Raw genomic sequence first — 47,630 nt, forward strand, 5'->3', positions numbered from 1 at the left:
AATGCCAGGTTTAAGAATTCCGCGCTTTTCTGCGTCCCAAATCATATTGGCACCGATACGGCATTTGACGCTGAAGCTTGGGTTGCGTGACTCAACTTTCGCCAGAATGCGTCCATTACCGATGCGGTTCAGTCGAACCAGCGGCGTATGACCGATTGTTAACGAGTTGTCTTCATAGATCTTACTCATAGCCTGTCCTTAACTGTATGAAATATTGGGAACGGTCTAGAGCATACCGTGTTCAATTTATCAAGGAAGTGAAGAAATCGTATATATATATGTTCTGCTGAAATAAGCCCTGCCGAAACGGCATATAGATAAAACTAAGGCTGCGCAGGGCGCGTTTGCACCCTGTCGCAGTGTCCGAGAAGGGAGAAGGGGGATTAGCGGGCCGACCCCAGCGTGGCGCGGTAGCGGTCCACCCACATCGCCGTTGCACCGCAGACGGCCACCGGCATGATCGCCAGATTCAGAATCGGGATCAGAGTGAACAAACTGACCAGCGCGCCGAATTGTAAATTATCGGTTTTGTTCTGCCGCAGTGCTGAACGCATCCGCGCAAAGCTGACTTTGTGGTTATCGAAGGGATAGTCGCAGTACTGGATTGCGAGCATCCATGCGCTGAACAGGAACCACAGTACCGGTGCCACGGTCTGGCCGAATCCCGGGATGAAATAGAGCAACAGCAGCACAATGGCGCGCGGCAGATAGTAAGCCAGCTTCTGCCACTCGCGTTTCATAATCCGCGGAAAATCTTTCACGATAGCCGACCAGCCGCTATCGGGCAGCGGCTGACCGGTGAGGCGCGCTTCCAGCTGTTCGGCCAGCAGGCCGCAAAAAGGTGCTGCAATCCAGTTGGCGAGAGTGGAGAAAAAATAGCTAAAGACTAGAATAATGGAGAGAACGACCAGCGGCCACAGCAGATAGCTGAGCCACTGTAGCCAGCCTGGGACCATGGACATCAGTTCGGGTATCCACTGACCGAGACGGCCAAACAGCCAGATAAAGGCGCCGCCCATCAGAAGGATATTGACCAGCAGCGGGAGAATGACGAAACGGCGAATGCCGGGCAGGCGGATCAGCTGCCAGCCTCGGGCAAAATAGTGGGCACCGTTATGACCATTGTTGGAATTATTTAGTACCATGTAATGCTTTATCTCCTATTCTCAGGCTGGTTTCGGCTATCATAACCCAGCTGTTTGCGCTTTCCAGGGCAAGATTGCGCGAAATTACAGCAAAAAAGCGTCCTCGACTCAGGATATTTGTCAGAAAATACTGCACAGACTTGCACTTGTGTACTTGGGCAAATACAGTTAGAGGATAAAGTTTGCCGCGGTGGCAAGGTATTGGAACAACAGAGAATACAATGATGCAGGATTTGCGTCTGATATTAATCGTTGTTGGCGCGGTCGCAATTATAGCGCTTTTACTGCACGGCCTGTGGACCAGCCGTAAAGAGCGTTCATCAGTTTTTCGCGACCGTCCGCACAAGCGTTTAAAGCAGGACAGAGAAGAAGCTTTCGAGGATGACGAAGAAGGTATGGATGACGTGCGTGCCACGCGCAGCCCTCCTGAACCGTCGGACCCTTCCCTGGGTGGATTCAATGCCGGGGATGAACCGCCGCGTCAGCCTCAACCTCGCCCGGAGCCGGTTCGTCACTCGCCTCCGATCGTTGAGGAACAGCCTGAACAGGATCCGTTGTTCGGCGGTGATGTGCGCCATAGCGCACCACCTGAGCCTCATTATGACGAGGTTCCGTCGCGCCGCGCTGAGCCGGTGCTGAACGTTGAACCGGTTGCACGTGCTGAAGAGCCTGTGGCCAAACCGGTATCCGCGTCTGGCACCGAGCCGCGTCGAGTTGAACCGGCACAGCCAGCAGCCCAGCAGGCACCGGTCAGCGTCGAACCGCCGCGCGAAGCTGCACCGAAGGAAACCGTTCTGGTCCTGCACGTATCGGCTCACGCCGGTGGCAGCATCAGCGGTGAAGCGCTGCTGCAGGGCGTACTTCAGGCGGGCTTCCAGTTCGGCGAAATGAATATTTTCCATCGCCATCTGAACCCGGCGGGCAGCGGGCCGGTGTTGTTCAGCCTGGCGAACATGGTGAAGCCGGGGTCGTTCAACCCGGATAACATGTCGGACTTTACCACCCCCGGCATCTCTATCTTTATGATGGTGCCATCCTACGGTGATGCGAATCAGAACTTTAAGCTGATGCTGCAATCCGCACAGCGCATCGCCGATGACGTGGGTGGCGTGGTTCTGGACGATGAGCGCCGTATGATGACGCCGCAGAAGCTGGAGTCGTACAAAGGGCGCATTCGCGAAGTCGTCGACGCCAACAGCCACTAAAAAATTCTGACAATCCTGCTTATCTGACCCCCGATTTCGGGGGTTTTTTATCTCTGATGGTGCCGCCAATGCAATCCGTACAAGACAAACTCACCCATCTGAAAGCACTGCTTCACCACCATGAATATCAGTATCACGTGCTCGATGCGCCGGAAATTCCGGATGCGGAATACGATCGCCTGATGCGTGAACTGCGCGATCTGGAAGCCGGGCACCCGGAACTGATCACCTCCGATTCTCCGACCCAGCGCGTGGGCGCCGCCCCGTTGGCGGCGTTTGAACAGGTTCGTCATGAAGTCCCCATGTTGTCGCTGGATAACGCCTTTGATGAAGAGAGCTACCTGGCCTTCAACAAACGGGTACAGGATCGCCTGAAAAGCAGCGAGGACATCGTCTTCTGCTGTGAACTGAAACTGGACGGCCTGGCGGTCAGCCTGCTGTATGAAGATGGGCTGCTGGTTCGCGCGGCCACCCGAGGCGACGGTACAACCGGTGAGAACATCACCTCGAATGTGCGCACCATTCACGCCATTCCTCTGCGCCTGAAGGGCGACAATATTCCGGCGCGGGTTGAAGTCCGTGGCGAAGTCTTTATGCCGCAGGCTGGCTTCGAAAAAATGAACGATGAAGCGCGCCGTACCGGTGGGAAGGTCTTTGCCAACCCGCGTAACGCGGCGGCGGGGTCGCTGCGTCAGCTGGATCCGCGCATCACGGCTAAACGTCCGCTGACCTTCTTCTGCTACGGGCTGGGGCTGTTGGAAGGCGGTGAGATGCCACGCAGCCATATTGAGCGCCTGCAGCAGTTTAAAGCCTGGGGCCTGCCGGTTAGCGATCGCGTGCGCCTGTGCCACAGCGCCGACGAAGTGCTGGCCTTTTATCGTCAGGTTGAGGCAGACCGACCGCAGCTGGGTTTTGATATCGACGGCGTAGTGATCAAAGTGGATTCGCTGGATCTGCAGGAGCAGCTCGGTTTCGTTGCCCGTGCGCCGCGCTGGGCGGTGGCGTTTAAGTTCCCGGCGCAGGAGCAGATCACCACCGTGCGCGACGTTGAGTTTCAGGTGGGGCGTACCGGGGCGATCACTCCGGTGGCAAGGCTGGAGCCGGTGCTGGTTGCCGGAGTGATGGTCAGCAACGCCACGCTGCACAACGCCGATGAAATTGAGCGTCTTGGGCTAAAAATTGGCGATCGCGTGGTGATCCGCCGTGCCGGAGACGTTATTCCGCAGGTCGTCAGTGTGGTCGAGTCCGCTGAAGATGCGCGAGAAATAGACTTCCCGACCCACTGCCCGGTCTGCGGCTCGGACGTTGAGCGTGTAGAGGGGGAAGTCGTTGCCCGCTGTACAGGTGGCCTGATCTGCGGTGCGCAGCGTAAAGGGGCGCTGAAGCATTTCGTCTCCCGTCGGGCAATGGACATTGACGGCATGGGCGAGAAGATTATCGACCAACTGGTGGATAAAGAGTACGTGCTTAACGCGGCGGATCTGTTCGATCTGACTGCCGGTAAACTCACCGGGCTGGATCGCATGGGGCCGAAATCGGCGCAGAACGTGGTAGATGCACTGGCGAAAGCAAAGCAAACGACCTTTGCCCGCTTCCTCTACTCGCTGGGGATCAGCGAAGTGGGCGAGGCGACGGCCGCCAACCTCGCCGCGCATTTCGGCACGCTGGAGGCGCTGATGGCGGCCGATATCGACGCGCTGATTGCCGTGCCGGACGTGGGTAAAGTGGTCGCCAGCCACGTACGCAATTTTATGGATGAAGAAAGCAACCGTGAGGTTATCCGCCTGCTGGTTGAGAAAGCGGGCATTCACTGGCCGGAAGTGGTGGTGGTGAAAGCGGAAGAGATCGACAGCCCGTTCGCGGGTAAAACCGTGGTGCTGACCGGCTCATTAAACGTGCTGTCGCGCGATGAAGCCAAAGATCGCTTAACGGCGCTGGGCGCGAAGGTAAGCGGCAGCGTGTCGAAGAAAACCGACCTGGTGATTGCCGGTGAGGCCGCAGGCTCTAAGCTGGCGAAGGCGACGGAGCTGGGCATTCCGGTGATTGATGAAGCGGAAATGATTCGTTTACTCGGTGAGTAATATGGAAAAGGAACAGCTGGTTGAGATTGCCAATACGGTGATGCCGTATGGCAAGTACAAAGGGCGGGTGTTGATCGATCTGCCCGAGGAGTATCTGCTGTGGTTTGCCCGCAAGGATGAGTTTCCGCAGGGCAAGCTCGGCGAGCTGATGCAGATTACGCTGGCGATCAAGATTGAGGGGCTGGAAGGGCTGGTTAAGCCGCTGAAGCGGGGATAGCGGTTGGTGCTTGTTGCCTGCGGGCTCTGAGATAGCCTGGCTGGCTGTTCCCCCGTTCGGTCTGGTCCTCGCGCCGCGTTGCGGTGCCCTCACTCCGTACGTCAGCCGGACGGACCGCCACAGACGGGCCGTCCTGGCCCGGCTGTGCCTTTCGCCAGCGTCCATGCTGGCGAATCCTGGCTTCCTTTCTGCGTTCAGCGCTGTGGATGACTCGATCGGGGGAACAGCCAGCCTGCTGATGAATATCGGTGGCGTCTGTTAAACACTCTGATTTAAGTGTGCGGTGCTATGTAGCAAAGACATCGGCTTGAAGTTGTCAAAAGCGAGTTCGATGTTTCAAATACCTTTATTGTTAGCTATAGAAATAACCTGCGGTCTGGATGGTGGATCATGCCTGTTGCCTGCGGGTTCGGAGGATGCGCTGGCTGGCTGTTCCCCCGTTCGGTCTGGTCCTCGCGCCGCTTTGCGGTGCCCTCACTCCGTGCGTCAGCCGGACGGACCGCCACAGACGGGCCGTCCTGGCCCGGCTGTGCCTTTCGCCCGCGTCCATGCGGGCGAATCCTGGCTTCCTTTCTGCGTTCAGCGCTGTGGATGACTCGATCGGGGAAACAGCCAGCCTGCTGATGAATATCGGTGGCGTCTGTTAAACACTCTGATTTCCATGCGTGGTTTTGTGCTGCCAAGAATTGCGCTTAATGTCGTTAAAAGCGAGCAAAATGCATCAAGGGGAACGGCCTCTGCGGCTGAAGGGCAATCCGCAGCGCTGAGGAGCAGGCAGCGGGGCCGGAGATGGCAGCAGGGATGCTGACATCAGGCGTGGCGCGGGCAGGACGCCCGCTCCAGGCCGGTCCGAAAGACCCGATGCCGAAACCGAAGGAACCGCAATGCGGCGCGAGGACCGCCCGGAAGCCGCAGAGGCTGTTCCCCAGCCCTCCATGTACCAGCCATTCAGCAAAAAGCCGCCTAACCCTCAGTAACTTAAACTGCAGCAAAAAAATAGCCGCTCCAAATGAAGCGGCTATTTCGGCATTCCGAAAGGTCACAGGCTAATCGCCCATCCAATCAGACTACTTCTGCGACTCTACCAGCGGCTTGCCCGCTGCCGACTGCGCAGCCAGCTTCTCGCCCGACTTTTTATAACGCTGGGCCAGCATCGAACACACCATCAACTGCACCTGATGGAAAATCATTAACGGCAGCACAATAATCCCCACCGCTGACGACGGGAACAGAATATTTGCCATTGGCACCCCGTTCGCCAGACTCTTCTTCGAACCGCAGAACAGAATGGTAATCTCATCCGCCCGGTTAAAGCCAAACAGGCGCGCCGCTGCAAGGTTGATCGCCAGAATCAGGAACAGCAGAACCAGACTACCGACCACAATCCACAGCAGAGTGCTGACGCCAACGCGCGTCCAGATACCGTTCACTACCGCTTCGCTAAAGGCGGAATAAACCACCAGCAGAATCGACGTCTGATCCGTCTGGCCGATCAGCTTGCGGTTTCTTTCCACCCAGGCACCAATCCAGCGGCGGGAAATATGCCCGACGATAAACGGCACCAGCAACTGCAGCATAATCTTACCGATCTGCTCAAAGTTACCGGTGGCAGCATCGCTATTGACATTCATTAACAGGCCAACCAGCAGCGGCGAAATAAACACCCCCAGCAGGCTGGACGCCGATGCGCTACAGACGGCAGCGGCAACGTTGCCCCCGGCCAGCGACGTCAGCGCGATTGAAGACTGCACGGTGGCGGGCAGAATGCACAGATACATAAAGCCGGTGTAGATCTCGGTACTGAGCGGCAGTGGATGCCACCAGACCAACAGCATACCCAGCGCCGGGAAAATAACGAAGGTGCTGAACATCACCCACAGATGCAGGCGCCAGTGGCCGCCACCGGCAATAATCTTTTCTTTTGAAAGTTTTGCACCGTGCATAAAGAACAGCAGGGCGATAGCGGCGGTAGTCAGCCATTCAAAAAAGTCGACGAAGTGGCCACGTGCGGGAAGAAATGAAGCCAGCAGAACGGTGGCGATCAGTTTCAGCATCAGCGGATCGAGACGAAAGTTACCCATTGTTAAAGCCTTGTTATAGAAACATCCGGCTATTGTGCGACGAGTGGGTTTAGAAATAAAATTGATTTATTGAATGAATATATGAGGTGAATCGATGAATTACACATTACGCCAGCTACGTGTCTTTGTGGCGGTAGCCGCGCAGGGTAGTTTCAGCCAGGCGGGGCAAACCATCGGCCTCAGCCAGTCTGCGGTCAGCCATAGTATTAAAGAGCTGGAAGGGGAAATGGGGATCCGCCTCCTCGACCGTACCACCCGTGAAGTGGTGCTTACGGAAGCGGGCGAACAGCTGGCCAGCAGGCTGGAACACCTGCTGGAGGAGTTGAACAATACGCTGCTCGACGTTCGCAGCTACGGTCAGCAGCGCAGCGGTACGGTGCGCGTTGCCGCCAGCCAGACCATCTCGGCGCATCTGATGCCGCAGTGCCTGGCCGCCGGGCAGCTGAACTATCCCGAAATCCGGGTGATGCTGCGCGATCGCCCGCAGCAGTGGGTGCTGCAAAGCATTCGTAATGCGGAGGTGGATTTTGGTATCGTCATTGGCCCGCTGCATTCGGACGATCTGCAATGTGAGGCTATCCTCGATGAGCCCTTCCTGCTGCTGTGTCGTATGGATGACCCGCTGGCGCAGCAGCAAATCATTCACTGGCATATGCTCAATCAGCGCACGCTGGTGCTGCAGGATTATGCCTCCGGAAGTCGCGTACTGATCGATGAGGCGCTGCGGCAGCAGCAGGTGCAGGCCGATATCGCCCAGGAAATTGGTCATCCGGCTACGCTCTATCCAATGGTGGAGGCGGGGATTGGCATCAGCGTTTTGCCTGCCCTGGCGCTGCCGCTGCCGCAGGGAAGGCCGTTAATGGTCAGAAGGATGGTGCCGGAAATAAACCGTACCATTATGCTGGTGCGGCGTAAAAACCGTTCGCTGACCCCCGCCGCTGAGGCCATCTGGCAGGAGGTCCGCCAGCAGGCTGCGCTGTTGACGAAGCAGCGCAGCATCGCGCCGCCCTATTAGCCTGATGATGCTCAGCACCGGGGATGGGAGGGATATTAAACGGATGAAAAAAGGCCAGGATGACAACGTTGAGTTTTCGTATCACGGATAGCGAAAACTTAATGATAAAAATCATTCAGGCCGTATTTATGAGAAAACGACTCGCCGCTGAGGTTTACAATTCTCTAACTCTCTCTTTTATGAAAACATTCCATGCAGAGTCATCGTAATTTGCCTTTTGTCGCCGCCTTTGCCGGGATGGTCTCCGTTCAGTCCGGGGCGGCCTTTGCTAAAACCCTTTTTCCACTGGTCGGTAGCGACGGGGTGGCCGCATTGCGCCTTGGGATATCGGCGATTGTCCTGCTGGTTATTTTTCGTCCCTGGAATATCAGGAAAGACGACATTTCGTGGCCTTCAATGCTGCTGTATGGCGTGATCCTGGCGCTGATGAACCTGCTGATTTACCGCGCCTTTACCTTTATTCCCGTGAGTATCGCGATTTCCATCGAGGTGATGGGACCGCTGCTGGCGGCGCTGCTGACATCGCGGCAGAAGTCCGATCTGATCTGGATTGCGCTCTCAGCTCTGGCGATGGTGCTGCTTGCCGCCGGGGATGTTAAAGGGGAAATCGATCTGCGTGGGGTCGGCTTCTCGCTGGCGGCGGCGATGTTCTGGGGGTTGTACGTGATTATTGGCCGACGGGTTTCAGGCGGTGGCGGGCGCTCCGTGGCGATCGGTATGACGATTGCAGCGCTCATCGCGGTGCCACCCGGCGCCATTCAGGCCGGGATGGCGCTGTTCTCGCCTGAGATCCTACTGGTCGGTTTTAGCGTGGCGGTGCTGTCGAGTATGCTGCCGTTCCTGCTGGATATGTACGCTATGCGCTGGCTGCCTTCACGGGTGTTCGGCGTGCTGCTGAGCGGTTCTCCGGCGGTCAGTGCCATTGCGGGGTGGCTGGTTCTGGATGAAACCCTGAGCCTGATACAGTGCGCCGGTATTGCCTGTGTAATGGCCGCCTGCGCGGGCTGCGCGCTGTTTTCCAGGCAGCGAACGGTATCCTGATAATTACGGCCTGTCGTCCAGATCGAATAACGGAATTTTCAGGCCGGTTTTCACCGGGTCGAGTACGATCAGCGTGCGATAGGTGAGAATATCCATATTGTCGGCAAAATGTTGCCTGACAAGCTGTTCGAAGTGCTGTAAGTCGCGGGAAATCATAATGATGATAAAAGAGACGCCGCCATTAACGAAATAGCACTGCTGGATCTCCTCAACGTTGCGGAAATAGCGCTTTGCCCGGTCCATCACCAGACTGCGATCTTCAACCAGCCTCGACTCGATCACCGCGGTTATCGGATTGCCGACCGTTGCCGGGTCGATCACAGCAACATGACTTTTAATCACGCCTTTTTCTTCCAGTCTGCTTATGCGGCGTTGAATTGAGGGTGTGGAAAGCCCCACCCGTTCGGCAATGGCCGCGTGCGGCAGGCGATTATTATCCTGCAGGATATTGAGGATCGCGAGGTCGAAGCGGTCCAGATCGTTTTTGCTGATTTTTTTTCTCATGTTTGCCGTGCATTAGGTGCTTAATGGCCAGTTTGGCGAGTGCATTAATCATTGGGTTCGGAAACTTTACCACAGCGGGTGAGGTGAGGTATCTAAGCCGCGATGGGCTAAATTGAGTTTTCTGGCTATGAGGTCAGATATCAGTAATTTTGGGTGATGAATGCTGAATGTTGAATGTTGAATGTTGAATGTTGAATGTTGAATGTTGAATGCTGGGCGCTTTTTTGTCGTTATGGAGATTGCGCTGGCTGGCCGTGCCCCCGAGAGGGCGCTCCTCGCGCCGCTTGCGCGGTCCCTTCACTTCGCTCGTCAGCCTGCCGGACCGCCAAAGACGGGCCGTCCATGGCCCGGCTTTGTCTTTCACCCGCGTCCATGCGGATGAATCCTGGCTTCCTCTCTTTATTCAGCGCTGCGGATTGCCCTCTCGGGGGCACAGCCAGCCTGCGGTATTGCTTCCGTAGTCCATGACAGATGCAAAAAATAACGATCGCGACGTTCAAGGGGAATCTGCCTGGTTATGTCTGCACCTGCATTAAACGTTCTGACAGGCAGACGCGTGGGCGATTCAAATCCTGGCTTCCTCTCTTCGCCCAGCGCTGCGGATTATCCGGTTGCGGGACCGGCCAGCCTGCTGTGTTGCTTGCGGAAATAAACAAACTGCGAAAAAAACAGCCAGCACGATACCCAGGGAGTTTAAAGTCAGCCGATCTGGATTTTGTTTGAAAGCCGCGTTCGCGTTACGTAAAGGGGGAACGCGGCTGTCGCCGAAGGTATCACATAAAGCGTGACGCGAGGACCGCCCGTAACCGCAGCAGCGACGTGAAGCCAGGCTCCGCCCCGCCCGAATAGCAGACAGCAAAAAGGCGCCTTTAGGGCGCCTTCTTAACATTGGTGGGTCGTGCAGGATGACTCGGCTTCGCCTCGCCCTCCGGGTCGTTGCCGTGGGCAACGTTGTCTCACTGCGTTCGACCCGAACCTGCTGCAGGTTCAAATCCTACCCGAATCGCAGACAGCAAAAAGGCGCCTTTAAGGCGCCTTTCTACATTGGTGGGTCGTGCAGGATTCGAACCTGCGACCAATTGATTAAAAGTCAACTGCTCTACCAACTGAGCTAACGACCCGATATGGTGGGTGATGACGGGCTCGAACCGCCGACCCCCTCCGTGTAAAGGAGATGCTCTACCAACTGAGCTAATCACCCATATCGTTACTGCTGCGATAAGTTGAGATTGGTGGGCGATGACGGGCTCGAACCGCCGACCCCCTCCGTGTAAAGGAGATGCTCTACCAACTGAGCTAATCGCCCAATCTCAGGACTTATCTACACTGCGAGCCTACCTAAGTAGATGGTGGGTGATGACGGGCTCGAACCGCCGACCCCCTCCGTGTAAAGGAGATGCTCTACCAACTGAGCTAATCACCCCCGCTGTGTGGAGTCGCATTATAGGGATCCGCGAAAATGAGTCAACGCTTTTTATGAGTAAAATGTGAGTTCGCCTTAAAAATAGTCAGGATGTTCTGATTTCAGGCAAAAACAGAGGCTTGCCGAAGAAAATCTCCGCAATGACCGGGGCAGAAGTGGGGATTGGCGTTGAGGATTCGTCTTTGAGTGATAGAATATCTGCCACGAAAATCAGACTGGCAAAATTTGCCCTGACTCTGGCCAAAGCATCCGCGTAATAAGGCATTCATTAATGAAAATCAAAACCCGCTTCGCTCCCAGCCCAACTGGCTATCTGCACGTTGGCGGCGCTCGTACCGCACTTTACTCCTGGCTGTTTGCCCGCAATCACGGCGGTGAGTTTGTGCTGCGTATCGAAGATACCGATCTGGAGCGTTCAACCCAGCAGGCGATCGATGCCATTATGGACGGTATGAACTGGCTGAATCTCGACTGGGATGAGGGCCCGTACTATCAGACCAAGCGTTTCGATCGCTATAACGGGGTGATCGACCAAATGTTGGAAGCCGGTACCGCGTACAAATGCTACTGCTCTAAAGAACGCCTGGAAGCGCTGCGCGAACAGCAGATGGCCAATAATGAGAAGCCGCGCTACGACGGCCGCTGCCGCGACAGCCATGAACATCACGCCGACGACGAGCCGTGCGTGGTGCGCTTCCGTAACCCGCAGGAAGGGTCGGTTATTTTTGACGATCAGATCCGTGGCCCGATCGAGTTCAGCAACCAGGAACTGGACGATCTGATTATTCGCCGCACCGACGGCGCGCCGACCTACAACTTCTGCGTAGTGATCGATGACTGGGATATGGGCATTACCCACGTTATCCGCGGCGAAGACCATATCAACAACACGCCACGCCAGATCAATATCCTGAAAGCGATCGGCGCACACGTACCGGTTTATGCCCACGTTTCAATGATCCTGGGTGACGACGGCAAAAAACTGTCTAAACGCCACGGCGCGGTCGGCGTCATGCAGTATCGTGATGACGGCTATCTGCCGGAAGCGCTGCTGAACTATCTGGTGCGTCTGGGCTGGTCCCACGGCGACCAGGAGATTTTCTCCGTTGACGAGATGAAAAAGCTGTTCGATCTGGATGCAGTCAGCAAATCGGCTAGCGCTTTCAATACCGAGAAGCTGCAGTGGCTGAACCATCACTACATCAATACGTTGGCACCAGAGTACGTGGCGACTCACCTGCAGTGGCACATCGAGCAGGAAAACATTGATACCCGCACTGGCCCGCAGCTGTCACAGCTGGTGACCCTGCTGGGCGAGCGTTGCAAAACGCTGAAGGAAATGGCGGCATCCTGCCGTTACTTCTATGAAGACTTCGATGATTTCGATGCCGATGCGGCGAAGAAGCACCTGCGTCCGGTTGCGCGTCAGCCGCTGGAAGTGGTGCGCGACAAGCTGGCCGCCGTGGCAGACTGGACGGCAGAAAACGTTCATCACGCCATTCAGGCGACGGCGGACGAGCTGGAAGTCGGCATGGGTAAAGTGGGAATGCCGCTGCGCGTAGCCGTAACCGGTGCCGGTCAGTCGCCGGGCCTTGACGTCACCGTACAGGCGATCGGTAAATCACGTAGTATTGCGCGTATTGAAAAAGCGCTGGCGTTTATCTCCACTCGCGAGGGCTGATTTCAGGCGGTCATCAGGCTATTCGTCAACTGGCTGAGCCTGTTACCGCTGATTTCTTTATGCCCGCGTGAATCAAATTCGCAGTTAGAGATGCACGCAGCTATTCAGGCAACCGCTAATTATTCCATTAAAAAAGGCTCATGACGATCATGAGCCTTTTATTTACTCCAGTAACTGTGTCAATTAACTGATGTGGAATACACCGTTATTGGCTGCAGTACTGATGGTTAAGCGTTACGAATACCTAACCTTTGCAAAATCCCCTGAATTCCCTCACGCAGCAGTAATGCCGTCAGCTTTTCCTGTTCATCGGTGCTCAGTTGCTGCAGCGATGAAACCAGTAAAGCAGAAAGAGAACTCTGATTAACACGGTAGTGCGCCGTAGGTTCCGTTGCATGACGTGTTGATTTCAGGAATGTTTTTACCTGTTCATCAATAAAAATCATTCGGGCTTTACCGCCCTGAACACCGGGTTTTGGAGCTGTTGTCCAGCCCTCTTTCTTCACCCATTTATTGATGGTTTGTCTGCTGAAACCTGTTTGCTGTGCCAGTTCTTCCGGCGTTAACCAATCCTTTTTCACTATCTATCCCTTTTAGCCGAATAAAGTAATTGAACATATTACAACAATTCATCACTCGAACAACTAATACAAATTACTAACCTTTAGCTAAAAGAGTGGAAAAGTTCGCGGGATAACAGGAAATTTCCCCCGCAGCGGGCGCGCGGGGGAGAATATATTAGCGAGAAACAGCCACTTCTTCGGTGCGGGGACGGTAGGCAATATAGTAAGCCAGGCCAACAAACACCGCGCCGCCAACGGTATTGCCGAGGAATACGGCAACAAAGTTTGGCAGATATTCGGCCCAGCTCAGGTAACCGGCAAAAATAGCGGCAGGAACGATAAACATATTCGCTACGACGTGCTGGAAACCGATGGCCACAAAGGCCATAACCGGAAACCACATGCCGAAGATTTTACCGACCACGTCTTTACTGGCAAATGCCAGCCAGGTGGCAAGGCAAACCAGCCAGTTACAGCCAATACCGGAGATGAACGCGTGCATAAAGTCCGCGTTAACCTTCGCGCTGGCAATCGCCACGGTTTTCTTCAGGTAATCACCTTCGGTCATGCCGATCATATGGCCAAACAGCCAGGCGATGGCCACGCTGCCGATAAAGTTACCGATGGTCACCCAGAACCAGTTGCGCAGCAGGCTTAACGCACTAATTTTGCGGGCAAACCAGGCAACCGGTAGCAGCATCATATTTCCGGTCAGCAGCTCGCCGCCGGCCAGTACGGTCATAATAATTCCGACCGGGAAGACGGCGGCACCAAGCAGTACGCTGAAGGAACCCCAGTCGGCAGGCAGCTGATTAATCACGTGGATATACAGCAGGAAGCCGAAGGCGATAAAGGCTCCGGCCAGAAAACCAAGAATCAGCAAAGAAGAGATGGGCGAACGGCTTTTCACCACGCCTGCCTGAACGGCAAGAGCAGCAATTTCTTTTGGTGTGTGCAAAGACATGAGGGCTCTGATTTATAGTGATAATAAACTGCCGGATTCCGTCGCGTGCTGAAACGCGCGCATCCAGCGCAGAGAAGGCCCGGCATCCAAATTCGGGCGCAAGTTTTGCACGCTGGGTTAACAAAAACAAGCACCTTTACTTATAAAAATTACCAATAATTAACAGCGAAAGATAAGTGGCTGAACCAGCGTAAATCATCGGTATTTCCTGAAGGAAGCCGTATAGCGGTGACAATAACCTGCTGGAATGGATTCGTTGCGGCGGGGAGTCAAAAACAGGGAATTAACGTTTTTATCATCGCTTTGGCGGCTTTTTCAGCGATCGATCTCAGATTGTTAATTTGCCGTTGACACCAACCCCGCTGTTTCATATTATCCCCGCCGTCAACACGACACGGTTTTTCGGACTGGGGGTATAGCTCAGCTGGGAGAGCGCTTGCATGGCATGCAAGAGGTCAGCGGTTCGATCCCGCTTATCTCCACCAAATCTTACCAGAAGATTCAGGTGGCACCGAAAAACAGAGTTTTAGTAGTGGGGGTATAGCTCAGCTGGGAGAGCGCTTGCATGGCATGCAAGAGGTCAGCGGTTCGATCCCGCTTATCTCCACCAAATTCTCAACGTCGCGTTAAAAATTAAATCTGCTTCGGCGGATTTTTTTTCGTCCGTATTTTATGGCCGTGACGCCGATCGCCTAAAGAAGCGGGGTAGCCCGCGACAGGCCCCCCGTTTATCGCTTACTTCACTACCCGAAACCCATGGGTGCCATCACGATCCAGCTGCGTAATCAGCCCGCGTTCCCAGTCCAGATAAGCCTGCAACGTGGCTGGAGGGATATCTTTGCCTTCATAAGGGCGCGGGTAGCGATCGACGCGCGGCAGCAGCAGGTGGGTTTCGCCGCATTCTACCGGCAGGCCAGCGGCTTTCCACGCCGTGTTACCGCCCTTTAGCGCCAGCACTGGTTTGCCGGTCAGCTGTTCCAGTTTCGGGATGGAATAACGCGCCAGCAGGCTGCTGCCGCAGGTCACAACATAGCGCGGTGAATCCGGCAGCACGGCGTCTCCCCCGGTGGTCAGTGCCGAACGCTGGATCCAGGCGGCACCGGGAATATGCGCATTAGCGTAGTTGGCGCTGGTGGTGAAATCCAGCACCTGAATCTCGCCGTCGACAAGCAGAGTCGCCAGTTCCGTCGGTTCAACCTCCGGCAGCGTAGGCTGTGGCGGAACGCGGGGTGACCAGCCGCCGGTGGCGTTGAAGTCCGCCACGCTCAGGCCATCCAACACAAACGCCTGCCAGCCCATCTGTGCCAGCCAGGACGCGCTGATATTGGCGCGTACGCCATCGTTGTCGATCAGCACAATCCACGCACCGCGAACGCTGGCGTACTGATCGGTTTCCTGAATAAGCTGCCCGCCGGGAACGTGACGCGCAGCGGGTAAATGCCCCTGCTGATATTCCGCCTCATCGCGCACGTCAAACAGATAAACCGTGTGCTTATCCTGCTGTAGCCAGCCGCTCAACTCCTCGAGCGTGGCACGCTGTACCCCGGCCTTATCTGCCAGCGTACGCGCATGGCGTGCCGCATGCAGGTGGGCGGTGTCACTGACTTCGCCATAGCGATGTGACTGATCAGATGTCAGTTTCAGGCCCGCCAGCGTCCAGCCCAGAATGCCATCGCGCAGGGTGTAAACCGGGTTAGGCAGTCCGCTGTCAATCAGCGACTGCGCACCGATGATGCCGCGAGTGCGATCGGCGCTGACCACAACGATGGCCGTTTCCGGTGAGGGAGCCAGATCCCGGCTGCGCAGCACCAGCTCGCCGGCGGGGACGCTGATGCTGCCTGGAATGCTTTGCGTCTGGTACTCGTCGAAGCGTCGGGCATCCAGCACCACTACGCTGCTGCCCGCCTGCCGCAGGGCATTGACCTCTTCAGCAGAGAGGGAAGGCGTTTCGGCGCGTTTCTCGACCAGCTCGCCAAACGCTTTGCTGGGGGCGTTGACGTCGCTGAACAGCTCACCGCCCGCTTCGCTCCAGCCGGACAGCCCGCCCGCCAGCAGCGCAACGTCGAGATAGCCGATCTCGCGGAGTCTGGCGACCGCCTCCTGCGCCAGCCCTTCACCGTTATCGTAAACGGTGACCGGCGTGGTCAGACGGGGAATGCGGTTGAGGATCTCCAGATCCAGCTTGGAAAGGGAGATATTCACCGCAAACAGCGGATGTCCGCTGGCGAACTGGACTTCTTCACGGACATCAATCAGCGTCACTTCCTGGTGATTTTGCAGCGCCAGGCGCAGTTGATGGTAGTCGCGGGTTAACAGAGTATTTTCAGCCATAAGAGGGTTCCAGACAGAGAGTGAAAGAAGGCGTAACCGCCGAGGGATGGCAATTCTGAGGGCAACACTAAGCCGGATTAAAAGACGAGTGAAATCAATAATTGTTCGTTATTAACCAGCAAATCAACAATGCTGCGGCGCAGCGTGTTGCGATCCGCGAATGAAATACCAGACGCAAGACTGGGTGGAGGTGATCGCAGGCAAATGATGACGGAAAGTACCGTAAATGGATGTGGCCAGAACGAGCGGCAGCGGACAGCGTAAGAATGATGTGACGGTGGGAAAAGCAGTTACAGCAGGATGCTGCGGATTGACCGAATGAAAATCGGGGCCGGCTGGCCCCGATCCGTGTTACAGCACCAGTCCGGCGATAGAGGCCGACAGCACGCTAACCAGCGTTGAGCCGTACAGCAGTTTCAGACCGAAGCGGGAAACCACGTTACCCTGCTCTTCATGCAGACCTTTGATCGCACCGGCAACGATGCCGATAGACGAGAAGTTCGCGAAGGAAACCAGGAACACCGAGAGGATACCTTCCGCACGCGGCGACAGCTGGGAAGCAATCTTCTGCAGATCCATCATCGCAACAAACTCGTTAGACACCAGTTTGGTTGCCATAATGCTGCCGACCTGCAGCGCTTCACCGGCAGGCACGCCCATCACCCAGGCAAACGGGAAGAACACGTAGCCGAGGATCCCCTGGAAGCTGATGCCGAAAATGGTATCAAACAGGGCGTTGATGGCGGAGATCAGCGCGATAAAGCCAATCAGCATCGCGGCAACGATAACCGCCACTTTGAAGCCGGCAAGAATATATTCACCCAGCATCTCAAAGAAGCTCTGACCTTTATGCGTATTGTTCAGCTTCAGGTCTTCTTCGTTCTCGACGCGATAGGGGTTGATCAGCGACAGCACGATAAAGGTGCTGAACATGTTGAGGATCAGCGCGGCCACGACGTACTTCGGCTGCAGCATGGTCATATAAGCACCGACAATCGACATAGAAACGGTCGACATGGCGGTCGCTGACATGGTGTACATGCGGCGTTCGGACATTTTTCCAAGAATATCTTTATAGGCGATAAAGTTTTCTGACTGTCCCAAAATCAGCGAACTCACCGCGTTAAAGGATTCCAGTTTGCCCATGCCGTTGATCTTCGACAGTACCGTACCGATGGCGCGGATGATGATCGGCAGAATACGGAAATGCTGCAAGATACCGATCAGCGCAGAGATAAAGACGATCGGGCACAGTACATTCAGCCAGAAGAAGGCCAGACCTTTGTCGCTCATATTACCGAAGACAAAGTTGGTACCTTCCGCTGCGTACTTCAGCAGTTTTTCGAACAGGTCTGAGAAGCCCTGAACGAAGCCGAGACCGACTTCAGAGTTCAGGAAGAACCAGGCCAGCAGAACTTCGATCACCAAAAGCTGGATAACGAAGCGGACGCGGATATTTTTTCGGTCGCGGCTGACCAGTAAGGCCAACAGCGCAACCACCGCCAGTGCCAGTGCAAAGTGCAGAATGCGGGACATGTTTGCTCCAATAATTTGAGGGCAGTTATATTTCGTTGCACATTCTATGTAACAAGGTTTGGAAAAACGAGACTTAATCCACAATATAACAATTAGCTATTACAGCTTTTTGCAGAAAAGCATGAGCCGTCACAGGTTTTTCTCTCGGGTCTGCGAATTTTTCCCCGCGTCATTCGTTTACTTCATATTACTTAGCGTAATCGTGGCGAAAAGGCGATGAAAAAATCACCCGCTGTATGGTAAGTGAATGGCGAATACCCTACAGTGAAAGAGGTTGCTCAATTTTTGACTTTGGCGTATTTTAAGCCAAAGTATAGCCAGTGCTATATTTCATAGCGCCGGCTATCACAGCGATTACAATAATCATTACAAATGCTGTTGATAATCATTATCATCTATGGCGAAATAGTCTGTCAGTTGCAGATCAGGGGTCATCACTATGCTGGAAAGCCGCACTGCGCAGCAGAGCGTCCGCAGTAATCGGAAAATCAAGTTTGCCCTGATGGGGCCTGCCTTCATCGCGGCGATCGGCTATATCGATCCCGGCAACTTCGCCACCAATATTCAGGCCGGTGCCTCCTACGGCTACACATTGCTGTGGGTGGTGGTGTGGGCCAACATCATGGCGATGGTGATCCAGCTGATGTCGGCCAAGCTCGGCATCGCCACCGGCAAAAACCTGTGTGAGCATATTCGCGATCGTTTCCCCCGCCCGGCGGTCTGGTTCTACTGGGTGCAGGCTGAAATCATCGCGATGGCGACCGATCTTGCCGAATTTATCGGAGCGGCGATTGGCTTCAAGCTGGTGTTTGGCGTCAGCCTGCTGCAGGGCGCCATGCTCACCGGGGTCGCCACCTTCCTGATTTTGATGCTGCAAAGCCGTGGACAGAAGCCGCTTGAGTTGGTGATCGGCGGTCTGCTGCTGTTTGTCGCCGCCGCCTACGTGATTGAACTGTTCTTCTCCCAGCCGAAAGTGGTGGATTTACTGCAGGGGATGGCGGTGCCGTCGCTGCCCACCGCTGACGCCGTGCTGCTGGCTGCCGGGGTGCTGGGTGCGACTATCATGCCGCATGTAATCTATCTTCACTCCTCGCTGACCCAGAAAAGCGATGGCGGCACGCGCAGCGAACGCTACAGTTCCACCAAGCTGGATGTGGCCGTGGCGATGACCATTGCCGGGTTCGTCAACCTGGCGATGATGGCGACCGCCGCCGCCGCGTTCCACTTCAGCGGCCACAGCGGTATTGCCGATCTGGATGAGGCATACCTCACGCTTGACCCGCTGCTCGGCAAAGCGGCAGCGGTGGTATTTGGCCTGAGCCTTCTCGCCGCCGGTCTGTCCTCAACCGTCGTTGGAACCATGGCGGGTCAGGTGGTGATGCAGGGCTTTATCCACTTCCATATTCCGCTGCTGGTGCGTCGCGTTATCACGATGGTGCCGTCATTTATTGTCATCATCGCGGGCTGGGATCCGACCCGTATTCTGGTGATGAGTCAGGTGGTGCTGAGCTTTGGTATTGCGCTCGCGCTTGTGCCGCTGCTGGCGTTTACCGGCAACCGTGAACTGATGGGCGATATGGTGAACTCGCGGCTGATGCAGAATATTGGCCGACTGATCGTGGTGGTTGTGGTGGCGCTTAACGGTTATCTGCTGGTGTCGATGGCCGCCGGTATGTAATGTCGTTACGGTGAACAAAAAGGGCAACCCTTCGCGGCTTGCCCTTTTTTTAACTCATTTTTCGGTCATTAATGGTGATGGCGGCGATCGCGGTCGTGCTCCCGCCATTCACGGCGGCGCTCATGTTCCCGCCAGCGGCGCTCTTTCTCCCACTGATGATGGCGGCGCATCTCTTCATGACGTCGCCACTGCTCGTGCCGCCACCAGCGGCCTTCGTTATAGCGATAATTGTTGCGCCACCAGCGGTCGTCCCGCCAGCGCCCGCCATCCCAGTAGCGGCCCCGATCGTCGCGGTCGCCCAAATGTAGAGTAATGCCCGGAGCCAGAGTAATTCTTGCGCTGTCTGCCTGTGCTGTGTGCAGAGCCAGCGGTGATAAACATGCCAGTAAAGCGGCAATCAACAATAAGCGTTTCATATTATCTCCTTATCAGCGGTGCGACTTCCCCGCCGTATCAGCAGAATAAGGACCGAGCCAGCGCGTGACGACTGGCGGAGTCTGAAATGCAGACAAAAATGCGGATTTGAGAATTATCTGGAGATGGGAGGGAAACTGATAGCCAGCCAGCCAGCCAGCCAGCCAATTAGCCAGCCAGCCAATTAGCCAGCCGGCCGGGTTTACCCATCAGCCAAGAATCGCTTCAATCTGTGCCAGCTCTTCTGCGCTAAAGCTGCGGTTATCCAGCATCCCCAGCGCATCATCAATCTGGCTCGTTTTGCTGGCGCCAATCAGCACCGAGGTCACGCGGTCGCCGCGCAGCACCCAGGCCAGCGCCATCTGCGACAGTTTCTGCCCGCGCTGCTGCGCCAGCGTATTGAGGCTGCGAACTTTCTCCATCTTCTCGCCGGTCAGCTGATCTTCGCTCAGGAAGCGGCTGCCGCTGGCGGCACGTGAATCCTCTGGAATACCGTTCAGATAGCGATCGGTCAGCATGCCGCCGGCCAGCGGTGAGAAAGCGATACTGCCAACGCCCTGTTCGGACAGCACGTCCAGCAGGCCCGCTTCCGGTGCGCGCTCGAACATGGAGTATTTCGGCTGATGAATAAGGCAGGGGGTACCCAAATCCTTCAGAATGGCGATGGCTTCGGCCGCCAGTGCCGCAGGATAGTTAGACAGGCCGACGTACAGCGCTTTCCCCTGTCGCACCAGATGGTCGAGGGCGGTCATGGTTTCTTCCAGCGGGGTTTCCGGATCCGGGCGATGGTGATAGAAGATATCGACATATTCCAGACCCATACGCGCCAGGCTCTGGTCGAGGCTGGAAATCAGATACTTCCGCGAACCCCAGTCGCCGTATGGGCCGGGCCACATGGTGTAACCGGCCTTACTGGAAATAATCAGCTCATCGCGCCATGGGCGAAAATCTTCCCGCAGGATGCGGCCAAAATGTTCTTCGGCCGATCCCGGCGGTGGTCCGTAATTATTGGCCAGATCGAAATGCGTGATACCGTTATCAAACGCGTGGCGCAGCAGGTCACGACTGACGTCAACGCGGGTGCTGTCGCCAAAGTTGTGCCATAACCCCAGTGAAATCGCCGGAAGCTTCAGGCCGCTACGGCCACAGCGGTGATAGGTCATATTCTGATAACGCTGTTCATCTGCCTGATAAAACATAGAAAAATCCCGTCAGTTAAGAAGAAGAGTGGCGACATAGTTCACTAGTGTATACGGTTACACTCACAAAAATAGCGCCACGGATCGCAACTCAGGGATAAAATTCAGCGTAACGTTCTGTTGACATTCTCAGGTTTGGCTTTCTGCTAACGGGGTGAAAAATATCGCTAATACTCAGCGTATGCCCCGCAGAGGAGTATGAGCGATGAACGGCTATACCGTAGGTGATTACCTGCTTGAACGTTTGAATGAATCGGGCATTGACCATCTGTTTGGCGTGCCGGGCGACTATAACCTGCAGTTTCTCGACAGCGTGATTGCCCATCCCCGGCTGGCGTGGGTCGGCTGTGCCAATGAGCTTAACGCCGCCTATGCTGCCGATGGCTACGCTCGCTGTCGCGGGGCTGCCGCGCTGCTGACCACCTTCGGCGTGGGCGAGCTCAGCGCCATTAACGGTGTGGCGGGCAGCTACGCGGAGTATCTTCCGGTGGTGCATATTGTCGGCGCGCCGTCGCAGACCTCGCAGCATAACGCTGAACTGCTGCATCACACGCTGGGCGACGGGGATTTCCGCCATTTCCTGCGGATGCATCAGGAAATCTCGGTGGCAAGCAGCGTGCTGACCGCGGATAACGCCGCGGCGGAAATCGATCGGCTGCTGCGCTGTGCGCTGACAGAGCATCGACCGGTGTATCTGCTGCTGGCCACCAACGTGGCGGCAAGCCCGCTGGCACCGCCGTCCTCCCCGTTAGATCTGCGCATCAGCCGCCACGACCGACAGCTGGCGGCGTTTGCCGATGCGGCAGAACAGCTGCTGGCCGGTGCCCGCAGCGCGTCGATGCTGGTGGACTTCCTTGCCGACCGTACGGGGCAGCACGAAAGGCTGGCTGCCTGGCTGCGCGAGGTGCCGATGCCGTTTGCCACCCTGCTGATGGGGAAAAGCGTGGTACCCGAAAGCCTGTACGGCTTTGCCGGAACCTACGCCGGGGCGTCCAGCGCACCGGGCACTCGCGAGGTGATTGAGCAGAGTGAAGTGATTATCACCGTCGGCGTCAAATTCACCGATACCGTCACCGCCGGGTTTACCCAGCAAATTGACAGCAGTAAGACCATCGACGTCGGCCTGAACGCCTGCCGGGTGCGGGAGCGCTGTTTCCACGATGTACCGATGGCGGCGGCGCTGGAAGTGCTGCACCGTCTGGCAAGGCAACACGGCAGCGGCTGGCGGCAGCATATTGTTGCGCCGCCCGTGCTGGAAGAGGATCGCTCAGCCTCGCTAACCCAGGGCAGTTTCTGGCAGGCGATGCAGGCGTTCTTACGCCCGGGAGACATTGTACTGGCCGATCAGGGCACTGCCGCCTTTGGCATTGCCGCGCTGCGTCTGCCGGAAAATACCCGCCTGCTGGTGCAAACCCTGTGGGGATCGATTGGCTACACGCTGCCTGCGGCCTTTGGTGCCGCAACGGCCGAGCCGGACCGCAGGGTGATCCTGATTATCGGTGACGGTTCGGCGCAACTGACCGTGCAGGAACTGGGCACCATGCTGCGCGACGGTCAGCATCCGATCATCTTCCTGCTGAATAACGACGGCTACACGGTGGAACGGGCGATACACGGGGCCGAACAGCGCTATAACGACATTGCGCGCTGGAACTGGACGCACCTGACCCAGGCGCTAAGCCTGGATAACCCGGCGGAAAGCTGGCGGGTGACCCAGACGGTGCAGCTGGAAGAGGTGATGCAGTTGGCGGCAGACAGCTCGCGTTTATCGCTGGTGGAAGTGGTGCTGCCGCGATCCGATATCCCCCCGCTGCTGGCGGCGGTAACGCGTTCACTGCATGAGCGCAATAGCGGCTAGCGGCGGCGAATGCGGCCGTTCAATTCGGTAAATAAACTGAAATTTTCCGAAAGGGCGGATTTTCGCCCGAAACGCTCACCTTTCTTCCCGGTGAGCGTTGTTGTTTTCCCAGTGGAAATTTATAGTGTGTCTACTTGATTAAGCGGAGCAAAACCATAATGACCCAGTATGCTTTGGTAGGTGATGTCGGCGGCACAAATGCGCGCCTGGCACTCTGTCATCTTGAAAGCGGTGCCATCTCACAGGCCAAAACGTTTTCCACCTCGGACTATGACAGTCTGGAAGCGGTGATCCGCACCTGGCGTGATGAACAGCAGCAGGACATTCAGGATGCCTGTATTGCTATCGCCTGTCCGATCACCGGTGACCGTGTGGAGATGACCAATCACGACTGGGCATTTTCCACCAGCGAGATGAAAGCCAGCCTCGGGCTGAAGCATCTGGAAATCATCAACGACTTTACCGCCGTGTCGATGGCGGTACCGATGCTGCAGGAAGAGCACCTGCTGCAGTTTGGCGGCAAAGCGCCGGTGAAAGACAAACCGATCGCCATTTACGGTGCCGGAACCGGGCTGGGCGTTTCTCACCTGGTGCACGTGGACAAGCGCTGGATCAGCCTGCCGGGCGAAGGTGGCCACGTGGATTTCGCGGCCAATAGCGAAGAAGAAGATCAGATCCTCGAAGTGCTCCGTGCCGAACTGGGCCACGTTTCCGCCGAGCGTATTCTCTCCGGCGGCGGGCTGGTGAATCTTTATCGGGCGATTGTGAAATCTGACGGCCGCGTACCGGACGCACTGAAGCCGCGTGACGTGACCGAGCGCGCGCTGGCCGACAGCTGCACCGACTGCCGCCGCGCACTGTCGATGTTCTGCGTGATCATGGGGCGCTTTGGCGGTAACCTGGCGCTGAATCTTGGCACCTTCGGCGGCGTGTTTATTGCCGGTGGTATCGTGCCGCGCTTCCTCGACTTCTTTAAGGCTTCCGGTTTCCGCGCCGCCTTTGAAGATAAAGGGCGCTTTAAAGATTACGTCAGTGATATTCCGGTCTATCTGATCACGCACGATCAGCCGGGTCTGCTGGGTGCCGGTGCGCATCTGCGTCAGACGCTGGGCCAGGTACTGTAAAGCAGCCCTTACGCTGGCTGATGCGTCGTTACAGGCGCATCAGCTGGCGAAACTCCTTCACCTTGCTGCGGCTTACCGGTACCTGGAACTCCAGATCGCGCAGCTTCAGAATATAGGTATTGTTGAACCAGGGTTCGATCTCGCGGATCTTGCCGAGGTTAACGCAGTACGAGCGATGGCAGCGGAAGAAATACTCCTCCGGCAGACGGCTGCAAAACTCGGTCATGTTCATCGACATCACATACTCTTCCCGCCGGGTATACACAAACGTCAGCTTCTCGTGCGCTTCGGCATAATAAATATCGTTGATATCGGTGACGATAATGCGTTCGTCCTTCACCAGATTGATGCTGTGGGAAGCGGGACGCGGGGAGGCGGTGTTCTGTATCTGATCCTGACGGGCGTGGTTTTCCAGCTTGCGCAGCAGGGTGATAATGCGCATTTCGTGGTAGGGCTTAAGAATGTAGTCGAAGGCTTCCAGCTCGAAGGCGTCCACCGCGTGTTCCTTATAGGCGGTGATAAACACAATCAGCGGTTTACTGGCGAACTTGCTGATGTTTTGCGCCAGCAGCATACCGTCCAGCGAGGGAATATTGATATCCAGAAATATCACGTCCACCTGGTGGCTTTGCAGATATTTCAGTACGTCCAGCCCGTCATCAAAGGTCGCTTCAATCACAATCTGGCTGTGCTGACGGATAAGCCAGCTCAGTTCCTGCTGGGCCAGAAATTCATCTTCAACAATAATCGCTTTCACAACGTTTTCCCGGTTACAAAAATTATACCGACAGCGAAATACGCTGGTTTTCTGGCAGCGGTGACCCATTTTTACTGATGTAAAAGGAAATCTCCGTACCCGGATTCAGCCGATGGATATGCAGGCCTTCACCATACAGCAGCCTGACTCGATGATGAACGTTCAGCAGGCCGATTTTATTCCCCGGCATCTCGTTATTTTCTACCCTGGCGATGACATCCTCGGCGATGCCGTTGCCGGTATCGCGCACCGCAATTCGCACGCGATCGCCCTGATCTTTGATACTCAGCGTCACTACGCCCTTGCCCCGGCAGGGATGAATGCCGTGAACGATCGCATTCTCGATCAGTGGCTGGATCAGCAGGCTGGGCAGCGAACAGCTGACATCTTCCTGAATATCGTAGATCACCGTCAGCTTATCACCGAACCGTGCCTGCTCAATGGTGATGTAGTCCTTCACCTGATACAGCTCTTTCTTGATATCGATGATCTCATCATCGTTCAGTTCCAGGTTGTAGCGCAGATAGCGGGAGAGGTTAGTGATCAGCTGCCGCGCCGTATCCGGATTAAGCCGGATAGAGGAAGAGATGGCATTCAGCGCATTAAACAGGAAGTGAGGGTTAATCTTGCTTTGCAGCGCCCGCAGTTCGGCCTTATTGGCCATTTCCCGCAGCTGTTCGGCGCGCGAGACTTCCAGCTGGGTGGAAATAATCTGCGACAGGCCGATGGCCATTTCCTTCAGCGAAGAGGTAATCCGGTGCGCGTGGCAGTAGTAAATCTTCAGCGTGCCGGTGACTTCCCCTTTTTCCCACAGTGGGATGACAATCATCGAATGGATTTCCGGCGTGCGGTGGGCTTCATCATTGTTCTTAATGATGATTTTACCCTCGGAAATCGCCGCAGAGGTGGTCGGGCTGATGCCGTCATCGCCGCTGCGGTAGTTCTCTTCGCCAAAACCGACGTAGGCCATAATCTGATGTTTATCGGTGATTGCCACGGCATCCGCTTTGATATCGCTGCGGATGATTTCGCACACCTGGCGCAGAGAATGGCTGTTGATCTGGCGGAACAGCGGCAGGGTTTTATTGGCAATATCCAGCGCCAGCTTGGCCTGGCGCGCCGCACTGGCCTCTTTTTCCCCCTCCACGCTTTGTACCAGCAGCACGATCAGGCCGATGCTGCTGGCCCCGAGGATCATCGGGATGGCGATTTCAGAGACAATATCAATCCCTAACGAAGTGGGTGAGGCCCACAGCACAATCAGCAGCATGGTCAGCGACTCGCAGAGCATGCCGCCGATAATCCCCACGCTCCAGCGTTTCTCTTTTACTACCTTGAGATTAATCCAGCCGGAGGCGATACCGGCCACGATGCTGGTAATCAGGCAGGGGACCGAGGTGACGCCGTGAATATCGATCAGGAAACGGTGGACTCCGGCAATCACCCCGGTGGCAATGCCCACCCAGGGGCCGAACAGGATCCCGCCGGACATAATGGCAATCGTGCGCACGTTGACCAGCGAGCCTTCAACGTTGATGCCGGTCCAGGTGCTGAACAGGGCAAACAGCGAGAAAATGGCGGTGACGGCGAACAGTTCCTGACGCGAGTGCTCATCCTTCTGCAGCAGCTGGCGAAAGTGGCGCGTACGGGTTAGAAAAAACAGGCTGATTAGCATCAGCGCTGCGCGGTCGAATACGGCGAGCAACATTTCAAACATAGAGTGCACGGGCATCTCGGTTGACGAGGGGCAATGCGCCTATGATAAGAAAAGGCGGGCGGATGTGCTATGCCTGCGCAGCCTTTGGCGGCATTGATGTACTAATTGGGGAAAAGTTGAGTAACAAAAAGAGGATGTTGATGATTTCGACGGTTTTGAGCCGGATTGATGTTTTTACGCCGATAATTGAGGAAAAGCCCTAATTTAAAAGGGGGTTATCGTGGGTTTCATTATCATGACAGCGATATGACAATGAATTTTTCATTAATAGAGGAAAAACCAAGTGCTAAAAAGAGGATGTAAATTTACGGCTTTGCGACATAAAACAGAGTAAGAAAACCCGTTCTTTCCATATTCTCTGGCAAAACCAGGCTGAGTCTTTTTTCCGCGATATGAATAACCCTTTTGACAACGTTGAGATCGGCCATCCAAAAATGGATTTTGCGACGCTACCCTGTCGTTGTGCGCTGATTTTTTTGCTAACTTCTCCTCATCAGCGAGTGAAAAGCGGCACTTAAAAAGCATCCAGCGTCTGGGTTTTCCCTTTTTTTGAGATATCTATGCAACTGACCACCGAGCGATTAATTCTCACCCGGCTGCAGCCGGAAGACTGGCAGCTGTTTTTGCAGGTGCACAGCGATGAAGACAGTATGCGATTCATCAGCGCCGTGCCGCAGTTGGCGGACATCCGCCAGCGCTTTCAGGATCGCCTGGCGCCCTGGCAGATCACCAGTTTTCATATGCTGTGCCTGGTGGTGCGGCGTAAAGCGGATGGTGAAGCGGTAGGGCTGATCGGCACCAACGCCGAATGGGCACCGTACCGACAGGCGGAAGTCGGCTATTCGCTGCTCAGCACCCATTTTGGCCGTGGCTACGGCAGCGAGGCGCTGGCCGCGCTGAGCGAGTATTTGTTCCGCGAATGCGAGTTCCACAAGCTGAAGGCGCAGGTGGTGGAGGGCAACTGGGCTTCACGCCGGGTGCTGGAAAAAAACGGCTTCGCGCTGGAAGGCACCCTGCGGGATAATTACCTGCTGCGCGGCCAGTGGGTGAATGACTGGCTGTTCGGGCGCGTAAATCCGCTGGGATAAAAAATTTTATCCGGCCTATCGACAGCCGTTGGAATATTACGCTATGTTCGTTGCACGGCCACCGCAGTGGCCGGCGTCGCTCGGACGGTCCGGGCGCTAACGTAAGCGAGCAAAAATACTATGGCTGATATCAGTTCAACCCGTCGTTTCTCCCGTATCGAACGCCTTCCCCCGTACGTGTTCAACATCACCGCTGAACTGAAGATGGCCGCACGCCGTCGCGGCGAAGATATTATCGATTTCAGCATGGGCAACCCCGATGGCCCGACGCCACCGCACATCGTCGAGAAGCTCTGCACCGTTGCCCAGCGCGAAGACACCCACGGCTATTCCACCTCGCGCGGCATTCCGCGCCTGCGCCGGGCGATTTCACGCTGGTATGCCGATCGCTACCAGGTGGACATTGACCCGGAATCGGAAGCAATTGTCACCATCGGCTCGAAAGAGGGTCTGGCGCACCTGATGCTGGCGACGCTCGATCACGGCGACACGGTGCTGGTGCCCAATCCCAGCTACCCGATCCATATTTACGGCGCGGTGATTGCCGGTGCGCAGGTGCGATCCGTGCCGCTGGTGGCGGGCGTCGATTTCTTTAACGAACTCGAACGCGCTATTCGCGAAAGCTATCCCAAGCCAAAAATGATGATCCTGGGCTTCCCGTCCAACCCGACCGCGCAGTGCGTAGAACTGGACTTCTTCGAGCGGGTTATCGCCCTGGCGAAGCAGTACAACGTGCTGGTGATTCACGATCTGGCCTATGCCGATATCGTTTATGACGGCTGGAAAGCGCCGTCGATTATGGAAGTGCCGGGCGCACGCGATGTGGCGGTGGAGTTCTTCACTCTGTCGAAAAGCTACAATATGGCCGGCTGGCGTATCGGTTTTATGGTGGGGAATAAAGATCTGGTTTCCGCGCTGGCGCGCATCAAAAGCTACCACGACTACGGCACCTTTACCCCGCTGCAGGTGGCGGCCATTGCCGCGTTGGAAGGCGATCAGCAGTGCGTGCGCGATATTGCCGAGCAGTACAAGCGCCGCCGCGACGTGCTGGTGAAAGGGCTGCACGAAGCGGGATGGATGGTCGATAATCCGAAAGCGTCCATGTACGTGTGGGCCAAAATTCCCGAGCAGTACGCTCATCTGGGATCGCTGGAATTTGCCAAACTGCTGCTGCAGGAAGCCAAAGTCTGCGTTTCGCCGGGAATTGGATTTGGTGACTACGGTGACACCCACGTACGCTTTGCGCTGATTGAGAACAGCGATCGTATTCGCCAGGCGGTAAGAGGGATCAAAACGATGTTCCGGGCAGACGGCATTCTGCCATCTGCCGCGAAAGGTAGCGCGGAAACGCTCTGACAGCGAGCGGAACTCAAACCGGGTCAGGCACTGCCTGACCCTCTTTTCGGGAAGTTCTACAGCATCAGATAAAAGGTGCCGACCCACAGTACCAGGATAAACGAAATTCCCATAAACGCGTATTTCACGAACAGCTCCTCTGCGCGGTTACGGCTTTGGCGATCCCGGACCAGCGTAACGCGAACAGAATCAACCTCAGGCGGACTTATTAATGCCGGACGCGCTGAGGCAGTGTCGCCGTGGGGAACCCACGGCAGGATCGATCGCTAATTTACCCGCATTGCCTGGCAAAATAAAGGCGATTGTGCTGAGAACTTTCTCACATTTAGCGAATTTTTAATTCTGGGATCACCGACATTCCCACCCGCAGACGAGCCAGATCCGGCTGATCCTTCTCCAGTACGATTTTAACCGGCAGGCGCTGAACCACTTTGGTGTAGTTGCCGGTGGCGTTATCCGCGGTGATCGCCGCAAACGTTGAACCGGTGGCCGGGGCAATACTGTCGACATGGCCGCGCAGCGTCACGCCGGGCAGGGCATCGACGGTGATGCTGACCGGCTGACCGCTGCTGACGTGCGCCAGCTGCGTTTCCAGGAAATTCGCCAGCACGTAGCTCTGCTGTAGCGGGACAACCGCCAGCAGGCGCGTTCCGGCAGAGACCCACGCCCCTTCGCGCAGCGAGCGCTGGCCCACCGTACCAGAAATCGGCGCGGTGATGCGGGTATAGGAAAGATTCAGCTCGGCCTGGTCGACGCTGGCTTTTGATGCGGCAATATCGGCTTCCGCCTGGCGCACGCTGGCCTGCAGCACCGGTACCTGCTTACGCGCGGCCAGCACGGCGGCCTGGCTCTGCTTCACCTGTGCGGCGGCGCTCAGCATGGTGGAGTTCGACTTCTGCTGTTCGTCGGCGGTTGCCGTGCCGCTTTTCAGCAGCTGGCGGTAACGTTCTGCGTTTTGCCCGGCGTAGTTCAGTGAGGCCTGGCTGGCGCTGACCGCCGCTTCATTCTGCGCAATGGTTGCCTGCTGCTGATCGAGCTGCGCCTGCACGCTGCTCAGTTTGGCTTCGCTAATCTGCAGGTTCGCCTGCGCCGTCTCCAGCGCGACGCGGTAGTCGCGATCGTCAATCGTCGCCAGCACGTCACCGGCTTTCACCTGCTGGTTATCCGCCACGCTGACCTGGCTGACATAGCCGGAAATTTTCGGTGCGACCAACGTGTAGTCGGCGGTGACCACCGCATCGTTGGTGCGATAGTCATGGCTGCCGATCGCCGACCAGATAAAGAAGGCCATCCCCAGCAGCGCCAGCAGCAATAGCGCCAGCAGTGAGGTACGTTTTGCAGGTGTGAAACTCATGATGTTGTTCTCGTTGTTGGCGGAGCAGATTGAATTAAGGTTTGCGGCGGCCAGACGCGTTTAGGCAGCCAGGCGGTCAGCACCACCAGCAGCAGGGCAAAGCCGATAATCAGCTGATAGGTATCGCTGATGCTGAGGATCGTCGCCTGATGTTTGACCAGCGTACTGAAGTGGCTGAGATTTTCCGTCGAGCTGGCTGAACCGTCGGGCAGCAGCGGCTGGAGGCTGCTGGCCGTTTCACTGCCTGTCGCCGTCATCAGCCAGGGGCGGTTGCCCAGATTATCGACCAGCACGTGGGAATGGAACTTCTCGCGATGGGTGAGGAAATTCTCCACCAGGCTGCCGGCCGCAACGCTGGAAAAGCCGCGCACGGTATTAAACATCGCCGAGGCAAACGGCCCTTCCGGCGGCATAACCATGCTGGTGGCGCTCATCAGAACCGGCAGGATCATCATCGGCTGGCCGAAGGCCTGCAGTACTTGGATCAGCCAGAAATTCTGCCGCGCCCACTCACCGGTCAGCTGTGTGCCCAGCAGGCAGGAGGCAATCATCAGCCCGGCTCCGGCGGTAAGTACCCAGCGGCAGTCCACCTGACGCAGATTCAGTAAAGTGGCGACAAGCGGCGCGATCAGCAGCTGCGGCAGGCCGATGGTCAGCGCCAGCGGGGCAAACTGCGCGGTGCGGAACCCCTCGATCTGCGCAAAATATGCCGAAGGCAGCGCCGAACCGGAGAGCGACACCATCAAAACCCCCGCCAGAACCAGCAGGCCGTGGGCCAGATTCTTACGCTGCAGCATCTGCAGTTTAAACAGCGGCAGCGGGTGATACCACTCGTTAATAAAGAAGGTCACCAGCAGCGCGGCGGATGCCAGCAGCATGCCGGCGATCAGCGGCGATTCGAACCATTCAAGCCTTTCACCCTGTGTTAAACCGAGGATCAGCAGCGCCATCCCGCTACAGCCGGTCAGCATGCCGAAGGCATCGATCTGCCGCAAACGCTCCAGCCGCAGCGGATCCTGCGGCAGCCCCCAGCCGATCAGCAGGGCGGCGATCAGGCAGGGCGGGATCACCTGCCAGAAAGCAAACTGCCAGCCAACCGAATCGGTCCAGAAGGCGGCGAGGGAGGCGGCCATGTTTGGGCCAAAGGTCGCGGTCATCGCATAGGCTGCCAGCCCGTAAAGCTTGATGGTCGGAGGCAGGAAGCGCAGCGCCACGGTCATCAGCATCGGGGGCAGCGCGCCGCCGAACAGGCCCTGAATCACTCTGAGCGTAATAAACAGCGTCGGATCCGACACTAACGGCTGCACCACCGCCAGGCAGGCAAACCCTGTCGCCACCACCAGGGTAAAGCGACGCAGTGAAAAGGTCACCGCCAGCCACGGGGCGATCATCATCGCGGCGACTTCAGCCGCCTGGTAGGCAGAGGTGATCCAGCTGCCGGTATCGTAGTCGATGCCGATCGCCGCACGGATATCCGCCAGCGCCAGATCGGTAACACGATCGTTAAGGCCGGAACTGAGCGTGGCAATCAGTACCCCGATCAGCCCGAGAGCCAGGCGCAGGGTAAAAGGGTGCGGCGGCGGCATGGCCACCGGCGGGCTGTTCATAGCAGGTGCTCCGGGAGGATTATTATTATCGATGCAGTGTATTGCATCGTGATACATTGGCGCAGATATTACATGTTGATGCAGTGTATTGCAATGCGATGCAGTGTGCCGGACGGGGTAAATAAGTGCTACAGTAAGCCCGACATCAAGGAAAGAGAATCGCTATGTCTGAACCCTCAATACCGCACGATGAAGAAAAGACCGGTGGCATTCAGGTCATTACCCGTGCGGCAAAAATTCTGGATGCGCTTGGCGCAAAACCTAACGGCATGAGCCTCGGCGAAATTGCGCTGGCGGTGGATTTGCCACGATCAACCGTGCAGCGCATTGTTGCCGCGCTGGATTCCGTACAGCTGGTTCGCAGCCCCGGTGCGGGCGGAGTGCGCCTCGGCCCGGCTCTGTTGCGGCTGATTGCCAACGTGCATACCGACGTGGTGGCGATCGCCCAGCCCTGGCTTCAGGCGCTGTGCCAGGCAACGGGCGAAACGGTGTCGCTGGGCAGGGCCAGCGGGCTGCAGCTGGCGATAGTGCATTACGTGGTGGCCGACCGCGAGCTGCGTGTGGTACCGCGCATCGGCATGAACCTGCCGCTCTACAGCACCTCCGGCGGCCGCGCGCTGCTGGCGCTGGACAGCGATGACGCCGCGCGCGATCTGCTCGGCGAAGCCTACCAGGCGATCACCGATCTTACCGTGCGGGATTTCCCGGCGCTGCTGGCACATTTAACGGAAATTCGCCACACCGGTCTGGCCTATGACCGTGGCGAAACCCTGGAAGGTGTATCCACGATGGCCGTTGCTATCGATACCATTCTGGGGCGTTTTTCCATCAGTCTTCTGGTTCCCACCCCCCGTTTTGAAAGATTTGAAGATCATTACCGTCAGGAGATCCTGAAATGTAAGCTCGGGATGGTGGATGAAATTGGCAAAGTGGCATTGCGTGACTCACAGGAGAAGCTATGAAAACGCTTTTGGTCGCCGTTGATAACTCTGGGATTGCTCGTAAGGTCGTGGCGCTGGCCACGGAACAGGCGCTGGCGCTGCGGGCTGAAGTGGTGGTGCTGTGCTGTATTGACGTCAGCTATGCCTCATCCGGGCCGTTTGAGATTGAAGCGGGAGAAGATCCCGGTGATTTCGGCATGGCGCTGGACGAACAAAACACCGCCGAAGCCGTGGTGCGCCGCGCGCTGGCAGAGCTGCAAAAATCCGGCGTAACGGCCCGCGGACGAGTGATTGCCGGTGAATCGGCGGAAACCATCGTTGCCCAGTCCAACGCGCTGAACGCCGCGATGATTATCATGGGGCGGCGGCACCTGTCTTCATTCAATCGCCTGCTGAAAGGCTCGTGCAGCGCGTCGGTTATCGAACGCGCCAGCTGCCCGGTACTCGTCGACGTTCGGGCGGATTAAGCCCTTTTTATCTCAGGCCGGAATACCCGGCCTGACTGCATCAGGAAAACCGTTTTGATTTATCAACCCGTATTTATTTCTTCAGCGATTGCGCTGGTCTGGCTGGTGGTGATTGCGCTTCTGGTGAAGCGCGGCAGCCTGGGGAAAATTGCCGCTCTGCTGCTGCTGGTTATTCCGCTGGCGGCGGGCAACTTTTATTACTTTCGCTGGATGGCACCGCAGCAGGCGGAGACCGCCCGGCTGGATGCCGCTCAGTTGAAGCTGGCGACGCAGCCGGTATGGCGTACCATCAAAGTGCAGCAGCCGGCGCTTTACAAGCAGGCCAGTGATGAGCTGTTGAACGGTCTGCAAAGTGGTCTGACCGAGCAGCAGGCCTTTGACCGCCTGCGTCCGCTGGCGGCAGATTTGCTCAATCAGCGAATTAACGCCGCCGCCGATGAAGATCTTATCGGCTATATGAAAGTCTCGCTGGAGGAGATGAAGCAGCTCCGCCAGCAGAGCGCCGATCGCTGTTTCCGCTTCCTGTTCCCGCAGGTCCGGGGAGGCGTGGATATTGCCGAGCTGCTGCCGCAGCCGCTGGTTGAGAGTGAGATGCAGGCGATGGACCGGCTGTTAGTCAACAGTCGGGATGGCGATCGTGTTGTGGATCTGCCGCGTGGGCGCAAGCAGCTTCAGTCGGTGGTCAAGACGCTGTACGGCAAGTGGGGCAGCGACTTACAAACCCTGAATACACCGGCAGAACCTGGCGTGGATGAGAGCAAACTCTGCGATATGACCATCGATCTTTATCAGTCTGTGCTGGCACTTGCGGATAAAGATTCAGCCAACGTTTTGCGTATAATTATTAGTGGAACAGGTAATTAATCCTGAAAAAAAGCCCGCTCGCCGCGGGCATAAGTCATCAAGTAAAGCAATGATATAACAATAAAAACCTGGTGTGGTTCAGACAGTTGCGCTGTCTGGATGCATAGTCGCACTGAAAGACGGATAACGCCAGGCGTCTCCCCGAATTGATTCAATCGGTAAAACATTGCATTTTTCTTCTCTGCGCGCTGTGAGGGTTACAGGCGTGGCGTTGAGTAAAAAAATGCAAATGCGCCGTAGTCTGATAGTCCCCGGAGGCGAGGTTGTTATCATGCTGCCCGGAGGAAAAGAGCAATGATGAAAACAAAAATAACCGCCTTAGTGGCACTGCTGCTGCTGGCGGGCTGTACGTCCAGCAAGCCTGGCGCATTTGAAAAAGTGGACGAAGATCCGGCGGTAAATACCGTGCAGTATCGCTTTAACCCGACCAAAGTGGATAAAGTGGCGCTGGCTGAAGATATTGAACGTTACTGCACCGAAAAGGGATTTGATAAAGTAGAAGCGCTGTCTCCGCAGGAGAGCCACGTACCGGGATTAATGAAAGCCTGGTATCAGTGTAATTACAGTATTAAAAGTTAAAAAAATGGGCGGATGATTATCCGCCCAATCTTTATCAACAATCACTACCTTTATTTATTGTTATCTTGCCGTGTGCAGGCTTTGCCCGCCGTCGGTGAGAGTCCTCACCAGATTAGGTTACCAGCCCCGATGCGGGCCGCCGCGATGGTAGCCGCCATGATAGCCACCACCCCCGTGATATCCGCCGCCGCCATGATGAGGTGGGGCCACGATACAGCCACTCAGCATAATAATCAGTGCCATTACTGAGGTTGCTTTCATTATATTTTTCATCATTTCACTCCTGCCATTTCGATACGTACAAAGTTAACAAGGCAAAGTGGAGAAATAATGCGGGAATTGTAGAGTTATTTATTCAGATATTTCAAGTTATGTCTGGGTGAAAGCTATAACTCGACCCTCTTAATATTAAATAAGAATAGTATTAAATATAGACCGCGCTGATAAGAATCATCTTAAATTAATATCAGTATCGGGCTCGTCCTCGTTAAGTTGATGCGCTATTGTTTGTGCTTCTGTGGCGGAAATAACGTAAATTTTAGCCGTACATTCTTATCAAGGAGCGGTAATGAGCTATCAGGTAGAAAACGTACTGCACGCGCAGACCGAACTGGGCGAATGCCCGCTGTGGGATACACAGCAGCAGGTACTGTGGTTTGTCGATATCCTGGCCCCGGCGCTGCATCGCTTCGATCCGGCCAGCGGCGAACATCAGGTCTGGCCGGTTGCGGAAGATATCGGCTGCATCGGTCTACGAGACGAAGGTGGACTGATTGCGGCCCTGCGCAGCGGGGTGTGTTTCCTCGATGAACAGGGGAACATCATCCGGCGGATCGCCGACAATCCCGGTGAGGCGGCGCGGAGCCGCTTTAACGATGGCCGCGTCGATCCGTTCGGCCGCTTCTGGTGCGGCAGCCTGTGGGAACCCCAGGATCGCAACGGCGGCAAACTGTGCCGCGTAGACGAGAAGCTGCGGCTGACGGTACAGGCGGAAGATATCAAAATCTCCAACGGGCTGGCATTTTCACCCGATCGCCGCTGGATGTACCACACCGATACGCCGAACGGCGTGATGTACCGCTATCCGCTCGATGCCGCAGGCGAGCCGGGCGAGCGGCAGGTGGTCAGGCACTTTATCCAGCAGCAGGGCGGTTTACCGGACGGGGCCGCCGTGGACAGTGAAGGCTTCTACTGGTCGGCGATGTTCGACGGCCAGCGGGTGATTCGCCTCGACCCGACCAGCGGCGACATTGTCGATGAGATCCCGCTGCCGGTACGCTGGCCCACCATGGTGGCGTTTGGCGGCCACGATCTGAAAACGCTGTATATCACCAGTTCGCGTGAGAACCGTACCGCCGAAGAGCTGGCACAGTATCCGCAGTCCGGCGATCTGTTTGCCGTGCGGGTTAACGTTGCCGGCCTGCCCGAGCCGCGCTTTATCCAGCAATAAAAAAAACCGCCGTCGGTCAGGACGGCGGTTCATCGTCTTCACACTATCAGGCGTGCTGCAGCTCTTTTTTCTGCTCCGCGCTGGCATTTGGCATACGGATAATCGCCGACATCAGCAGTGATACCACCAGCAGCGCCATAATCAGGCTGAAGGTCACCATAAAGCCGCCAAATAGGGAGGCGATGAGCGAACCGAGCACGCTACCGATACCGAAGCCGAGATAAATCACGCCGTAGTTTTTGGTCAGGTTATTAAGCCCGAAGAAATCACTGACCAGCGACGGATAAACGGTAATGGTGCCGCCGAAGCTGAAGGCCACGCAGGCCACGGCAATAAAGAAGGTCGTTTCATTCATGCTGCTGAACAAAAGAATACTCATGCCGCACAGGGAGACGACCTGCGCCAGGCTAATCACCCGGATACGTGCCACTTTATCGGACATAATACCCAGTATCAGACGACCGCTCAGGTTAGCGATAGCGATGATGGTCACCGCGCTGGCGGCGGTCTGGCCGCTTAGGTGAACCAGACTCTCACCGATATCCTTCGCCACGCCAATCACATACAGACCGCTCATGCACGCCGTCAGGAACATCAGCGCCAGCATCCAGTACTGCGGCAGGCGCATGGACTCTGCCAGCGTATAATCACGAGCCGGCTGAACGCCGCTGGTGGCTGAAGCCTTCTGCAGCGGTGCATCCTTCATCATCAGTGAACCCAGCACGATCATGCTCATCGCCAGGCCGCCCCAGATAATAAAGGTGGTTTCCAGGCTGTTGACGCTGAGCAGGTAGCTACAGATAAATTTGAAGCCCAGGCTGCCCAGTCCGTAAGCGCCGATCGAGCAGGCGGAAATCAGCCCTTTACGCTCCGGGAACCACTTCACGCAGTTAGACAGGGTAATCAGATAGCCTGCACCATCCGCCAGGCCGACCAGCACGCCCGCCGTGAGGTACAGCATAAACAGATTATCCGCCTGCGAGGTCAGCATCAGACCGGCGGCCATCAGCAAACCGGCGGACAGCGTGACCTTGCGTACGCCAAAACGCTCCTGCAGCTTCCCGGCAACGGAAGAGGCAAGAGCCAGGCCGAGGCTTAACAGGCCAAAGGAAAACGCCACCTTACTAATCGGCGCATCCAGCTTGCTGGACAGCTGGCCGTTAAACAGGCTCCAGGTGTAAACCGAACCGAGGGCAAACTGGGTAATGATGGTGCCAATCAGGGTTAACCAGCGGGTGCGGTTAACGCTGTTGCTTAGGGTTGGTGTGCTCATGAATTTCTCCCAATGGGAAGGCTAAGAATCTTTAAATTGGGGAAATTTTAAGCCTGCCTGCGATAGCCACGGCGGAAAAGGGCATGAAGTGCCGCGTTCAGGGAATGAAATGCATGGATCGCGACATGAATGACATTTTGCCGCGTCTTGAACGGCTGGAGGATGAAGTAACTATATTGATTTAAATCAATTTTTTAAAAATTACCAGCCCTGGCGTATGAAGTCAATGAGGGGATGTGGGGTTAACCATAGTGAGGGTTTCTGTGGGCCACAGGCTTGAGTTCGTTTATCAGATTGACGTCAGATAAATGCGATATCTGCTGCTAAATTTATCTTAGGATAATGTGAGGTCGAAATTATTTTCACTGTGGTGCTATATCGGTGCTATATCGGTGCTTATTAATTTATTTTTTTATATAGTAAAAAATCCAATTATCACTGTTTCTTTTTTTTATTATTAATTTTGTGTGGTAAGTCTAAAATAGTTAACATTTTCTTTTGTTAAATGATGCTTAAAACAGGGTTTTATTAAGATGTTTCTTGTTAATCATCCTGTTTTAAAATTTTCATGATGTTTGTCAATTTTATATTAATTTGATGTATTGTTTTGTGATTGATTTTTAATTCGATTCATTACTCTGCGTTTATGATGGTTTTAGCGTGTTGATGGCCATTTTACGACGGTTTTTTTGATGTGCAGAGGATTAGTGTCTTAAATTATTGAGGTTTTTCTGGGTTTATTATTTAGATTCACAAATTTGATTAATGAAGTCTGAATGCACTACTATCGGCCGAAAGGAAATTAAGGCAGTAATTCATCCATGGCGATATCACAGAGGGACTTATGAGCGACAGCTTCCAGAAGGAAATACCCAAAGCACGTATTAACCTGAAACTCGATCTGCATACCGGCGGTGCCAGTAAGAAGATGGAATTACCGCTGAAATTACTGGTAGCCGGTGATTTCAGCAACGGGCAGGAAACGGCACCGTTATCCGAACGCAGCAAAACGAATATTAACAAAAATAATTTCAACAGCGTGCTGGCTGACTATGCGCCATCGGTCAATATCACCGTTGAAAATACCCTGGCCGGAGACGGCAGTGAAGAAAACATCCCGCTCACCTTCCGCAATATGAAGGATTTTACCCCCGAACAGGTAGCCCGCCAGATACCCCAACTGAAGGCCATGCTGGCCATGCGTAACCTGCTCCGCGATCTGAAAGCCAATCTGCTGGATAACCAGAACTTCCGCAAAGAGCTGGAGAAAATCCTGCTCGACCCGGCGCTGAGCAACGAACTGCGCGGTGAACTGTCAGCGATGGTGCCGGAACAGGCATAACGGTCGCAGTGATTAATGGATTAACAAGAGAATATGCTGATGTCTGTACAAAATGAGAATGCCCCTTCTGCGGGAAGCGAAACCCTTGAGCGCCCGCAGGCGGGCGGCGTTTATGCCTCCCTGTTTGAAAAAATCAACCTTCATCCGGTTTCCACCCTCAGCGCACTGGATATCTGGCAGGATGCGCAGGCGATGTCCGATGCCACCGCCGATGAGCGCCTGACGGCCGGGTTGCAGGTGTTTCTGGAGCGCCTGCGTGAGGCGGGCACCCGTGTTGAAAAGCTGGATAAAGCACTCATCGATCACCATATTGCCGAGCTGGACTTCCAGATTGGCCGCCAGCTGGACGCGGTGCTGCATCATCCTGAGTTCCAGGCCGTTGAGTCACTGTGGCAGGGGGCCAAATCGCTGGTGGATAAGACCGATTTCCGCCAGAACGTCAGGATCGAGCTGCTGGATTTGTCGAAAGAGGATTTGCGCCAGGACTTTGAGGACGCGCCGGAAATTATCCAGAGCGGTCTGTATCTGCAAACCTACGTGGCGGAATATGACACCCCGGGCGGCGAACCGATTGCCGCGCTGATTTCCGCCTGGGAATTTGACGCCTCGGCGCAGGACGTCGCGCTGCTGCGCAATATCTCCAAAGTCTCCGCCGCTGCCCATATGCCGTTTATCGGCTCCGCTGGTCCGGCATTCTTCCTGAAGGAGTCGATGGAAGAGGTGGCGGCCATCAAGGATATCGGCAACTACTTTGACCGTGCCGAATACATCAAGTGGAAATCCTTCCGCGACACCGACGACTCGCGCTATATCGGGCTGGTGATGCCGCGCGTACTGGGCCGCCTGCCGTACGGACCGGACACCGTGCCGGTGCGCAGCTTCAACTACGTGGAAGAAGTGAAAGGTCCGGACCACGACAGATACCTGTGGACCAACGCCTCGTTCGCCTTTGCCGCCAACATGGTGCGCAGCTTTATTGATAACGGCTGGTGCGTGCAGATCCGCGGCCCACAGGCGGGCGGGGCGGTGAAAGATCTGCCGATCCACCTGTACGATCTGGGCACCGGCAATCAGGTGAAAATCCCGTCGGAGGTGATGATACCGGAAACCCGCGAATTCGAATTCGCCAACCTCGGCTTTATCCCGCTTTCCTACTACAAAAACCGCGACTACGCCTGCTTCTTCTCGGCCAACTCGACGCAGAAACCGGCGCTGTACGACACCGCCGACGCCACCGCCAACAGCCGGATCAACGCACGGCTGCCGTACATCTTCCTGCTCTCGCGCATCGCCCACTACCTGAAGCTTATCCAGCGCGAAAACATCGGTACCACCAAGGATCGCCGCCTGCTGGAGCTGGAACTGAACGCCTGGATCCGCGGACTGGTGACCGAGATGACCGACCCGGGAGACGAGCTGCAGGCTTCACACCCGCTGCGCGACGGCAAAGTGGTGGTGGAAGATATCGAAGACAACCCGGGGTTCTTCCGCGTGAAGCTGTATGCGGTACCGCACTTCCAGGTGGAAGGGATGGATATCAACCTGTCGCTGGTTTCGCAGATGCCGAAAGCGAAAGCATAAGGGCGTTGAATGAGAACGGAACAACCGTTATGGGGCCGGGGCATTATGCTCTCGCCCCAGCATTTTCAACAGCAGGCAGCTAACGCGGCCTGGTCTGCAGAATGTATTGCCCGCATGGGGCTGTGCCATCCTTGGGGCGTGATAGAGGCCTCATTCGAAGATGATGCGTTGACGCTGGGCCGCCTGCAGGCCCGCCGTTTGCACATTCGCTTCCAGGACGGAACATTAATTGACACCAACAATGCCGATGCGCTTCCCCCGGTGTTACCGCTGGAAGGGGAAGAGCATGAAACGTTAGTATTGCTTGCGCTACCGCTGCTGCGGGCCAACGGCAACAATTGCCTGAAACCCGAAGAAGTTGCCGAACGACCGGTACGCTATCGTCAGCGCTGGCGAGATATTCGAAACCAGTACGGTGATGACGATCGTCAGATTGCGGTGATGCAGCACGAGCTTTGTCTGCGTTTTTCCCATCAAAACAACAGTGACTATCTCACCTGTGCCGTGGCGCGCCTGCGTCAGGATTCGCAGGGGCTGTGGTCGCTGGATGACAGCTTTCTGCCGCCGATGCTCACCCTGCAAAGCAGCCGCTGGTTAGTGCAACAGCTCGATCAACTGATGACCCAACTGAGCGCTCGCCTGACGAGGCTGATGGCCATGCGTCGCGAAAGTAACGCGCGAATGGCGGATTTCGCCGTCGCTGACGTATCACTGTTTTGGTTGCTGAATGCGCTTAACGGGGCCGAGCCGGTGCTGGCGCAGTTTCTGCAGTTTCCACAGAGTGCACCGGAGCGGTTGTACCCTGAACTTGCCCGGCTGGCTGGCAGCCTGCTGACCTTCTCCCTGGAACACCAGAGCGGGGCGATTCCCCCCTGGCATCACGAACGGCCCAATGAGGTGTTTCCGCCACTGTTTGCTCTGCTGAACGACCTGCTGGAGGCTAGCCTGCCATCGCGCGTGGTGGCGATTGAACTCAGTCACGATAAGCGTATGCATCAGTGGCTGGCACGCCTGCAGGATCCACGCCTGCGTGATGGGGCAGATTACTACCTTTCGGTGCGTTCATCTCAACCGGTGGCGCAGCTGCTGGAGCAGTTCCCGCGCCAGTGTAAGGTCGGCAGCCCGGATTATGTCACCAGCCTGGTCAACGCATCCCGTCAGGGGATCCCGCTTAGGCCGCTCAGTCACGTTCCTGCCGCCATCCCGCTACGCCTGGAAAACCAGTATTTCTCACTGGATCTTTCCCATCCTGCCGCGCGGGAAATGCTGGAGAGCGGCAACTGTATGTTCTACACGCCGGGCACGCTGGGCGAGCCTGAACTTGAACTCTATGCGGTACTCAGAACATGAGCGATAGCAAACGTGGATCGGGCTCGTCCATCGATATTGATGGGTTGTTTCAGGATACCTGGCTGCAGGTTATCAGCTTGCGCCACGGGCCAAAATTTCAGGACGGAGAAGGCCACCTTCTCTGGCAGCGCTGCGTGACGGACGTTGAACGCGTACAGCTGTCGCTGAAGGCAGCCGGGCTGGATGAGGCCAGCTGTCAGCATATTCTTACTGCGCACTGTGCCCTGCTGGATGAGGCGGTAAAAAGCCGTGGCGTGCAGGATGATGCCTGCATGCAGTGGTATGACATGCCGCTACAGGGGCATTTTCTTGGCACCATTGAGGCGGGGGATACGCTGTGCGACCGCATGCGCGCCGTGCTGCGTGAACCCCGGCCCGATGCGGCGGTGTTAACCTGCTTTCACCGGGTGATGCTGCTGGGGTTTCTCGGGAGCTATCGCACGCTGAACGATCCGCAGCGTGAACAGCTGGTCAGCGCGTTGAGCGGGCAGGTTCCGCCCTTTACCGTTCGTTATGGCCATCCGGTATTAGAAAATGTCCATTCGTCGAGCCGGATTGGATCCGGTTTTTCATCCTGGCCCGTGCGTATCAGCGTGAGTGTACTGGTCCTCGTTGTGCTCTGGTGGGGGTTGGACCGATCGCTGGAAAGAATGCTGGCGACCCTGCTGCCGGGAGTTAACCCATGACTTCCGTGCAGCGCAGCGTGCTGGCGATATGGTCAGCGTTGCTGAGTGCCGTTGTATGCCTCGGGTTTTTGCCACTTTCGCCTCGTGCTGCGGCAGGACTAGCGCTGATTTGCATTGGTGGGATCGCAGCCGTCTGGTTTCTGGCTGCCCGCCGCAGAGTGCATAAGGCGGCGATCCGCTTCAATAATTTGCCGGATGCCAGCTGGCGGCAGCCGGTAGTGCTGGTATGTGGCGATCTTTCGCAGCCGTGGCCGCAGGCGTCCCCGGTGCTGACCCTGGCACAGGGCTGCTGGATCAGAGTCGACAACCCGCAGGATCTGGAACAGGTTGCCCGCCATCTGCTGTGGCTGCGGCCGGATTGGGGACGCCAGCTGTCGCTGATGGTGAGTGTCTGCCCGCAGCAGCAGAGCGACACGGAAACGCTGACTGGCCGTTTACTGACCCTGCGCTGGCAGCTCAGCCAGCTGCGCCGCGAAACAGGCTATGCGATCCCGCTGCTGCTGAGTGGCCAGCTGGGCTGCAGCATGATGATCGAAAGCCTGTGGCAGACCGCGATCGCCGATCAAGAGATCCACGTCTGGCGTGAGGGATCGCCTCCCGTATCCGTTGCGTCCTGGTTTGCCAGCGATGGCGCTCAGGCTATGCAGTCGCAGGCGATTTTCGGCAGTCTGTCTGCGTGGTTTAACCAGCATGTTGCCGCGGTATTTACCACTGAAAACCCGGATATCCCTGCTGTTTTACCTGTGGCGATCGTTTGGGGAGCTGGGCCTGCACTCACCGGAGCATTGCCGGAATCAGCCTGGATCAGCTGGCTGCGGCAGCACAGCGCGATGCGACAGGTCACCGGCTGGTATCCGTCTGAAAATAGCACCGACGCCTACAGCTTGCTGCCTGACTTTCTTTTGCCCCTGTTACCCCAGGGGCGCGGATTGACGCCGCGCCAGCGTGCTTGCCGTGCCGGGCTGGCTGCATTTACCTGTGCGGCGATAGTGGCACTGTCCTGCAGTGGCTGGAATAACCGCCAGCTGTTGCAGCGGCTGAGTTTCGATGTTCAGCACTTTTACCGGATAGCCAGCAGCGACCACGCCCGTAAAGCCGAGGCGGTACAAACCCTGAAGCAGGATGCCGCGCAGTTGGATGAATGGGCACGCAACGGCGCACCGATGCGTCTGGGGCTTGGGCTGTATCGGGGGGAACGCCTGCGTCTGCCAGTTTTGGCGGCGATTCGCTCCTACAGACCACCAGCCGCCCCGCAGAAACCGATACCGGAGACCCGGCCAGAAATCGCGCCGCAAATCGTTCGCCTCGACAGCATGTCGCTGTTCGACTCCGGTCAGTCCAGGCTGAAAACCGACTCCACCAAAATGCTGATTAACTCCCTGGTTGGCATCAGGGCGAAGCCGGGCTGGCTGATTGTGATCAGCGGATACACCGATAACACCGGCAGCCCGGGGCTTAACCAGGCGCTGTCGCTGAAGCGTGCCGAAGCGGTACGCAACTGGATGCGTGACACCGGCGATCTGCCGGAAAGCTGTTTTGCGGTGCAGGGCTATGGTCAAAATCGCCCGATCGCGAGCAATGATACGGCGGAAGGGCGAGCGCTCAACCGCCGTGTCGAAATCAGTCTGGTACCGCAGGCAGATGCCTGTCAGATACCGGGCAAAACCCCAACGTCATCTCAGGATGATGACGTATCACCACACAATGGAGAGTAATTCAATGGCAATTCCTGTTTATCTTTGGCTGAAGGACGACGGCGGTGCGGACATTAAAGGATCCGTTGATGTTAAGGATCGTGAGGGCAGCATCGAGGTGGTGGCGCAGGAGCATAACCTGTACATCCCGACCGATAACAACACCGGCAAGCTGACCGGTACCCGCATTCATACCCCGTTCCTGTTCACCAAGGAAATCGACTCCTCTACGCCGTACCTGTACAAGGCCGTGACTACCGGCCAGACCCTGAAGTCTGCGGAATTCAGATGGTACAAAATCAACGACGCGGGCCAGGAGGTGGAGTATTTCAACACTAAGCTGGAAAACGTGAAGCTGGTGAAAGTTGCGCCGAAAATGCACGACATTAAAGATCCGGCCTACGAGAAGCATAACCACCTCGAGCAGATTGAACTGCGCTACGAAAAAATCACCTGGACCTACAAAGACGGCAACATCATTCATTCCGACTCCTGGAACGAACGCGCCACCGCGTAAGCCTCTGGCGGGCAGGTCTCCTGTCCGCCTTTTTTTGTTTTTGCCGAGCGCCTGTTGCCACGGGCGCTCGGCAAAAATCACCATCCGAAAATTCGACCTGATGCGCTATAGGCACTTTGCACAAAGAAAAGCGATGGGCGGTAGCGTGTCTGAAGGTCCCTGACAGCGAGTGAACTCACATGGAAAATCCCGCAATTCTGCTGCGTCGTCTTAACCCTTACTGTGCCCGCGCCATGGAAGGGGCGGCTTCTTTATGCCAAACCCGCGCCCATGCGGAAATCATGCCAGAACACTGGTTGCTGAAACTGCTGGAGCAGGGGGAGGGGGATCTCACCGTGCTGGCGCGCCGCTACGAGTGGGATGTGGACGGAATGTGGCAGGCGCTGCTGGACTGGATGGATAATCTGCCGCGGTCGGTGCGCGGCCGCCCGCAGCTGTCGGAAAATATTCAGGTGCTGATGCAGGAAGCCTGGCTGCTGGCTTCGCTTGCCGGGGAAGAGCAGATTCGGGGTCAGCACCTGCTGATGGCGCTGGCGGGAAAACCAAAACTGCTGCGCTGCGATGGGCTTTGGCCGCTGCTGACGCTGGGGCAGGTTCAGATCGAACGTCTGCGCCCGTTACTGGATGCGCAGTCGGATGAGCGCCCGGATGTCCAGCTGGAAGAAGAACGTATCGCCGGCAGCGAGGTGGAGTTTGTCGGCCAGGCGGTATCCTCGCCGGTGCAGGACGGCGAATTGTCACCCGCACTGCAGAATGCGCTGGATAAATTCACCCTCGATGTGACTGTCAAAGCCCGGGAAGGCCAAATCGACCCGGTATTTGGACGCGAGACTGAAATCCGCCAGATGGTGGATATTCTTTCCCGCCGCCGTAAAAACAACCCGATTCTGGTCGGTGAGCCGGGCGTAGGCAAAACGGCGCTGGTGGAAGGACTGGCGCTGCGCATTGCGGAAGGAAACGTACCGGAAAGCCTGAAGCCGGTGAGCCTGCGTACGCTCGATCTCGGGCTGTTACAGGCCGGAGCGGGGGTCAAAGGTGAATTTGAGCAACGGCTGAAAAACGTTATTACTGCGGTGCAGCAGTCCCCGACGCCGGTACTGCTGTTTATTGATGAAGCGCACACGATTATCGGTGCCGGGAACCAGGCGGGCGGCGCGGATGCGGCGAATTTGCTGAAACCTGCGCTGGCCCGCGGCGAACTGCGCACCATCGCGGCGACCACCTGGAGCGAATACAAGCAGTATTTCGAGCGTGACGCGGCGTTGGAGCGTCGCTTCCAGATGGTTAAGGTCGACGAGCCGGATGACGATACCGCCTGCCTGATGCTGCGAGGCCTGAAATCCCGCTATGCAGAACATCATGGCGTACACATCACCGACGATGCGGTGCGCGCGGCGGTGAGCCTGTCCCGCCGCTATCTGACCGGGCGCCAATTGCCGGATAAAGCCGTTGACCTGCTCGATACGGCGGCAGCCCGTGTGCGCATGAGTCTGGATACGGTACCGGAAGCACTGACTGAATACCGGGCAAAGCTCACGGCGCTGGATGTGGAAAAACAGGCGCTGCTGGAAGATATCGCGCTCGGCGGCAGCGATCGCAGCGACAGGCTGGCGGTCATCGAGCAGCAGCAGGTTGCCCTGATCGTCGAGCTGGACGAGCGGGAATCGCAGTATGGGCGAGAGCTGGCGCTGACAACACAATTGCTTGAGGTGCGCCAGAACGTCAACCGTCGGACGGAAATCGCTGCGCTACAGCAGCAGCTCTCCGCGCTTCAGGATAATACACCGCTGCTGACCCCGGACGTTGACACCCGCACGGTCGCTAACGTGATTGCCGACTGGACCGGCGTGCCGCTGTCTTCATTAATTAAAGACGAACAAACGGAACTGCTGACCCTGGAAAACGAGATCGGCAAACGCGTGGTTGGGCAGGAAGTATCGCTCAACGCCATCGCTCAGCGCCTGCGCGCTGCCAAAACCGGCCTCACCACCGAGAACGGCCCTCAGGGGGTGTTCCTGCTGGTCGGGCCAAGCGGCGTGGGTAAAACCGAAACCGCGCTGGCGCTGGCGGACGTTCTGTACGGCGGCGAAAAGTCGCTGATCACCATTAACCTTTCCGAGTATCAGGAACCGCATACCGTATCGCAGCTGAAAGGCTCACCGCCGGGCTACGTCGGCTATGGGCAGGGCGGCATTCTGACCGAAGCGGTACGTAAACGCCCCTACAGCATCGTACTGCTGGATGAGGTGGAAAAAGCTCACCGCGACGTGATGAACCTGTTCTATCAGGTATTCGACCGGGGCTTTATGCGCGATGGCGAAGGGCGGGAAATCGACTTCCGTAATACGGTGATCCTGATGACCTCCAACCTGGGCAGCGAACTGCTGATGCAGGGAGTTGAGGACGATCCAGAGGTAACGGAAAGCACCCTGCATGAACTGTTGCGCCCGTTACTGCGCGACCACTTCCAGCCCGCGCTGCTGGCCCGTTTCCAGACGGTGATTTTCCGTCCGCTGGATCAGGAAGCGATGCGGACCATCGTACAGATGAAGCTGGAGCAGGTGAGCAAGCGCCTGCACCGGCATTACGGACTGAATACGCACATTGCCGACAGCCTGTACGATGCACTGACCGCCGCCTGCCTGCTGCCGGATACCGGTGCGCGCAATGTCGACAGCCTGCTCAATCAGCAAATTTTGCCGGTCCTGAGCCAGCAGTTGCTGAGCCATATGGCGGCGAAGCGTAAACCACAAACGCTGATGCTCGGATGGTACGAAGAGGACGGAATCGTGATGGAATTTGATGGCGATGCGGCAGAGGCAGAGGGAGAACGGCTATGAGCACCAATCCCACGATAACATTCAGCCACAGCCATCATCTGCTGGCGGTGAGAGGGTGTCAGCCTGAGCTTGATGTGCTGGCCTTCGAAGGCGATGAAGCCCTGAGC

Annotated in this window: 40 protein-coding genes, 6 tRNA genes and 1 other RNA gene (1 of these 47 running past the window's edge); 25 read left to right on the forward strand and 22 right to left on the reverse strand. The window is 56.4% G+C overall.

All coding sequences use genetic code 11. The features are described 5' to 3' along the window. A protein-coding gene (gene cysK / locus EC836_RS23415; RefSeq protein ID WP_105593309.1) for a cysteine synthase A crosses the window boundary here: on the reverse strand, positions 1-189 show its start. The gene continues 783 nt to the left of window position 1, outside the view; the window shows 189 of its 972 coding nt (coding positions 1-189); the start codon lies at positions 187-189; its stop codon lies off the left edge, out of view. A gap of 194 nt (positions 190-383) precedes the next feature. Then, entirely contained in the window at positions 384-1,145 is a 762-nt protein-coding gene (cysZ, locus tag EC836_RS23420) for a sulfate transporter CysZ (protein WP_123337685.1), read from the reverse strand. A 221-nt stretch (positions 1,146-1,366) separates the two neighbouring features. Here cysZ and zipA point away from each other — a divergent pair, with 221 nt between their 5' ends. The 3 genes from zipA (at position 1,367) to EC836_RS23435 (ending at position 4,648) form a co-directional block, all read left to right on the forward strand. Next, on the forward strand, positions 1,367-2,350 hold the full coding sequence (gene zipA / locus EC836_RS23425; RefSeq protein ID WP_123337687.1) for a cell division protein ZipA: 984 nt from the start codon (positions 1,367-1,369) through the stop codon (positions 2,348-2,350). Positions 2,351-2,418: 68 nt separating this feature from the next. Further along, positions 2,419-4,431 (forward strand): NAD-dependent DNA ligase LigA, encoded by a 2,013-nt coding sequence (gene ligA, locus EC836_RS23430; protein WP_123337689.1) that lies wholly within the window; start codon positions 2,419-2,421, stop codon positions 4,429-4,431. Between the two features lies 1 nt (position 4,432). Next, positions 4,433-4,648, forward strand: coding sequence for a DUF3820 family protein (locus EC836_RS23435; RefSeq protein ID WP_123337691.1), 216 nt, complete (start codon positions 4,433-4,435; stop codon positions 4,646-4,648). Positions 4,649-5,715: 1,067 nt separating this feature from the next. Here EC836_RS23435 and EC836_RS23440 read toward each other — a convergent pair. After that, positions 5,716-6,729 carry a bile acid:sodium symporter family protein gene (locus EC836_RS23440; protein WP_123337693.1) on the reverse strand — a complete coding sequence of 338 codons (1,014 nt, stop codon included), beginning with the start codon at positions 6,727-6,729 and terminating at the stop codon, positions 5,716-5,718. Between the two features lie 94 nt (positions 6,730-6,823). Between EC836_RS23440 and EC836_RS23445 the strand changes: the two genes are divergently transcribed. Continuing rightward, on the forward strand, positions 6,824-7,744 hold the full coding sequence (locus EC836_RS23445; protein ID WP_123337695.1) for a LysR family transcriptional regulator: 921 nt from the start codon (positions 6,824-6,826) through the stop codon (positions 7,742-7,744). A gap of 192 nt (positions 7,745-7,936) precedes the next feature. After that, positions 7,937-8,785: a DMT family transporter gene (locus EC836_RS23450; protein WP_123337697.1), complete on the forward strand. Its 849-nt coding sequence runs from the start codon at positions 7,937-7,939 to the stop codon at positions 8,783-8,785. 3 nt (positions 8,786-8,788) lie between these two features. On the opposite strand, the gene EC836_RS23455 is transcribed toward EC836_RS23450, so the two are convergent. From EC836_RS23455 to EC836_RS23480, 6 genes are all read right to left on the reverse strand, one after another. Beyond that, complete coding sequence (locus tag EC836_RS23455; RefSeq protein WP_199735267.1) at positions 8,789-9,289, reverse strand: Lrp/AsnC family transcriptional regulator; 501 nt, start codon at positions 9,287-9,289, stop codon at positions 8,789-8,791. Positions 9,290-10,178: 889 nt separating this feature from the next. Continuing rightward, positions 10,179-10,303, reverse strand: a non-coding RNA gene (locus EC836_RS23460) — RtT sRNA. A gap of 31 nt (positions 10,304-10,334) precedes the next feature. Continuing rightward, positions 10,335-10,410, reverse strand: a tRNA-Lys gene (locus EC836_RS23465). Positions 10,411-10,414: 4 nt separating this feature from the next. Continuing rightward, positions 10,415-10,490: transfer RNA gene (locus EC836_RS23470), tRNA-Val, on the reverse strand. 29 nt (positions 10,491-10,519) lie between these two features. Then, positions 10,520-10,595 (reverse strand) — tRNA-Val (locus EC836_RS23475). Between the two features lie 41 nt (positions 10,596-10,636). Then, positions 10,637-10,712: transfer RNA gene (locus tag EC836_RS23480), tRNA-Val, on the reverse strand. A gap of 271 nt (positions 10,713-10,983) precedes the next feature. On the opposite strand from EC836_RS23480, the gene gltX reads away from it, so the two are divergent. Next, positions 10,984-12,393, forward strand: a complete 1,410-nt coding sequence (gene gltX, locus EC836_RS23485; protein ID WP_123337699.1) for a glutamate--tRNA ligase — start codon at positions 10,984-10,986, stop codon at positions 12,391-12,393. A gap of 227 nt (positions 12,394-12,620) precedes the next feature. On the opposite strand, the gene EC836_RS23490 is transcribed toward gltX, so the two are convergent. Together EC836_RS23490 and EC836_RS23495 are read right to left on the reverse strand one after the other, a co-directional pair. Then, positions 12,621-12,974, reverse strand: a complete 354-nt coding sequence (locus tag EC836_RS23490) for a YfeC-like transcriptional regulator (RefSeq protein WP_123337701.1) — start codon at positions 12,972-12,974, stop codon at positions 12,621-12,623. 157 nt (positions 12,975-13,131) lie between these two features. Next, the gene (locus EC836_RS23495; RefSeq protein ID WP_123337703.1) at positions 13,132-13,920 is read right to left on the reverse strand and encodes a formate/nitrite transporter family protein; all 789 of its coding nucleotides are present in this window, start codon (positions 13,918-13,920) and stop codon (positions 13,132-13,134) included. A 409-nt stretch (positions 13,921-14,329) separates the two neighbouring features. Here EC836_RS23495 and EC836_RS23500 point away from each other — a divergent pair. Continuing rightward, positions 14,330-14,405, forward strand: a tRNA-Ala gene (locus EC836_RS23500). 49 nt (positions 14,406-14,454) lie between these two features. Beyond that, positions 14,455-14,530: transfer RNA gene (locus EC836_RS23505), tRNA-Ala, on the forward strand. 125 nt (positions 14,531-14,655) lie between these two features. Here the strand turns inward: EC836_RS23505 and EC836_RS23510 are convergent. After that, positions 14,656-16,251, reverse strand: coding sequence for a rhodanese-like domain-containing protein (locus tag EC836_RS23510; protein ID WP_123337705.1), 1,596 nt, complete (start codon positions 16,249-16,251; stop codon positions 14,656-14,658). 351 nt (positions 16,252-16,602) lie between these two features. Beyond that, positions 16,603-17,787: a NupC/NupG family nucleoside CNT transporter gene (locus EC836_RS23515; protein ID WP_123337708.1), complete on the reverse strand. Its 1,185-nt coding sequence runs from the start codon at positions 17,785-17,787 to the stop codon at positions 16,603-16,605. Between the two features lie 439 nt (positions 17,788-18,226). On the opposite strand from EC836_RS23515, the gene EC836_RS23520 reads away from it, so the two are divergent. Beyond that, on the forward strand, positions 18,227-19,465 hold the full coding sequence (locus EC836_RS23520; RefSeq protein WP_123337710.1) for an Nramp family divalent metal transporter: 1,239 nt from the start codon (positions 18,227-18,229) through the stop codon (positions 19,463-19,465). Positions 19,466-19,533: 68 nt separating this feature from the next. Here EC836_RS23520 and EC836_RS23525 read toward each other — a convergent pair whose 3' ends face one another. Both EC836_RS23525 and mgrA read right to left on the reverse strand, forming a co-directional pair. Next, positions 19,534-19,881: a DUF2502 domain-containing protein gene (locus EC836_RS23525; protein ID WP_123337712.1), complete on the reverse strand. Its 348-nt coding sequence runs from the start codon at positions 19,879-19,881 to the stop codon at positions 19,534-19,536. 207 nt (positions 19,882-20,088) lie between these two features. Further along, the gene (gene mgrA, locus EC836_RS23530; protein WP_123337714.1) at positions 20,089-21,078 is read right to left on the reverse strand and encodes an L-glyceraldehyde 3-phosphate reductase; all 990 of its coding nucleotides are present in this window, start codon (positions 21,076-21,078) and stop codon (positions 20,089-20,091) included. Between the two features lie 205 nt (positions 21,079-21,283). Between mgrA and EC836_RS23535 the strand changes: the two genes are divergently transcribed. Together EC836_RS23535 and glk are read left to right on the forward strand one after the other, a co-directional pair. Further along, positions 21,284-22,936, forward strand: a complete 1,653-nt coding sequence (locus tag EC836_RS23535) for an alpha-keto acid decarboxylase family protein (protein ID WP_123337716.1) — start codon at positions 21,284-21,286, stop codon at positions 22,934-22,936. A 158-nt stretch (positions 22,937-23,094) separates the two neighbouring features. Then, positions 23,095-24,060, forward strand: a complete 966-nt coding sequence (gene glk, locus EC836_RS23540; RefSeq protein WP_123337718.1) for a glucokinase — start codon at positions 23,095-23,097, stop codon at positions 24,058-24,060. Between the two features lie 28 nt (positions 24,061-24,088). Here the strand turns inward: glk and EC836_RS23545 are convergent, their stop codons facing one another. Together EC836_RS23545 and EC836_RS23550 are read right to left on the reverse strand one after the other, a co-directional pair. Beyond that, entirely contained in the window at positions 24,089-24,817 is a 729-nt protein-coding gene (locus EC836_RS23545) for a LytTR family DNA-binding domain-containing protein (protein ID WP_123337720.1), read from the reverse strand. A 22-nt stretch (positions 24,818-24,839) separates the two neighbouring features. Further along, a complete protein-coding gene (locus tag EC836_RS23550; protein WP_123337758.1) occupies positions 24,840-26,525 on the reverse strand; it encodes a sensor histidine kinase in 1,686 nt (561 codons plus the stop codon). Between the two features lie 569 nt (positions 26,526-27,094). Between EC836_RS23550 and EC836_RS23555 the strand changes: the two genes are divergently transcribed. Then, the gene (locus EC836_RS23555; RefSeq protein ID WP_123337722.1) at positions 27,095-27,622 is read left to right on the forward strand and encodes a GNAT family N-acetyltransferase; all 528 of its coding nucleotides are present in this window, start codon (positions 27,095-27,097) and stop codon (positions 27,620-27,622) included. A 120-nt stretch (positions 27,623-27,742) separates the two neighbouring features. After that, a complete protein-coding gene (gene alaC / locus EC836_RS23560; protein ID WP_123337724.1) occupies positions 27,743-28,978 on the forward strand; it encodes an alanine transaminase in 1,236 nt (411 codons plus the stop codon). A gap of 56 nt (positions 28,979-29,034) precedes the next feature. On the opposite strand, the gene ypdK is transcribed toward alaC, so the two are convergent. From ypdK to EC836_RS23575, 3 genes are all read right to left on the reverse strand, one after another. Continuing rightward, a complete protein-coding gene (gene ypdK, locus EC836_RS25175; RefSeq protein WP_105593363.1) occupies positions 29,035-29,106 on the reverse strand; it encodes a membrane protein YpdK in 72 nt (23 codons plus the stop codon). 197 nt (positions 29,107-29,303) lie between these two features. Next, on the reverse strand, positions 29,304-30,332 hold the full coding sequence (locus EC836_RS23570; RefSeq protein WP_123337726.1) for an HlyD family secretion protein: 1,029 nt from the start codon (positions 30,330-30,332) through the stop codon (positions 29,304-29,306). Continuing rightward, the gene (locus tag EC836_RS23575) at positions 30,329-31,939 is read right to left on the reverse strand and encodes an MFS transporter (RefSeq protein WP_123337728.1); all 1,611 of its coding nucleotides are present in this window, start codon (positions 31,937-31,939) and stop codon (positions 30,329-30,331) included. The genes EC836_RS23570 and EC836_RS23575 overlap by 4 nt, the downstream gene beginning before the upstream one ends. A 164-nt stretch (positions 31,940-32,103) precedes the next feature. On the opposite strand from EC836_RS23575, the gene EC836_RS23580 reads away from it, so the two are divergent. The 4 genes from EC836_RS23580 to EC836_RS23595 all read left to right on the forward strand — a co-directional run bounded on the left by EC836_RS23580 (position 32,104) and on the right by EC836_RS23595 (position 34,790). Further along, complete coding sequence (locus tag EC836_RS23580) at positions 32,104-32,901, forward strand: IclR family transcriptional regulator (protein WP_123337730.1); 798 nt, start codon at positions 32,104-32,106, stop codon at positions 32,899-32,901. Next, positions 32,898-33,347: a universal stress protein gene (locus EC836_RS23585; RefSeq protein WP_123337732.1), complete on the forward strand. Its 450-nt coding sequence runs from the start codon at positions 32,898-32,900 to the stop codon at positions 33,345-33,347. The genes EC836_RS23580 and EC836_RS23585 overlap by 4 nt, the downstream gene beginning before the upstream one ends. A 57-nt stretch (positions 33,348-33,404) precedes the next feature. After that, positions 33,405-34,211, forward strand: coding sequence for a hypothetical protein (locus EC836_RS23590; RefSeq protein WP_123337760.1), 807 nt, complete (start codon positions 33,405-33,407; stop codon positions 34,209-34,211). Between the two features lie 297 nt (positions 34,212-34,508). Next, positions 34,509-34,790: a hypothetical protein gene (locus tag EC836_RS23595; RefSeq protein ID WP_123337762.1), complete on the forward strand. Its 282-nt coding sequence runs from the start codon at positions 34,509-34,511 to the stop codon at positions 34,788-34,790. 117 nt (positions 34,791-34,907) lie between these two features. Here EC836_RS23595 and EC836_RS24765 read toward each other — a convergent pair whose 3' ends face one another. Then, entirely contained in the window at positions 34,908-35,066 is a 159-nt protein-coding gene (locus EC836_RS24765; RefSeq protein ID WP_158612811.1) for a hypothetical protein, read from the reverse strand. A 292-nt stretch (positions 35,067-35,358) separates the two neighbouring features. Here EC836_RS24765 and EC836_RS23600 point away from each other — a divergent pair, with 292 nt between their 5' ends. Then, entirely contained in the window at positions 35,359-36,240 is an 882-nt protein-coding gene (locus EC836_RS23600) for an SMP-30/gluconolactonase/LRE family protein (protein WP_123337734.1), read from the forward strand. 46 nt (positions 36,241-36,286) lie between these two features. Here EC836_RS23600 and EC836_RS23605 read toward each other — a convergent pair whose 3' ends face one another. Next, positions 36,287-37,513: an oxalate/formate antiport family MFS transporter gene (locus EC836_RS23605; RefSeq protein ID WP_123337736.1), complete on the reverse strand. Its 1,227-nt coding sequence runs from the start codon at positions 37,511-37,513 to the stop codon at positions 36,287-36,289. Positions 37,514-38,357: 844 nt separating this feature from the next. On the opposite strand from EC836_RS23605, the gene tssB reads away from it, so the two are divergent. From tssB to tssH, 7 genes are all read left to right on the forward strand, one after another. Further along, the gene (gene tssB, locus EC836_RS23610; RefSeq protein ID WP_123337738.1) at positions 38,358-38,855 is read left to right on the forward strand and encodes a type VI secretion system contractile sheath small subunit; all 498 of its coding nucleotides are present in this window, start codon (positions 38,358-38,360) and stop codon (positions 38,853-38,855) included. Between the two features lie 33 nt (positions 38,856-38,888). Next, positions 38,889-40,436, forward strand: a complete 1,548-nt coding sequence (gene tssC, locus EC836_RS23615) for a type VI secretion system contractile sheath large subunit (protein WP_123337740.1) — start codon at positions 38,889-38,891, stop codon at positions 40,434-40,436. A 9-nt stretch (positions 40,437-40,445) separates the two neighbouring features. Continuing rightward, positions 40,446-41,786, forward strand: a complete 1,341-nt coding sequence (tssK, locus tag EC836_RS23620; RefSeq protein WP_123337742.1) for a type VI secretion system baseplate subunit TssK — start codon at positions 40,446-40,448, stop codon at positions 41,784-41,786. After that, a complete protein-coding gene (gene tssL / locus EC836_RS23625) occupies positions 41,783-42,472 on the forward strand; it encodes a type VI secretion system protein TssL, short form (protein ID WP_123337744.1) in 690 nt (229 codons plus the stop codon). Before tssK ends, tssL begins: the two co-directional genes overlap by 4 nt. Next, the gene (locus tag EC836_RS23630) at positions 42,469-44,187 is read left to right on the forward strand and encodes an OmpA family protein (RefSeq protein WP_123337746.1); all 1,719 of its coding nucleotides are present in this window, start codon (positions 42,469-42,471) and stop codon (positions 44,185-44,187) included. The genes tssL and EC836_RS23630 overlap by 4 nt, the downstream gene beginning before the upstream one ends. A 4-nt stretch (positions 44,188-44,191) precedes the next feature. After that, positions 44,192-44,683 (forward strand): type VI secretion system effector Hcp, encoded by a 492-nt coding sequence (gene hcp / locus EC836_RS23635; RefSeq protein WP_123337748.1) that lies wholly within the window; start codon positions 44,192-44,194, stop codon positions 44,681-44,683. 179 nt (positions 44,684-44,862) lie between these two features. Beyond that, the gene (gene tssH / locus EC836_RS23640) at positions 44,863-47,523 is read left to right on the forward strand and encodes a type VI secretion system ATPase TssH (RefSeq protein WP_123337750.1); all 2,661 of its coding nucleotides are present in this window, start codon (positions 44,863-44,865) and stop codon (positions 47,521-47,523) included. The last annotated feature ends 107 nt before the right edge of the window (positions 47,524-47,630 follow it).

Source organism: Erwinia sp. JUb26 (genome assembly GCF_003751505.1).
In the GTDB taxonomy this organism is placed as follows: domain Bacteria; phylum Pseudomonadota; class Gammaproteobacteria; order Enterobacterales; family Enterobacteriaceae; genus Erwinia.

Coding starts and splice junctions, on each gene's coding strand:
- cysZ (WP_123337685.1), bottom strand. CDS start 1,145: ATGGTACTAAATAATTCCAACAATGGTCATAACGGTGCCCACTATTTT.
- zipA (WP_123337687.1), top strand. CDS start 1,367: ATGATGCAGGATTTGCGTCTGATATTAATCGTTGTTGGCGCGGTCGCA.
- ligA (WP_123337689.1), top strand. CDS start 2,419: ATGCAATCCGTACAAGACAAACTCACCCATCTGAAAGCACTGCTTCAC.
- EC836_RS23435 (WP_123337691.1), top strand. CDS start 4,433: ATGGAAAAGGAACAGCTGGTTGAGATTGCCAATACGGTGATGCCGTAT.
- EC836_RS23440 (WP_123337693.1), bottom strand. CDS start 6,729: ATGGGTAACTTTCGTCTCGATCCGCTGATGCTGAAACTGATCGCCACC.
- EC836_RS23445 (WP_123337695.1), top strand. CDS start 6,824: ATGAATTACACATTACGCCAGCTACGTGTCTTTGTGGCGGTAGCCGCG.
- EC836_RS23450 (WP_123337697.1), top strand. CDS start 7,937: ATGCAGAGTCATCGTAATTTGCCTTTTGTCGCCGCCTTTGCCGGGATG.
- EC836_RS23455 (WP_199735267.1), bottom strand. CDS start 9,289: ATGAGAAAAAAAATCAGCAAAAACGATCTGGACCGCTTCGACCTCGCG.
- gltX (WP_123337699.1), top strand. CDS start 10,984: ATGAAAATCAAAACCCGCTTCGCTCCCAGCCCAACTGGCTATCTGCAC.
- EC836_RS23495 (WP_123337703.1), bottom strand. CDS start 13,920: ATGTCTTTGCACACACCAAAAGAAATTGCTGCTCTTGCCGTTCAGGCA.
- EC836_RS23510 (WP_123337705.1), bottom strand. CDS start 16,251: ATGGCTGAAAATACTCTGTTAACCCGCGACTACCATCAACTGCGCCTG.
- EC836_RS23515 (WP_123337708.1), bottom strand. CDS start 17,787: ATGTCCCGCATTCTGCACTTTGCACTGGCACTGGCGGTGGTTGCGCTG.
- EC836_RS23520 (WP_123337710.1), top strand. CDS start 18,227: ATGCTGGAAAGCCGCACTGCGCAGCAGAGCGTCCGCAGTAATCGGAAA.
- EC836_RS23525 (WP_123337712.1), bottom strand. CDS start 19,881: ATGAAACGCTTATTGTTGATTGCCGCTTTACTGGCATGTTTATCACCG.
- mgrA (WP_123337714.1), bottom strand. CDS start 21,078: ATGTTTTATCAGGCAGATGAACAGCGTTATCAGAATATGACCTATCAC.
- EC836_RS23535 (WP_123337716.1), top strand. CDS start 21,284: ATGAACGGCTATACCGTAGGTGATTACCTGCTTGAACGTTTGAATGAA.
- glk (WP_123337718.1), top strand. CDS start 23,095: ATGACCCAGTATGCTTTGGTAGGTGATGTCGGCGGCACAAATGCGCGC.
- EC836_RS23550 (WP_123337758.1), bottom strand. CDS start 26,525: ATGTTGCTCGCCGTATTCGACCGCGCAGCGCTGATGCTAATCAGCCTG.
- EC836_RS23555 (WP_123337722.1), top strand. CDS start 27,095: ATGCAACTGACCACCGAGCGATTAATTCTCACCCGGCTGCAGCCGGAA.
- alaC (WP_123337724.1), top strand. CDS start 27,743: ATGGCTGATATCAGTTCAACCCGTCGTTTCTCCCGTATCGAACGCCTT.
- EC836_RS23570 (WP_123337726.1), bottom strand. CDS start 30,332: ATGAGTTTCACACCTGCAAAACGTACCTCACTGCTGGCGCTATTGCTG.
- EC836_RS23575 (WP_123337728.1), bottom strand. CDS start 31,939: ATGAACAGCCCGCCGGTGGCCATGCCGCCGCCGCACCCTTTTACCCTG.
- EC836_RS23580 (WP_123337730.1), top strand. CDS start 32,104: ATGTCTGAACCCTCAATACCGCACGATGAAGAAAAGACCGGTGGCATT.
- EC836_RS23585 (WP_123337732.1), top strand. CDS start 32,898: ATGAAAACGCTTTTGGTCGCCGTTGATAACTCTGGGATTGCTCGTAAG.
- EC836_RS23595 (WP_123337762.1), top strand. CDS start 34,509: ATGAAAACAAAAATAACCGCCTTAGTGGCACTGCTGCTGCTGGCGGGC.
- EC836_RS24765 (WP_158612811.1), bottom strand. CDS start 35,066: ATGATGAAAAATATAATGAAAGCAACCTCAGTAATGGCACTGATTATT.
- EC836_RS23600 (WP_123337734.1), top strand. CDS start 35,359: ATGAGCTATCAGGTAGAAAACGTACTGCACGCGCAGACCGAACTGGGC.
- EC836_RS23605 (WP_123337736.1), bottom strand. CDS start 37,513: ATGAGCACACCAACCCTAAGCAACAGCGTTAACCGCACCCGCTGGTTA.
- tssB (WP_123337738.1), top strand. CDS start 38,358: ATGAGCGACAGCTTCCAGAAGGAAATACCCAAAGCACGTATTAACCTG.
- tssC (WP_123337740.1), top strand. CDS start 38,889: ATGCTGATGTCTGTACAAAATGAGAATGCCCCTTCTGCGGGAAGCGAA.
- tssK (WP_123337742.1), top strand. CDS start 40,446: ATGAGAACGGAACAACCGTTATGGGGCCGGGGCATTATGCTCTCGCCC.
- tssL (WP_123337744.1), top strand. CDS start 41,783: ATGAGCGATAGCAAACGTGGATCGGGCTCGTCCATCGATATTGATGGG.
- EC836_RS23630 (WP_123337746.1), top strand. CDS start 42,469: ATGACTTCCGTGCAGCGCAGCGTGCTGGCGATATGGTCAGCGTTGCTG.
- hcp (WP_123337748.1), top strand. CDS start 44,192: ATGGCAATTCCTGTTTATCTTTGGCTGAAGGACGACGGCGGTGCGGAC.
- tssH (WP_123337750.1), top strand. CDS start 44,863: ATGGAAAATCCCGCAATTCTGCTGCGTCGTCTTAACCCTTACTGTGCC.